Below are 53,430 nucleotides of genomic sequence, written 5' to 3'. Positions count from 1 at the left end.
TTGGGAAGAGCGTCGTTTCCAGCGTGTTGATGCGCGTTGAAATCGGCGTCGAACACGCGTCCGCGCCTTCACTCAGCCCTATCGGTTGCCGACAGGCCATTTCGGCGTAACGGCGGCACACGAGGCTTGACATCGTTGATCACGGTCGCGATGGCTTGACGCTTCCCGCCTGCGCCGGACAATCCAATGGACGGCACGTGACGATTTGCCAGTTTCGCGAACGGGCTGCTGGCTATGCCGGTGGCAGCGGGTGCAACCAGTTTCGCTGACCGTGGCTGGGCCGGTTCCGTGGCAACGTTAGCCGCCATTTCAGTGTCCAAAGTAACTTGCCTGAAATACGCCAGTGGTCTATCAGCCCGCTCCTTTTAAGTCCATTGCGTTGATGGTATGCAACGCCCGCCTGCATCGCGGGGACCAGCCGACGCGATTGGTCCCTAAACGAAGCTGTGGGGTGTGTTAATGATAGTCGGATCGCCCAGCAGCGACGCTGATTAATAAGACTTTGGGTCGAAAAGCCTGGATGCCGCACCAGCGCACCGGCATACGATGACGCTTTTTCAGGATCGGAGCTTCGCACGTGCGCGGGCAATCAACGCGCTGGTGGACGAGTCGTGCTTGCGCGGATCGACCGACGACGCGGAGACCAGGTCCGCCTCGACGACCTTGCCGAGCATCTTGCCCAGTTCAACGCCCCATTGGTCGAACGGGTTAATGTTCCACACGGTGGCCTGCACGAGTGTCTTGTGCTCGTACAGCGCGATCAGGGCCCCGAGCGATTGCGGATTCAACTCGTCGAGCAAGATTGTGTTTGTCGGCCGATTGCCCGGGAAAACGATGTGCGGCACGAGTGCTGTCTGATCAGGCCCGGCGATGCGTTCCGCCTCCGACTGCGTGCGCCCCAGCATCAGCGCTTCGCCTTGCGCAAAACAATTCGCCAGCAGTTTTTCGTGATGACCGGGCAGGGGATGCTCGGGCGTGAGCGATACAATGAAGTCGATGGGCACGATCGTTGGCCCTTGGTGCAACATTTGGAAGAACGCGTGCTGGCCGTTCGTGCCAGGTTCGCCCCAGGTCACCGCCGAAGTCGGGTAATCGACGAAATGCCCATCCAGCGTCACGGACTTGCCGTTGCTCTCCATCTCCAATTGCTGCAGGTACGCCGGCAGGAAGTGCAGCGCCTCCGAATAGGGCGCGACAACGTAGCTTTGTGAGCCGAAGAAATTGCGGTACCAGACGCCGAGCAGCCCGAGCAACACCGGCAGGTTGCGCTCCAATGGCGCGTGGCGAAAATGCTCATCCATTAGATGAGCGCCCGCGAGCAATCGATCGAAGTGTTCGGGGCCGATCGCGATCATCACTGACAATCCGACTGCCGACCACAGCGAATAACGTCCGCCGACCCAGTCCCACATCTCGAACACGTTGTCGGGTGCAATGCCAAAACGCACCACTTCCTGCGGGTTCGCCGACACGCCGATAAAATGCCGAGCCAACTGGTCCGGTGCACAGCCGCTACGCAGGAACCAGTCGCGCAGTGAGCGCGCGTTGGTCATCGTCTCCAACGTTGTGAATGTCTTCGATACGACAATCGCCAATGTCTGTTCGGGATCGATCTGTTCCAGCACGCGCTGCAGGTCAACACCGTCGACATTGGACACGTAATGTGTGCGGATTTTCGGTGTTGCGAGGTGATGCAATGCGTGCGCAACCATCTTCGGACCCAGATCCGAGCCTCCGATGCCGATATTGACGACGTGTCGAATCGGCTTGCCGGTGTGGCCCACCCATTGGCCGTTGCGCACCCGCTCAGCAAAAGCCGCCATTTTCGTGCGCTCTGCCTTGATCTGCGCGGCGTACGGCGCATTCGCGTCCGAGGTCCGCAAAGCCGTGTGCAATGCGGCGCGGCGCTCGGTCGGGTTCACGATCTCGCCGACGAACATCGCGTCGCGTCGCGCCTGCACACCCGTTTCGCGAGCGAGCTGGACGAGGAACGCGATCGTCTCGTCGGTCACGCGGTTCTTCGAGAAATCCAGCGTCAGCCCGCCGCCGCTGACGGTAAAGCGCTCCGCCCGCGTGGGCGCCGGATCGTTCGCGGGGGCGAACCAGTCGCGCATATGAGCATCGCGAATCGATTCATAGTGGGCGGCAAGGGCGGACCAGGCGGGAAGCGAATTCAGGCTCATAGACGTTGCTTGTCTCTGTGACGAAAGGAAAGCCGCCGCCGGTGCGCATGGTGGCGCGTGCCGGCGCGGGCGCTTGTGGATCTGACGCGTTGGCACCAAGTATAACGATGCACGACGACATCTTGGAGTCGTCCGTTCGGCCGCGTTCAATGTGTGTAGAAGCGGGTATTGAGCAGCCGTCGTACCCGCGGTGCAAGCTCGCTAGCGGTGCACCCGGCCGGCCCATCGCCGTCCGCGCACAGTGATTCGGCCGCTGCGCCGTGCAAGTAAACCGCCGTGAGTGCGGCTTCGTACGGCGGCATGCGTTGCGCGGCAAATGCGCTGATCATCCCGCACAGCACGTCACCGGTGCCCCCGGTCGCCAGCGCAGCATTGCCGGTCGGGTTGATCGCCAGCGGCCGACGGCCCGGACCCCACGCGTCGGCAATTACAGTGCCGTTTCCCTTCAGGACCACCACCGCGTTCAGCCGCTCGGCCAAGCGCCGAGCCGCGCCGAACCGGTCACGCTGCACGCTCGCTGCCTCCACATTGAGCAGTCGCGCTGCCTCCAGCGGATGCGGTGTGATGATCGCCGCCGCCTGCCGCTGTGCGAGCCGGGCCGCCAGGCTAGCGTCGTGGGCGAGCAGATTCAGTGCGTCGGCGTCCACGACGATCGGCACGTTCAATGACAGGACGTCGGCGAGCACGCGCGCCGCGCGTTCGTCCCGCCCCATCCCTGGCCCGACGGCCAGTGCGCTCGCCGCATCCAAAGCCAGCGTGTGGATGGGGCTGAGCATCAGTTCCGGATGGACGGGATCATAGGACGGTACGCCATCACCCAGCAAGCCGACATGGATCTTGCCGGCACCACAATACAGGGCAGCCCGCGCGGCCAGGATGGGGGCGCCGCACATGCCTGTTGCGCCGCCGATCACGGCCAGCGTGCCGAACGTGCCCTTGTGCGACGCCAACGCGCGCTCGGGCAGCCGCGACGCGAACAGCGCCGGTGCGTTGAGCATCGATACGCCTGACGGCGGCATGCCTGCTGGCATCGTGAGCGCGGCGGTCAACTCCAGTGGTGCAATACGCACGCGTCCCGCCAGATCTGGCCCGTGTGCGGTATACAACCCTGGTTTGGCGCCAATGAACGTTAAGGTGTCGGTGGCGCGCACCGCAGTGCCGCCATGGGCCACGTTGCCGGTATCGCTGTCCAACCCGCTCGGCACATCGAGCGCTAGCACACGCACACGTTGGCGCGCATGCTCGGACAGCAACGCGGCGATGCGCGCGAAATCGCCCTCTAACGGCCGGCCCAGGCCGATGCCGAACAACCCGTCGAGCGCCCAATCAAACCCCTGCAGCGTATCCGGAATCGTCGTACTGATCGGCACACCAGCTTCGCGCGCGCGTTGCAACGCCCAGCGCGCGTCGTCCGGGACCACCTCGCACGGCATGCATACCTGCACGCGCACGCCGGCGCGATGCAACTCGCACGCGGTGACCAATGCATCGCCGCCGTTGTTGCCGGGCCCCACTGCAATCCACGCGGCGCGCACCGGCACTTCGTCGTAGAGCAGCACGGACGCGGCTGCATGGCCAGCACGCGCCATCAACGTGTGGGTGGGCAGAGAACGGGTAGCCTGCGCCTCGATTAGGCGCAGCGAAGCCACGTCGTACAGCGGTACCGCGCGCTCGCGCGCATCGATTAACGATGCAGCGCGCACGCTGTGCCCGGCGGCGGGCAGAACAGGATCAGTCATGCGAGGCCTTCAATGAGCGACGAAGGGGGCAGGCGCCGACGCGCGGGCGCACGAGCCGGCCGTCGATGGTGCTAGCCGGCGAGTCGCCCAGGCGAGGGCGCCGCCAGCGACGCAACCGGCAAAGCCGGCGATTCCCCCGACACCAGGTCTGCTATCACTGTAACAGAGCGAGGCGACAGGGCTGTGCGCGCAATCGACGAACACTCGCGGGTGGGCCGTCGCGCCGACCAGCAGCAGTCCGTCGGGCGACAGCAGCACCATATCGCTCCAGTTCAGCGCCGCGCAAATGCGCGCGGCGCTTGGGATCCACCGATGCGCGGCCCTGTTCGAGCAGTGAGATCGCCTATTCCGTGAAGGCCGCGGGTGGCATTGCGTCTGCGTGGCGCCCGCTGCGCAGCAGCAGCGCACCGGCGATCCGCACGCGCTCGCCGAGTCGCATGATCGTGATCTGGCGCGTTACGTCGATGACCGAGACTGGGGCGCGCATTCCGGGTATGCAATCGGCGCAGTCAGCGCGTGGATCCGTGCGCTGGCGGGGCCGGCGCACCGCGCGAAGGCGCGCAATCATAGCATTGGCGCTGCCGGCCGCGAGCGCTGTCGCGGTCGGCGGGCGCAGCGCGGTATAATTGCGGTTTCCCCCAGCGCGTGGCGCCATGCCGCCCGGCATACCGCGCAGCGTGCTTTGGTCGACAAGACGATCAGCAACCTTCGATGCAACGCCCCATGGCTCACTTCTCGTGCTTCCCCGGCGCTTCGGCACTGTCCGATTTCCGTCAGAACCGCCTCTTGCAAACACTGCAGGCCATCGAACCGGCCGTGGTCGGCGTGCGTGCGCGCTACGTTCATTTCGTTTATGCGTCTGCTGGGCTCGGCGATGCCGACACGGCGCGGCTCGCCGCGTTGCTCGAGTACGGCGAGCCGGCGCCGGCTGATGATGGCGGCGAAACCTTCTTGGTGATTCCGCGGCTTGGCACGATTTCGCCATGGGCGTCGAAGGCCACCGATATCGCCCGGCACTGCGGGCTGGACAACGTGCACCGCATCGAGCGCGGCATTGAGTACGCGGTGACGCTCAAGAGCGGCCTGTCCGGGCTGCTCGGCACGAAAAAGACGTTGAGCGGCGCGGCGCGGGCCCAGGTCGCAGCGGTGCTGCATGATCGGATGACCGAAAGCGTGGTGGCCACCCGTGACGAGGCGTGCCAGCTGTTCGACACGCTGCCCGGCAAGCCGCTGCAGTCGGTGGACGTGATCGGTCAGGGACGGGCCGCGCTGGCGGCGGCCAATGCCGAACTCGGACTCGCGCTTGCCAACGACGAGATTGACTATCTAGTCGACGCGTTCACGAAGCTCGCGCGCAACCCAACGGACGTGGAACTGATGATGTTCGCGCAGGCCAACAGCGAGCATTGCCGGCACAAGATCTTCAACGCGCAGTGGACGATCGACGGCCAATCGCAGGACATGTCGCTATTCCAGATGATCAAGAATACGCACCGGCTCAGCGGCCAACGCACGATCGTCGCGTATTCGGACAACGCTGCGGTGATGGAGGGTGGCCTCGCACAGCGCTGGTTCGCCAGCGGCGACACGCAGCGCTATGCGCCAATGGAGGCGCTGACGCACACGCTGATGAAAGTCGAGACGCATAACCACCCGACGGCGATTTCGCCGTTCCCGGGGGCGGCGACGGGCGCCGGCGGCGAGATTCGCGACGAGGGTGCGACCGGACGCGGCGCGCGGCCCAAGGCCGGGCTGACCGGCTTCTCGGTGTCCAATCTGGAGTTGCCGGACGCCATCGAGACATGGGAAAACGCGCGCGACGCCGCGCAGCCGCTCGCCGAGCGTTGTCCCGATGACGCCGCCGGCCGCTATGGCCGGCCCGAGCGCATTGCGTCGCCGCTGCAGATCATGATCGATGGGCCGATCGGCGGCGCCGCGTTCAACAATGAGTTCGGCCGACCCAATCTGGGCGGTTATTTCCGCGTCTACGAGCAGAACATCGGCGGGCGCGTACGCGGCTATCACAAGCCGATCATGATCGCTGGCGGCATCGGCAATATCTCGCACGCGCATACGCACAAGCACGACGTACCGGCCGGCGCGCTGCTGGTGCAGATCGGCGGTCCCGGCATGCGCATCGGCATGGGCGGTGGCGCAGCCAGTTCAATGGCCACCGGGGCCAACACCGCCGAACTCGATTTCGATTCGGTGCAGCGAGGCAACCCGGAGATCCAGCGCCGCGCGCAGGAAGTCATTAACGCGTGCTGGCAACGCGGGGACGACAATCCGATCCTGTCGATTCACGACGTCGGCGCGGGCGGCTTGTCCAATGCGTTTCCGGAAATCGTCGACGGTGCCGGCAAGGGAGCTCGCTTCGAATTGCGACGCGTGCCGCTCGAGGAGAGCGGGTTGTCGCCGCGCGAGATCTGGTCGAACGAGGCGCAGGAGCGGTACGTGCTCGCGATTGCGGCCGATGGTCTGCCCGCGTTCGAGGCGATCTGCCGGCGTGAACGCTGCCCGATGGCGGTGGTCGGTGTTGCGACTGACGAACGTCAGTTGCAATTGATCGACGATGCTGTGGCCGATGCCGCCGACCCGGCGCGCATGCCGGTTGACATGCCAATGGACGTGCTGCTCGGCAAGGCGCCGCGGATGCATCGCGACGTCACGCGCGTGCATCGCACGTTTGCGCCGGTGGAGGTCACCGGCTTGAGCCTGTCGGACGTGGCCGCGCAGGTACTGAGGCATCCGACTGTCGCCAGCAAGTCCTTTCTGATCACGATCGGCGACCGCACGGTTGGCGGCCTGTCCGTGCGCGACCAGATGGTCGGCCCTTGGCAGGTGCCGGTGGCCGACTGTGCGATTACCGCGATGGACTATGCCGGGTTCCGTGGCGAAGCGATGACCATGGCAGAGCGCACGCCGCTCGCGGTGATCGATGCACCGGCCTCGGGACGTATGGCTGTCGGCGAAGCGATCACGAACATTGCTGCCGCGCCAATTGCGTCGCTGGATCGTCTAAAACTGTCGGCGAACTGGATGGCCGCATGCGGCAGTGCCGGCGAGGACGCCGCGTTGTTCGACACCGTCAAGGCGATTGGCATGGAGTTGTGCCCGGCGCTGGGCATCGACATTCCGGTCGGCAAGGACTCGTTGTCAATGCGCACGCAGTGGCGCGAGGACGGCGTCGACAAGGAGGTCGTCGCGCCGGTGTCGCTGATCGTTTCCGCATTCGCGCCCGTGGAGGACGTACGCAGCCATCTGACGCCGCAGTTGCGCAACGTGGCCGATGTCGGCGACTCGGTGCTAATCCTGATTGATCTGGGTCGCGGGCGCAACCGTCTCGGCGGCAGCATCCTCGCACAGGTCACGCAGCAGGTCGGCGACAGTGTGCCGGACGTGGACGATGCACCGGACTTGAAGCGCTTCTTCGACGCGATTCAGTTGCTCAACCGCGACGGCCGGCTGCTCGCGTATCACGACCGCTCCGATGGCGGCCTATTTGCGACGGTGGCGGAGATGGCTTTTGCTGGTCATGTCGGCGTGTCATTGAACGTGGATATGCTCACGCTCGAGCAGGGACACGAGTTCGACTATGGTGATGCAAAGGACTGGGCGCGCCAGACAGCCGGACGCCGCGACGACCTGACGCTGCGCGCGTTGTTCTGCGAAGAGCTAGGCGCGGTGCTGCAGGTGCGCGCCGTCGAGCGCGATGGCGTGCTGGCGACGCTGCGCGAATTCGGTCTATCGGGCGCGAGCCACGTGATTGGCAAGTTGAACGAGCGCGACGTGATTGAGATCTATCGCGACGCGAAGAAGATCTACGAGGCGCCCCGTACCGAACTGCACCGAATCTGGAGCGAAGTCAGTTGGCGCATTTCGCGGCTGCGCGACAATCCCGCGTGCGCGGACGCCGAGTATGAGGCGTTGAGCGATGCGTCGGATCCGGGCATCGTGCCGCACCTGACGTTCGACCCGCAAGAGGACGTCGCGGCGCCGTTCATCTCGAGTGGCAAGCGGCCACGCGTGGCCATCTTGCGCGAACAAGGGGTGAACTCGCATCTGGAAACTGCTTACGCGTTCCACCGCGCCGGCTTCGACGCGCACGACGTGCATATGAGCGATCTGATCGAGGGGCGCGCCGATCTGGCGCAATTTGCCGGTGCGGTAGCGTGCGGCGGGTTCTCATACGGCGACGTACTGGGCGCCGGCGAGGGCTGGGCGAAGACGATTCGCTTCAATGCACGCTTGTCGGACATGTTTGCCGCGTTCTTTGCGCGTCCCGATACGTTTGCGCTCGGCATCTGCAATGGCTGCCAGATGATGAGCAGCCTCGCGTCGATGATTCCTGGCGCGCAAGCATGGCCGCGTTTCGTGCGCAACCGCTCCGAGAAGTTCGAGGCACGCTTTTCGTTTGTGCAAATCGAAAAATCGCCTTCGATTTTCTTCGCCGGACTCGAGGGCTCCCGCCTGCCTGTCGCTGTGGCGCACGGCGAAGGCTATGCGGACTTTTCGCAACAAGGAGATCTGTCGAGCGTACAGGTCGCGATGCGCTATATTGACCATCACGGCGTGATAACCGAGCGTTACCCGTTCAACCCGAACGGCTCGCCGCAAGGCATTACGTCGGTGACTACGCCGGACGGTCGTTTTACCGTCCTCATGCCGCACACCGAGCGCGTACACCGAACCGTGCAAATGAGCTGGCATCCGCAAGAGTGGGGCGAGGCAAGCCCGTGGCTGCGGCTGTACCGTAATGCGCGGCGCTGGATCGGTTGATTGGACGCGCATCGTGCCGGCCACCTTTATCGCGGCGTTGGATAAGCCAATCGTTGGATAAGCCAATGGCCGCCTGCTGGGCGGCCATTGGTAAGCTGGGACGCGCCACCACCCAGTATGAGGGTGGCGGCAACCTCACTCATACTACTGAATCTTCGCGTGCTGGCGTAGTTCGGCGTTGAATTGCTGCAGCTTTTCCTGTGTCAGTTGCTGCGCCACTTGCGTCTTGACCTGGTCCAGCGGGGGCGGCTGGATCGCCCGCGAGTCGTCGAGCCGGATAATATGCCAGCCAAACTGCGTATGGACGGGGGCCGGCGTCACTTCGCCCTTTTTCAGCTTACCCGCTGCGTCCGCGAACTCGGGAACATAGCTTTGCGGGTTCGCCCAGTCTAAATCTCCACCGTTCTTGGCCGAGCCCGGATCCTTCGAATATTGCTTCGCAAGCTCCTCGAAGCTTGCACCCGCCTTGATTTTGGCGATTAGATCCTTCGCCTGCTGCTCGTCCGGCACCAGGATGTGATGCAAGTGCAGCTCGTTACCACCGGCCTGCTTGATCAACTGCTCATAGCGCGCCTTGATTTCGTCGTCGCTCGGCTTGTTGTTCTTCAGGAAATCCTCAATCAGCGCGCGGATCACGACGCTCTGGTCGGCCAGCGCAATCTGCGCCTTCACGTCGGGCCGGTTCGCGATGCCGCGCCGCAGCGCTTCCTTCATCAGCAACTCGCGATTGACCAGTTCCTCGCGGACCATCACCTGCAGCTGCGGCGAGTCCTGTTGCCCTTGGCGCGTCAGCTCCTTGACCAGCGCGTCGGCGTGCGCCTTCGGTATTGGTGTGCCATTAACTACGGCAATGTTCTGGGCAAATGCGGGTGCCGCTACGCAACCTGCGAGCGCTGCCCACAAGCGGGCTTTTCTCAAGATCATCAGAACGTCCTAACGGGGAGACGAATGGAATTCTTCTGGCGTGTATGCATTGATCGACAGCGCGTGGATACCGCGCTGCATCGCATCAGAGAGCGCATCATACACTAGCCGGTGCCGCGCCACCCGGGTATGGCCGTCGAACGCGGCCGAAACGACGGTCACTGTATAGTGACCGCCGGCAACCGCGCCGGCGTGTCCGGCATGTTGTGCGCTGTCGTCGCGGATCTCCAGTGTAAGCGGCGACAGGGCGGCGCCTAGGCGCGCGCGGATCAGCGCGATGCGCTGCTCGGCCGAGGCGGTCAAGAATACATCGGTCATCAGCTTATTCTTCCTTCATGTGCCGGGCGAGCCACAGACTCTGCGCGACGATGAACACGAGCATCGCGCCAGTCGTGCCAAACAGCTTGAAGTCGACCCAGGTATCGGTCGAGAACCGGTACGCGACAAACAAGTTGGCGGTGCCCAGTGCCGCGAAGAACAGCGCCCAGGCGACGTTGAGTTGGTCCCAGATCGGCGAGGGCAGTTTGATTTGCGCGCTCACTGCTTTCTGAATCAGATTCTTGCGCAGCACAAATTGCGAAAACAGCATCGCCAGCGAAAATGCCCAGTACAGCACGGTCGGTTTCCACTTGATAAACGTGTCGTTATGCAGCACCAGGGTCGCGCCGCCAAATACGACAACGATCGCCAGGCTCACCCACAGCATCGGATCGACGCGCCGATGGCGAAACGCCGACCACGTGACCTGCACTAGCACGGCGGCGATCGCCACGCCGGTTGCGACATAGATGTTCCAAACTTTGAATGCAACGAAAAAAAGCGCGATGGGCAGCAGGTCAAACAGGAGTTTCATGGTGGCGGGATCTGGCAAACGGGCATCGGTTTAGCTGGGATCGAATTGTAACGCAGCCGAGTTGATGCAATAGCGCAACCCGGTCGGCGCGGGGCCATCGTTGAACACGTGCCCGAGGTGCGCGTCGCACACGTTGCAGCGCACCTCGATGCGCAGCATGCCATGCGAGCGGTCCGTCTTCTCGATAATGACCTCGCCATGGATTGGCTTGAAGTAGCTGGGCCAGCCGCAGCCTGCATCGAACTTCGTCGACGATTCGAACAGCGGCGTGCCACAGCAAACGCAATGATAGACGCCGCGTTCCCAGTGATCCCAGTACGCGCCGGTAAACGGGCGCTCGGTCGCCGCGCGGCGGGTGACCTCGAAAGCCATCGGCGCGAGTTGCTCGCGCCACTCGGCATCGGACTTGCGCACCGTATGTTGTGCCGCCGCCGCGAGCGGCTCGCCTGCCGCCGCGCTACACGAGACCGGGTGCGCCGGGTCTGTCGGACCGGAAGGGTTGCGGATATCAGCCATGATGGAATGCCTCCTGCTAATGAACGAGTGTGGACACACTTGTTGGCGACGACCATGCGAATCGTGCCGCCGTCACCCGTGCGGCTGCCGTAGCGATGGTCGTGTGCATCACACGGCAGCCGCTCAGGACGAACAACTCACCGAAAGCGACGCGGCCCAATCCGGCGGCAGGGCCGCGTAGGCTTCATACTCGAGTTGCTCGTCGAACGGGTGCGACAAGACCTGCAATAGCCGCGCAATTTCGGTGAAATCCTTTTCGTTCGCTGCGCGGACCGCCTGTTCAGCCAAATGGTTGCGTAGAACGTATTTCGGATTGACGCGGTTCATCGCCGCGCGACGCGTCGCATCGTCTGCGGGCTCGGTTTTCAGCCGCTGTCGATAAGCGGCTGCCCATGCATCGAACGCAGCACGATCGACGAACAAGTCCCGCACGGGTGCGTCACCGGAAGCATCGTGCCGGCGCACACCGGCCATGCGCCGAAAGGTCAATGTGAAGTCGGCGTGATTCGCGTGCATAAGCGCCAACAGACGATTAATCAATGCGACATCGTCCGGTTCGGCCGTGGTCAGTCCAAGTTTGGCACGGAAACGTGCCTCCAGTGCTGGGCCGAAGTGGGCTTGGTATTCCTGCAGCGCATCGCGTGCATCCACGATCGCACGCTCATCCCCGGCCGTGCCCCGGTGCGCGCCGATCAGTGGCAAGAGCGCCTGCGCCAGACACATCAAATTCCAGCGGCCCACGTGCGGCTGTTGCTGGTACGCATATCGCCCAGACGTGTCGGAGTGGTTGCAGATATGGTTTGCGTCGAAGCCGTCGATGAAGCCGAACGGCCCATAGTCAATCGTTAGTCCAATGATCGACATGTTGTCCGTATTCATTACGCCATGGCAGAAACCCACGGCTTGCCAATGCGCTATCAACGCGGCCGTGCGCTCGCAGACGGCCGCCAGCAATGCGAGGTAGGGATCCTGCACATCGCGGCAGAACGGGAATGCATGCTCGATCACATGGTCTGCGAGCCGACGCAACGCTTCCACTTGCCCAGTCGAATAGAAGTGCTCGAAATGGCCAAACCGAATGAATGTGGGCGCGACACGCGTCGTGACTGCCGCCGTTTCCACCGTCTCGCGATAGACTGGTGCGTCTGAGCCGATCACACACAACGCGCGCGTGGTCGGAACGCCGAGAAAGTGCATCGCCTCCGAGCACAGGAATTCGCGGATCGAAGAGCGCAGCACCGCCCGACCATCGCCCATGCGTGAGTAGGGGGTCCGGCCACCGCCCTTAATCTGTATTTCCTGGGGCTGTCCGCGATGCTCGGTCTCGCCGAGCGTCAACGCGCGTCCGTCGCCGAGTTGGCCGGCCCAGACGCCGAACTGGTGGCCGGAATACACGCTGGCGAAGGGCAACGCCGCGTGCTCCAGGTATCGCGTCAGATTACCGCAGAAGTAGTCAGCGAATGCGGGGTCGGTCAGTGCTGCGGCACTCAGGCCGAGTTCATGCGCGAGGTCGGTGGAAACAGCGACCACATACGGATCGGGCAACGGCGCGGCGCTTTGCCGCGTGAGGAACTGCGTGCCAAGCTGGGAGAACGCGCCGGGCCGATTCGGATCGATTGCGCCCGCGAATGCCGGCTGTTTGTGAACAACGGTGTCGCTTTGGGAAAACGCCATGAGCGCTCCGGTGTCGTATCAGCTTCTATTGTAAATCGTCTGTCGTTGGCTTGCCGATCCTTAGCGAGCCGTGTGAGCATGGCAATGCCGTAGTCCACGATTGTACTGATGGACCGAAATGCATCAGAAGACGACACGATGCGCACCTTTACTCGCTAGATGAAGGGTAGTTAGTTCAGGTAGCGGATAATTCGTTGTGGGTCTCGTCGTTGATCGCGCATGCAGTGCGGCATTTCAGCGATGTCAAGATTGTGTTCCAACGCATCGACGGGCCGCCCATGCACGATGGCTGCCACGCGGCCGCCGCATGGCGGCATGCGACAGAATCGCCGATCAGAGGCAAAATGGCGGGCTTGCTGGTTCACCCCGCGACGCGATGATCGCCGCGTCGCGATGCAATGCAAGTTCAAATTGTCGGATCAGCGGCCAAGGAGGCAGATGTGCTGAAACATATTGTCATGTGGAAATTGAAGGAGCAAGCCGAAGGTGCGGATCGCGCAACGAACGCAGTCCGACTGAAAGCGATGCTTGAAGGCTGTCGAAACATCGTGTCCGGCATGCGCCGCTTCGAGGTCGGCATCGCGACGCCGGGGCTCGAGGCGACCTATGACGTGGTGCTCGTGTCCGAGTTCGATGACAAGGCCGCGCTTGAGGCCTATGCAGTCCATCCCGAGCACGAGAAAATCAAGGCGTTTGTTGCGAGTGTACGCGACGCGCGGCAGTGCATCGACTATGAAGCCTAATACCGCGCCCGTGGCGAACGATACACCGCCGGCCGCAGTGCAAGCGCTGAGCAGTCCATTCGTCGACCATCTGGGCGTACGGCTCGTCCATGCGGCGCACGGGCACAGCGAGGTGGTGCTGCCACTCACGGCGTTGCACCTGAATACATGGGACGTCGCGCACGGCGGCGTGACGATGACGCTGCTCGACGTGGGCCTGGCACTGGCCGCGCGCTCGTTGAGTAGCGGCGCGGGCGTGGTCACCGTCGAGATGAAGACCAACTTCATGCAACCCGGACGCGGCGAACTTCGGGCCCGGGCGCGGGTGCTGCACCGCTCCGCGACAATGGCTTATTGTGAGGGTGAGGTGCATGATAGCGACGGACGCTTCGTCGCCAAGGCGCTGGGCACGTTCAAGTACCTGAGCGCATTAGCCGTAGGTCGCGAGATCACCCACCAGCGGGTGGTACCGCAACCGGCTGTGCCGGACGCCGACCAGGCGCCGACGCACGACTGACGTTCACCCCCAGGACGGAGATATGAGTGCATCGAATCAAGCAGCAGTGAATCACCAGATTTGGCTAGTGTCGCGTCCGGCCGCAGAGCCGTCGCACGACAATTTCCGGCTCGTGCAAATGCCGCTGGAGCCACTCGCGCCTGGCCAGGTTCGCGTCCGCAATCATTACCCGTCCCTCGATCCGTACATGCGCGGCCGCAGGAGCGACGCGAAATCGTATGCGCCGCCGCAGCCGTTGGAGCAAGTCATGCTCGGCGGCACGGTCGGTGAGGTCGTGGAATCGACCCATCCGCAATGGCACGTCGATGACAAGGGGCTGGCGAAGTTTGGCTGGCAGGAATATGGCACGTCAGATGGCACTGACATGGAAAAGATCGACGACACGCGCGTGCCATTGTCCGCCTATCTCGGCCCGGTCGGCATGCCGGGCGTCACCGCCTGGTACGGGCTGAACCGGATCATTGCGCCCCGGCCGGGCAGCACAGTAGTGGTCAGCGCGGCCAGTGTTGCGGTCGGCAGTGTCCTCGGCCAGTTGGCCAAGCTGAGCGGCGCGCGCGGTCGGCATCGCAGGAGGCGCAGACAAGTGCCGCTACGTCGTCGAGACGCTCGGCTTCGATGCGTGCATTGACTATAAGGCAGCCGATTGGTACCAGGACTTGCAACGCGCGACGCCGGATGGTGTCGATGGCTGCTTTGAAAACGTTGGCGGCGTGGTGTTCGACGCAACGCTTACGCGGATGAATCCATTCGGCCGCATCGCGCTATGCGGGATGATCGCGGGCTACAACGGCGAGTCCGCGCCGCTCAAGCATCCGGCGCTGATCGTCACGCAGCGGCTGTGCGTGCAGGACTTCATCGTCTCGGAGCACCTCGACGTATGGCCGCAGGCGCTGCGCGAACTTGGCGAATGGGTGGCCGCCCAATGCTTACACTATCGCGAAAGCATCGCAGAAGGCCTGGACAGTGCGGTGGATGCCTTTATCGGCTTATTCAAAGGCCGCAATTTTGGCAAGCAGCTGGTTAAGCTGGTCTAAGCGCGCGCCAGGCACGGATACGGCGTGGGCGCGCACGCAGTTGGCGTCTCATTGGCGCCTGACGCGGATCGCAGTCCGTTTGCCTCTGCGTCGGACCGCTCAAGGCGCTTGCGTCGGCAGCGGGTACGGCAGCGGTAAAAACGCCAGCGTTGGGCCGTGCGGAGAGCCGACGTGGATCGAGCCGGTATCGAGTGCGCCAAGCTTAAGCTGGACCAGGCAATCGACACCGCCTTCGGGAGCCGCAGCGGCATTGACTACCATCCCGCACGGCTGGCTAGGGTCCTCCGAATGAAACACCTCGACGCCGGCGTGCGCCTGCGCGGCGTGTGCCAGCACCGTGCGGCGCTTGATCGTGCCGCGATACTGAGAACGGGCGACCACTTCCTGCCCCGGATAGCAGCCCTTGCGGAAGTTGACGCCACCGACTAGTTCGAAATTTATCATCTGCGGCACGAACTGCTCGCTCGTCGCGGCATTCACACGCGGCTCGCCCGCGCGGATGTCAAGCCAGTCCCACAGTGCGGGATCGGCCCGTCGCGCGCGATGCGTCGCATCCAGTGCGGCAAACTTCGCGTCGACCGCGGCCCTCGGCCCGACCCATAGGAAACGTGGCGCGCCGTTCGCATCCGGCACGCGGATCAACTCCCCGCAGGCCGTATCAATCTTTACGTGTACACCGTCGGGCAACGCCTCGAAGTACTGCGATAGCGCGGCACGGACGTCGCCGGCAAAGCCGACCACGGCGAGACCGTCGGTAGCGTTGATCAGCCGCGCCTTGGCGCGCAGCACGAACATCGACAATCGCTTTTGAAGCGGCACGGCCAGGTCTGCGGAAACCAGCATGCGCACTGCGTCGCCAGCACGCCAGACCAGCAGGGTGGCGAGCAGCCGCCCTTTGGACGAGCAGAAGCCGGCTAGCCGCACACTGCCTGCTTCTAGCGTTTGAATATCGTTGGTCAGTTGGCCGTGCAGGAAACTGGCTGCGTCGTCACCGTGCACGTCTATCACGCTGAACTGGTCGAGCACCATATAAGCGCCTCGTTCAGCGTGAAGCGCGGTAAACGCGTCGGTGTCCATGCGCGCCAGCGCGTCGGCGTCCCGACCGGCATCGCCATCACCTGGCCCAGTAGCTTTAGAGGATGTGTTCATGTTCAAGCTGCGTTGTCAATTCTGACTTTGGCTTAGGCAAGCAAGTATTATATGCTTTCTGGCTATATTGGCGATATCCGCCAATGGCACACCCGGCAAGGCTTTCAGCCATTCCGGATTAGATGCCTTGTGCCATAGAATAGGCCGTGTGCCATAGATTGATTATCGTAGCGGTCTGACGCGCTCAGGTTTGCGGCGATAAATCCGTTCTGTAACCTTGCCGTCAGCGTGTGCTAACAAGCGGCGGGCGTGCTCTAACGTCTGTGCATCACTGGCGCACTTCGCGCGCAGGTCATGTTCAGTGAATCGCTCTTTGATTTTTGTGACCCTGAGGACCTTGTTCATAAAGTTGTGCCACATCCCGTCCCATCCCCTGGCGAGTCCGTTTTCTTCGTTGTAATAGCACGCGCCCCGGCCTGTGCAGAAGAGCCACGGTGCAACATGGACCGGACGCGCGGCCTTGGCTGCGGCAACCGCAGCACGTAGCTCATCGGACCACTCAATGATTAGCTGCTTTCCGGTGGAGCTTTTGGTCTTGCCGGGTGTCACATGAATGCCATCTTCCTTGAGACTGGATTCCGTAATACGCAACAGGTCGCCGCGTCGCAGGCCGGTAAGAAGCTTGATTCGGATATACGCCTGGATCGCACGAACGCTTCCTGATTTCCGGCGCGCAGGCAGCGACAGGCACTCGATGATTTCCCAGTCTTCAATGTACCGGTCACGTGGCTTTTCGCCTTTGAGACGCACTTCGCCCTTGAACGGGTGCCGATCAAGATAGCCCCACTCAACGGCTTTCGTGTACGCGTGCGACAGCACTGCGACTTCGCGCCGGGCAGCGACTTTTGCTATCCGCTTATCGAGGTATTGATAGACGTGCCTTGGTTTCAGCGATGCGAGGGGCACGTTGCCCAACACCGCGCGTAGCCGCTTCAGCGCGACAGCATTGTTTGTCTGCGTGGTGACCTTTTTTGTAGGCACGACTTGGAGCGCGTAGCGCTCAAGCAGATCGCCGATCGTTCTGGCATCGTCAATGTGCTTGATGCGTTCCGCCCATGTACGATAGGCTTCGGGTAATGTCTTGCCAAGCTGGAAAGACTGCTTACCATCCCAAGCAGCTTCGTGCCCCGTGGGTACACGGTAATAATATGCACCGTGCAAAAATCGCCAGCGCTTTGGAAGTCCTTTGTTTTCTTTGTTCCTTGGTTTAGGCATTACGCAGCGCTCCAGTTCGCATCAATATCACGGTCGTCGCGGAGCGTGACACATGCGACGCCGAGGATTTGTTCGACGTGAAGGCGCGACACGATGAGGCGTCCGTCTGCTCGAACCTTGTGTTCGATGCCCATCATGCGCAGGGTTGTTTCCTGTGCGGAACGCTTGCTGCGACCGGTCAATTCGACCAGTTCGTCCTGTGTGAGAAACATGGGTCTTGGCAGGGTTTGGGGGATGTGGATGGCATTGCTGTTTTTCATATCACGCTTTTTCTCCAACCCATGCCAGGTTTTTTATCGCCCACTGCCTTTTTTTGTTTCCTCCAGCCGGGCGAGAAGTGGTTTGTCAGATAGCGCCCGCAGACACATGCGAACGAGATAAGCACACGAATGCGCAAGAGTTTCACGCCAGACTCTTCAATAAATTGATCATTGATAAGTTCGAATTTCTTGACAATGGTCATGCCTTCACCGTTCGGGTTGTTCACGGTATCGATTCTCCTTGGAGGGTCAGTGCACTCGCGCGTTGCCGGACAATCGTGCGTCGCCGGACACCTGCACGTTGCCGCACATTTGTACGTAGTCGGATACCCAAGCGTTGCTGGACACCCACACGTAGCCGGATACCCGTGCGTAGTCGAATACCTGCGCGTTGCCAGACACCCGTACGTAGCCGAATACTTGTGCGTTGTCGAACACCCGCGCGTCGCCGGACACTAGAGCGTCACCGGACACCCGCGCGTTGCCAGACACCCATGCGTTGCCAGACACCCGTGCGTAGTCGAATACCTGCGCGTTGCCGGACACCCGTGCGTAGCCGAATACCTGTGCGTTGCCGGATACCCGTGCATTGCCAAACACCCACGCGTTGTTTGCTTGCGAAAGGTTCTCTTCTTTCTCCACGTAACCGCCGATATCACCAGCGCTGACGCCTGCGAACGAGACAAGTGCGCGGATGCGGAAGAGCCTTACACCAAACTCTTTAATAAATTGATCATCGATAAGTTTGAATTTCTTGATAATGGTCATGCCTTCACCGTTTGGGTTGTTCATGGTGCCAATTCTCCTTGGGTAGACGGACGGTTGTTTCACCAAAGCATGAGACATCTGCGTTAAGGCTTGATTTCGAGGCGCTGGCTGTATTCGATCCGACAGCCCGGCACGTCGCCCCCATCTTTGATTGCTCGTGCGATCAACTTCTTGTCTGGCTTTGGCGGTGGAGGTGGCGGATCTGTCATGTACGCCATTGGAACCTGGCGCTCGTCATCGATGACGACCTTGGCAGGGTTCTCACGCACGGCAAGCTTGAAGTACGGGCATTCGAGCTTTTGCACGCCGCTCATTAGCATGTTTTGCAGCAGATATGCTCTGATTCGCTCCGCACGTTCTGCATAGGTTCGCGCACGCGTTTGCATTTGTTCAATCGCGGTTTGAATCTGCTCCGCCGAAGCTTCGAGGTTGCGAATCACGAACGCAACGTTTTGAGCTTTGGTGATTAAATCCCCGCTGATTGATTCAAGCGTGTCTGCTACGGTTTGCTCATCGAGATCGAGTTCCACCAGCCTATCGGCCGCTTGTCGATACTCACTGGCAATTTGGTATAAGGTCAGGTCACTCACGCTAACTCCTCAAAAGGGAATGTCGTCATCCATGCCCGACGAACTATTAGCGTCAGGTATAGGGCCGCCCGGCTGAGAAGCTTGCCCCACAACGCGCTTCAACGGACGATGGCGAAGCGCCTGGATCATCTTCGAGAGTTGCGTCGGCTCAACCTTTTTGTCGAGGATTTCTCCAGCCATCAATCCGCTTGAGGCCTCAAAAAAGGCGGCGGGCACGACTTTGGTTCCGATGCTTCCGTCCTTTTTTAGATAGTCCTCAGTTTCAAACAAAATGCCTACTTGCTTGTTCATGAGATCCTTGAACACCTCGGTGTCAAACTCCTGAACGCTGTTCGTTTCCCGGTCCCACTTCTTCACGGTGGCGTGAGAGGGAGTGATGCTTTTGATATGCAGGCACGCCATCAGCGCTTGTAACTGCTTGAAGCCGAACAGTGGTTCGCCTTGTGCTTTCATGGTCCAAAGCGTGAAATTTGCGCTCAAGCGTTCTGGTGTCTCGAATGCAAAGTCGATGCCACAGGTGCCTTTGGCGCTCGTTACATCTTCTGCGCGGGTGAATATCCCAACATACTTTCCAATGTCAGTGATACGTACGATGCGTTCATCGGCTTGACGTGCTACGTTTGTGTCTAGTGCATACATGATGTGTTTCCGTTCAGGCGGTTTCGTTCAGTTCGTAGAAGGCGGTGATGGCGTGATCGACCGCTGACAGGTCATTCGGAATGCGCTCGGATTCGAACAATCCCATCGGACTTTTAACGGTGTCGCGTCCGTTGTTACGTGTGGTGAAGGTGTATTCGCCATCGGTTACGTCGGTGCGCAGAACGATGGTGAACATCCCTTCGATTGTGATCTTCTCGTCTAACATCTTTCCGATCGTCTTGATCTTCGTGGTGCCTGACTGATCTTCTTCGGTATGGCTGAGCACATAAACGCGCACGTCATCGGGCAGCATGCCGGCAGCGCAGAGTACATCCCATGCGTGGCGGCCAATCTCGGTGAACTTGTCAAATCCCCGTTCGTCGCTGCGGCGCATGAATTCGTTGGCAAGCATGTACTGGAAGTCGTCCAGCACAATGACCTTGCGTCTGGTATGCTGCATGATCGTGATAATCTTTTGGGATTGATCCGATACGAGGATGTTGCCCGCCTTGTCCTTCGTGTGATAAGCCCATCCTGCTGCACGAAAAGGCAGCGGCTTACGGATAGTCTGGATCAAGAGGGTGTGTGCCGGGTCCATCTTGCAGAGGGAGGTGGACTTTCCGGTTCCGCTCTGACCGAGAATCAGCGTTGCGATGCTCATCTTTGACTCCTTGCGATTCGTGCCATTGAAGAAATTCTTGTAACTCTTGTTGCTGCCGGTAGTCGGGGCCGTGATCAGTGATCATGTGTTTCTCATGTCAAAGACGACAGGGTTCGGGATGCCCGTGCGTCTCCGGACGCCACAAGGAAGGGGACAGATTTGTGCTATGCTGTGTGGTATCTAGCTCGTTTTCTGACATTTCGCCATGGCCGCCATCGCCTTCGACACACTGAAATTTGCCAACCGGCTCAAGACCGCCGGCGTGCCGCCCGCGCAGGCTGAAGCGGAGGCCGAGGTGTTTGCGGATATCTTTGAAGCCAATTTCGACGCGTTGGCGACCAAGGCTGATCTGCGTGAACTCGAAATGCGCTTGGATGCCAAGGTGGACAAGGGATCCGCGGAAGTTAGGGGCGAGCTTGATAAAAGATTCGCGGAAGTTAGGGGCGAACTTGATAAAAGATTCGCGGAATTTAGAGGCGAACTTGATAAAAGATTCGCGGAAGTCAAGGGTGAACTTGATAAAAGGTTTGCGGAAGCCAGAGGCGAAGCGTTGCTCCTTAAATGGATGCTCGGTGTGACGGTTGCTAGCACGACGTCCCTCCTAATCAGATCGTTCTTCTGAAGAAGTAACCTTTTTGCTCAAACGGCATGAGGCGCACGCTGTTACCTGTCGAGATTCACAACAATCAATACGCCTAGCGTGATTGCAAAGCATGCGAGCGCGACGGCTCTATCCGACATTCCGGACCGAAGAAGAATCCGATCCCACAGCGGCGGGGTGATGTCCTTGGCATCGTTTAGGCCGGTAAGGCGCTTGTTTTCGGTGCAAGTCCTGGTCTTGTGCATCTCAGCGCTCCGTTTCTAATTTTCCGACGTCGCAGATAGCTTCTGTTTCTGCATCCTCGCGCATCGCGTCCAACACGATGTTCTTGACCATCGCGCCAAATTGAGCGTCGCTCACTAACCATGTGGCGCGCAGCGCTTCGCCGTGCTTCGACTGCATTGCGCTGTGCATACCGCCGACGATATCGTCATACGTCAGCCTGCTGACCTTACGTGCGAACTTCTCTTTGGCGATGGACGCAATGAGTTCGTCACGCTCCGCCTCGGCATCTGCGCGGTCATCCATTTCTGCCTTTTCGCGGGCGTAGTGGTAGTCACGAAGCTGGTCTACATCTGCATAAAGGGTCATAGCTGCCTCCTTTACCTATTGGTAAGTGCTGCGCATTGAAGGAACAGTGGTTAATCAACGCTATACAATATGCACTACTAATTTTGTATCGCTCCGCTTGAAGCCCAGGTACTTGTTGTGTTCAGTGAATGGCGCTGTGTATTCGCCAACAATGTTGGTGCCTAAAGACGCTTAACGTTGCTTGTGAGCTGCTGTCGCGCGTGCCGACACGCTGTGGGAATGTACGGAAACTGCTGATGAAGTTGGGGCGTGAACATGACCTCACCGATCAAATCGTTGGCGATGGGTGAATCATAGGCCAAGCCTAATAATTTTGCAAGGCATTGCCTAATTCTTTAGGCGTCGGGCGTGACCGATGGCTGCCTTTGATTCTTGATATTTCGAAGAAGAACGATTTGTGCTTTTGCAAAAGCTTCGGCTGCGTCGATGAGATCGTACTGCCATGCACCATGCAAGTCCAGCACTGTACGCCCAGGCGCAACTTTTGTAAGCGTCGCGCGGGAAGGGCAGACTTCGTCTGGCTCACATCCGGGAAAGTAATGGACAGTCATGCTGCGTGTGGAGCAACGTAGATTGCATTACTGCGCGGTTGGGAATCGGAACGCTTGAGAAGCATGGCCTCGTGCATCCTGCTTTCCTTTTGATGGACAGGCTATCAAAGAGGGCTAGGGTGACATCACGCTGTAGCACACGAGCTATCCCCTGGTACGGCTGCCAAGATTTGACTTAACTCTTAACATCGTAAGACGACAAACATGCGTGCCCAAACTAGGCTTTGCGCTGATGCGCTGGTTCCTCTCTTATGCCCAAATTAGCGTCATCGACAATGAATCTTCGGCCGGTAAGACGTGTTTTCTCTCGCGACTCTACAGGCGGAATTAGCAACTCAAGCGCGCGAGCTATCCTATCAATTTCTTCGTCGGAGCGACCTTCAAGCACTTTTGCCAAACGTATCAGCCTTGGTGGAAAACCAGGGGACGCGTTGCCTTTGGCACTTTCTTCGCCTGTGATCCACCAATCTGCAGTATGTCCGAAGACCTCGACAAGCTGAGGAATGTGTTTTTTCGCAATGCGCCCAAAGTTCAGCCAGTCGTACACAGACGGTGCTTTAACGCCGAATAGCGTCGCGACCTCCGATACAGACATGCCACGCGCTTGCATCTCGTCACGTAGACGATCCCCAATGTGACGCTCGGTGTGTGTTGGCGTAGTCATGTCTCCATTAGGCAACGCCGAACATATTTCGGCAATGCCTTGACTTATATGTAGGCTATACCTAATATCTGTCATATGGATCATTTTGCCCCGATCAAAGAAGCCTGCGATACGGTAAACGGACTGAGTGGCTTCGCCCGAATGGTGGGAGTCAAACCTCCAACCGCTTACGAATGGCTAACGCGTCAAAGGCCAGTACCACCGCATCGATGTGTGCTTATCGAAAAGATTTTTCCGACATCTACGAGGAAACGCCTCCGTCCTAAAGACTGGATGCTGATCTGGCCGGAGTTAGCGGAGGAAGAGCAGCTTGCCTCGCGGGAGGCGGCATGAAGCGCGCAGCACTCCAGTCCTCCACGAAGGCAAAACATGCCGCCGCTGCATTCTGGCTGAAAACCCAACGCACCTCGGAAGACCGAGTCGCGATGCACGATCTGTTCCGCCGCGCTTGCGCGGGCGAAACAGAAGCACTGATCGAATGGCTCAGGGCTACGAGGAATGGCCCGAAATTTCTCCCAGCAAAGCCTTCGCTAGCTGCACAGATTGAACAACTTGAGAATCGGGTTTCTCGCCTGGAATCTGGAGTTTCTGCTCCTACCACTCGATCTTCGCCTCCCACGCCGCCCGCAAACGCTCCGGCTGCGGGTGGGTTTGAAAGACGGCAGAGATTGCGGCGAGCAATACATGCGTTATTGCGTTTTCGCTCATAGGGGCTTCCTTTCGCGGAATGGGTTGATGTCGATGGCCTGCAAGCCGAGGTTGATTCTGACATGACTGGAAGCCCCTCCCTTTTGTAGTTTGCGATGGAATCGAGAGATTTTCCCCGAAACAACGACACAACACGAGACAAACGATTTGACGCGAGATGCTTCGATGCAGCGGGAACTGAACTTAAAGCCGGAAATGCAGCGCGTGGACATACGATCCATCGACGCGCAACCGTCGCTGACAGCGGCCATCCGCTTGTGTCAGCAGCTCTCCGGCCTAGATGACAAACAGATTACCGGGAAACAGGGCATCGTCGCCGACGTGGCGCAGTGGTCACGTATTACCAGAAGCAGCCAACACTACTTCCCCCAGGACAAGCTGAATGCCTTCATGGACTTGTGCGGCAACGAGGCGCCGCTGATCTGGTTGGCACGGTCGCGGGGCTACGAACTCACGCCGCTGGAAACGGAGATGGAACGTCGGTTGCGCCTGGAGCGCGAAAAAACCGACGAACTCGAGCGTGAAAATATGCTGCTCAAGAAGCTGCTGACGGGGAGGGCGGAGTGAAAAAGGCCTATCGCACACTGATTGTATCGCAAGCGTTTACCGTCGCTTGCGTGGTCAGCCTCTCAGACTGGTGCCCGTTGCAAGCGCAGCCCAAGCGCGCACACGGCACCATGTTTAAAAAGGCGGAACTGACGGCATAAGCGTCGCACATCATAGACGGTTGAATGGAGCTAAGCATGGCCCGTGCACGAAACATCAAGCCCGGCATTATGGAAAACGAGGATTTAGCCGAGTTGGACCCGTTTGCCCGACTCCTTTTCATTTATCTGTGGATGCTGGCGGACCGCGAAGGCCGTCTTGAAGACCGCCCAAAGAAAATAAAAGTAAAAGCGTTACCGTACGACGATGTGGACGCGGATGCACTGCTTAATAGTTTGCAGTCCAAGGGGTTCATTGTGCGGTATACCGTCTCTGGCGTCGGATACATTCAAATTCTGTCGTTTTTAAAGCATCAGAAGCCACACTCGAACGAAACGCCGAGTGAGATACCACCTTGGAGCCAAGAACTTGCTACCAAGGTAGAAAGTCCTTGTAACCTTGAGGAGAAGGGCTGCAAACCCAAGCAACAAGCACTTGGCCCTTGTATCTCTGATTCTCTGATTGACGGATTGACTGATTGTCTGATCCCTAGCAAAATCCTTTTGCCCCCGACTGCGTCGGAGGCGCCCTCAAAAAAGCTTAAAGCGGAAAAGCCGCTTGTGCCGACAACCGAGATCTGGCGCGCGTACGCGACTGCCTACCAGCGCAGGTACGGCGCGTTGCCAGTGCGCAACGCAAAGGTCAACGGCCAGCTATCGCAGCTGTTGCAGCGCCTTGGCAAGGACGAAGCGCCAGGCGTCGCCGCTTGGTACGTGGACAGCAACAAGCGTTACTACGTGCAAAAGATGCACCCGGTGGACTGCCTGCTGGCCGATGCCGAAGCGTTGAGAACGGAGTGGGTGACAAATCGCAGGGTGACCGAGACACAGGCACGCGAGGCGGATCGGTTGCAGGCGACGGGCGATATGTGGGCGCGAATCCTACGGGATGCGGAGGCGGTTAATGGCGACAGCTGACTTGATTCAGGCGGTGGCGGCCACGGCCGAGTTGTGCGGCACGAGTCTAAGCGAGGCGGCGGCCAAGATGCTGGTGGCTGATTTGGCCGCGTTTGATGAGCAAGCAGTGATTGTCGCGCTATCGAAATGCCGGCGTGAGCTAAAAGGCCGGCTAACGCTCTCGGAGATCCTTTCACGGATTGACGATGGCCGTCCGGGGCCACAGGAGGCGTGGGCGATGTTGCCGCGTGACCTCAACGCGACGGTGGTGATCACCGATGAGATGGCGCAGGCTTGGGGCCTGGTGCGCAGCCTTTTGAGCGAAGGGGAATGGGTGGCGGCTCGTATGGCGTTCCTGGAGGCGTACACGAGACTGGTAACGGACGCGCGCCACGCAGCCAAGCCTGTCAGGTGGTTCGCCTCGCTGGGGTACGACAAGGAAGAACAACAGGCGGTTATCACGCGTGCAGTTGAGACGGGCCGTTTAACGCCCGAGCACGCCAAGGCGCTATTGCCCGGGCCCGTAGACGGACCGATGAGCCAGTTCCTGCTGACCGGAAATGCAGCCCCGTTGCTTGAGGCACAATCGCCAGCGAACCGGGCTGCTGCGCTGGATAACCTCAGCGAAATAAAAAAGATCATTGCCCGCGTCTGTGGAGCGAAAGCATGAACGGCAACAGGGAACTGTACCGGCCCGTGCATCCCATATTGCAGGCAGTAAGGGTAACGGAAGTGGGAAAGCATGAACGGAGATAACCAGGCGCTACATGAGTTTTGTTTGCGTTGGGTTGAGTGGAGCAGGACACGGCGGCTTTATGCACCATTGCGGCCAAAAAATATTTTGCTACGGCTTAGAGAACCAGCAGGGCTAGGCGATGAGTGTGATGCGGAACTGGATGCGGCGCTAAATTTATTCAACGTGGCGTTGATAGCATACCCGGAAGGGCGATCCAAACAAGCGTTCATGGCGTTCTATCTGGGCCGAGTCCGCCCGGTTAAGCGAGCAGCCTATGAACTGGGTTATTCGCGCATGGGTTTTTTCAAAGCCGTGCGTCGGGTGCGGGAGAACGTGTATGCGGTCTCACGCCGCTTGATGCAGGATCGGGAGCAGGTCTAATTCTTTGATCCGCTTTGCTGCTCATCGGTACACCTCGCGACGGTTTCCGATTCGCACAACGAGAATGCGCAAAGCGCCGTCCTCGATACTGGCAATAATTTTGCAATCCCCGACACGGTATTTCCAGAAAGCCCTCAAGCGCGAACCTTTGAGGGCTTCGCCAATGCTGCGAGGGTCGTCCAGTACGGAGACACGCTCATGTAGGAAGGCCAGGATACGGCGGGCACATTGCGAGTCAAGTTCCTTGAGGTTCTTGCGTGCCAGGCTCGATAGTTCAACCTTCCATGCCATAGTGTTTCATCACTTCTTCGAGCGGTGCGGTTTCGGAGTTTCCCGCGCGGATCGCTTCAAGCTCACGCTCGGCCAAGTACAAATCCTCAAGATCGTCGAGGTGTTCGCAAATCGCCTCAGTGATGTAAAAGCTTTTGGTGCGCCCAGTCAGTTCGGCCAGGTTCTTCAACCGGGCTTCCACATCGCTAGGCAGTCGAATTGAAAGGGCCATAGCGCTATGCTCCTTGGATAGTGTGATACAAGTATCGTACAAGACTGGGCGAAGCGCAAACCCCTTTGTCCAGAAAACGGTGCATTTGCAGATGCCGCATGACGATCGTGGTGAGCTATGCCTTTGCCTTGCTTCCCACATCAAGCGTATGCGGATAGTTGGTTCCGGTAAAGAACGGAATGTAACCGAATGAAAAAATGTAAACTTTTTAGTTTACTTAATAAAAGTTTACATTTTCCCCAGTTTTTTGTATCATTTTTGAAAAGCTGGATTTTAACGTCCAGACGAAACAACGCGTTGAAAGGCGTGATTTTTAAGCCCTGAGCCGGGTCAATCGGCCAGGGCTTTTTTCATTGACCGACTCATCGGCCATCCAGACCGCCAGGTCGCCGGCCAGGACAAGCCGGCGAGTGTCCGCAACAACCCCGGCAGTGCGTCAAGCTTATCTCCTACTGGCAAGGACGCACCGCTGACCCGGCGTGAAGGGTATGAACATGTAGTAATCACCGAAAAGTCGCCGTAAAAGCGAAAGCCCCGAACCGTTGGTAGCGGTCGGGGCTTTCTTGCATCAACCTTCTGGGACAAACAGAAGGAAGGCATGAATGAATTCTAGCAAACTCATCAAGGAGTTGCGGATGATGTTGAAAGAAATGCCAGCGCAAAGATTTTGGGCGCTATGGATTGTGGCGCTGTGCTTTGGTATTGGCTATATCGTGCAAGCGATCCGTTGGTGGTGATGTTTGGCAGACGCAGATCATGCCGCAAGAGATGTCACCCAATCGCTTTGAGGCAATCCGGCGTTTGAAGTAGATATGACTATGAATAGTGCAAGGACAGCGTGGCAAGCCGTTTGCCAAGGGGCAAACAGGCAACCCCAAAGGCCGCCCGAAGCGTAACACTTAAGTAAATTTTTTAGTTTACTTAATAAAAGTTTACATTTTTCCCAGTTTTTTGTATCATTTTTGAAAGGTTGGATTTTAACGTCCAGACGAAACAACGCGTTGAAAGGCGTGATTTTTAAGCCCTGAGCCGGGTCAATCGGCCAGGGCTTTTTTCATTGACCGACTCATCGGCCATCCAGACCGCTAGGTCACCGGCCAGGACAAGCCGGCGAGTGTCCTCAACAACCCCGGCAGTGCGTCAAGCTTATCTCCTACTGGCAAGGATGCACCGCTGACCCGGCGTGAAGGGTATGAACATGTAGTAATCACCGAAAAGTCGCCGTAAAAGCGAAAGCCCCGAACCGTTCGCAGCGGTCGGGGCTTTCTTGTTTCCACCCCTTGTGGACACCAAGAGGAAGAACGTTGTTCAAGTATACGCCGAAATATCAGGTGAAGGTGGACGGAAAGATGAATTCGACCGATGCTGGAATTGTGGCGCGCAGACTGGCTAATGCCGCATTGATCCTAGCAGCCGGGGCCTTTTGCTTTGGGTTTGGTTTCGGTATTAGCTACATCGTACACGCGATTCGCTGGTGGTGAAAGAGAGGCGGAACATGCCGATTCCGTTCCCTCATGGTTTCTGCAATCCTGTTTATGCGCAGGTATTCGAATAGCTGGCAGAGCGGCTGAGCGAAAACCGGCGGGCTTCTTTCGTGATTGACTCCTCGGCCATCCAGACCGCTCGCAGGCCAGGACAAGCCGGCGAGTGTTCGTAACAATCCCGGCAGTGCGTCGAGGCTTTACTCCTGTTTAACCAAAAAGTTCGCTGTGTGAACCAAGCCGCGCCAATCTGAGCGTGTCGGAATCCGACTTTCGGTAAATTAACAGCAGGTCGGGCTTGATGTGGCACTCGCGATAGCCTGCCCAATCGCCGGAAAGGTCGTGGTCACGGTAGCGTGCAGCTAACGGCCGGTCAGTCGCGAGAGCGAGTAGCACCAGCTTGAGCGCATCATCCAGTGTGGCACGGTGTTGCCCCTTGGCTTCCCGCTTGTAATCGCGTTTGAACGCAGACGATCGGTCAATCGTCCGCATGCAGATCCGCCATCAGACTATCAACACTGGTGAACTTCTTGCCCTTGCCCGCTTCCAGTTCAGCAATCGCTTTGCGTGTGGTGGCGTTGGGTACCTTCACCTCAAACGGCAGGCGGTGTTCATCAGCGATGCGCAGCATCAGCAGACGGATGGCATCGGAAATCGATAGCCCCATCGCTTCAAGCGCGCTCGCGGCGCGTTCCTTGGTGTGGGTGTCGATGCGAGCACGGACGTAGGTATCAGCGGTACTCATGGTCACGCTCCTTAAACAGTGTACCAATCCGATTGTAGTCACAAATGGACTACAAGACAAGTCTCGGGCGGCGCGCGCAGCCGAAGGTTTTACCCTGAGTAACTGGCCCTTACAGCGCAAGCATAGCAACAAACCAGCGTGGCAAGCCGTTTGTCAAAGGGCAAACAGGCAACCCCAAAGGCCGCCCGAAGCGTAACACTTAAGTAAACTTTTTAGTTTACTTAATAAAAGTTTACATTTTCCCCAGTTTTTTGTATCTTTTTTGAAAGGCTGGATTTTAACGTCCAGACGAAACAACGCGTTGAAAGGCGTGATTTTTAAGCCCTGAGCCGGGTCAATCGGCCAGGGCTTTTTTCATTGACCGACTCATCGGCCATCCAGACCGCTAGGTCACCGGCCAGGACAAGCCGGCGAGTGTCCGCAACAACCCCGGCAGTGCGTCAAGCTTATCTCCTACTGGCAAGGACGCACCGCTGACCCGGCGTGAAGGGTATGAACATGTAGTAATCACCGAAAAGTCGCCGTAAAAGCGAAAGCCCCGGACCGTTCGCAGCGGTCGGGGCTTTCTTGTTTCCACCCCTTGTGGACACCAAGAGGAAGAACGTTGTTCAAGTATACGCCGAAATATCAGGTGAAGGTGGACGGAAAGATGAATTCGACCGATGCTGGAATCGTGGGACGCAGACTGGCTAATGCAGCGTTAATTTTGGCAGCCGGGTTCGGTAGCGCGGCGCTGATTTGGGCGATCCGCTGGTGGTGAAAGAGAGGCGGATCATGCTCTATGGTTCTTCGCGTTTCTTATCGCGGCATCAGCTTTTGTGCACGCAATTCGCTGGTGGTAGTTGCGGATGATGTTGAAGGACATGCCAGCTCAAAGGTTTTGGGCGATCTGGCTGCTTGGCTTGTTATATTTTTCCGCCAAGTTCCTTGACGTACCCATTGTAGTTTCATGGTTGAGTCGATAAAACTCCAAGTTTTAAGCAGTTATGGCCCTTAACAGCGCAAGAACAGCAAAAAAACAGCGGGGCAAGCCGTTCGAGAAGGGACAAACAGGCAACCCCAAAGGCCGCCCTAAACGCACGCAGGAAGAATTGGACCTGATCGCCGCGTGCAAAGCCAAAACGCCCGACGCGCTTGAGGCGATCGAATCGATCATGTTGGGTGGCAAGAACGAGCGCAACCGGTTGTCGGCTGCGCTGGCGATCATCGAGCGGGGTTATGGCAAGCCGGTACAGGGCGTGGAACTAGGGGGCACGGGCGGCGGGCCGATTCAAAGCATAAACATGCCTCCAGATAAATTCTGGGAGATCGCCAAGACCATCGCCGATGAGATTTGACTATGCATCCATTCAGCCCGGACGAACACTTCGCGGCTGCAAAGATGGCACAAGCGGATTTGTACTTCTTCTCGCGCTGGATGTTCTATCAGCGCCGCCGGTACAAATGGCTGCGCGGCCCGCACCACAAAGCGATCTGCGATGCGCTAATGCGTGTCTTCCTCGGTAAGGCCAACCGGCTAATCATCAACGTACCGCCCCGATATTCAAAAACTGAACTCGCGGTAGTTAACTTTATCGCTTGGACACTCGGACAGGTACCCGATGCCGAGTTCATCCACGCGAGCTACGCTGCACCACTGGCCGCAAATAACAGCGCCAACGTGCGCTCGCTCGTGCAGCACGAGGCTTACCAGCAGGTTTTCCCAGCCTGCCGCTTAGCCTCGGATTCGAAAAGCCACTGGAGCACCACCGAGGGCGGCGTGATGTACGCCGCTGGTGCCGGGGGTACGATTACTGGCTTTGGTGCGGGTAAGCACCGCGAGGGCTTTGGCGGCGCAATCATCATTGACGATCCGCACAAGCCCGACGAAGCCAAGAGCGATGTCATCCGACAGGGCGTCATCGATTGGTTTCAGAACACGCTGGAGAGCCGCAAGAACAGCAAGGACACGCCGATCATCCTGATCATGCAGCGCCTGCATGAGCACGATTTGGCAGGTTGGTTGCTCGATGGTGGCAACGGAGAATCGTGGGAGCACGTTTGTTTGCCTGCAATTCAAGCCGATGGCACGGCGCTATGGCCGGAGAAACACACCATTGATGATCTGAGGCGGATGGAGCAGGCGGCTCCCTATGTGTTTGCAGGGCAATACCTGCAACGCCCATCTCCACCGGATGGTGGCCTCATCAAGCCGGACGCAATCACGACAATCGACGCGCTACCTGTGGGCACGATCAAATGGGTGCGCGGTTGGGATTTGGCCGCGACCATCGACGGCGACTATACGGCAGGCGCGAAGCTGGGCAAGCTGGAGGATGGCCGCTTTGTCATTGCTGACGTGGTGAGGTTGCGCTGCGGTCCCGACGAGCGGGACGCGGCACTGACGAACACAGCCGCTCGCGATGGCAAATCGGTGCGCATTAGTCTGCCCCAAGACCCAGGTCAGGCCGGCAAGACTCAGGCGCTATATCTGACCCGCAAGCTGGCGGGCTACGCGGTCACCACCTCGCCAGAATCCGGCGACAAGGCGACACGGGCCGAACCGCTGGCCGCGCAGATCAACGTCGGTAATGTGCTCATGCTGCGCGGTTCGTGGAACGACGCCTTGCTTAACGAAATGCGACTGTTCCCCAATGGAACGCATGATGACCAGGTCGACGCGTGCTCACGCGCGTTCGCCGAAATCATGGTGCACAAGCGCGGCTTCTTTGATCTGGATTAAAACCGACATGTTCAACTGGTTACGACGCAAAGATGAGCCGCCCCAAGCCCCCGAGACCCCAAAGTCCGGGGGCTTTTTCACGACCAAGCATGATCTGCGTGTCGGCCAGACTGAGGCGTGGGCACATTTGCAGGCGTCAACGTTTCAACGCTCGGTGGCCGATGATTTTTGCGCCGCCGACGTCGGCATGGACGCGAACGAACTTGAAAACAGCGTCAAGCGCGTTGCAACGCTCCGACAGGAAAACATGCCAGCCGCGCAGGTCGGTTGGTATGCGTCACAGAGCTTTATCGGCTACCAACTCTGCGCGCTGATTGCACAGCATTGGCTGGTTGACAAGGCATGCACGATGCCGGGTAAGGATGCGATCCGCAATGGCTATACGGTTACGGTCAACGACGGTACAGGAGTGGATGCGGGCGTCATCGACGCAATCCGCAGGGAGGATAAGCGTTTCCGAATCAACCACCACATGCGCGAGTTCGTGCGCATGGGGCGTGTATTCGGCATTCGCATCGCCATGTTCGTGGTCCAGTCAACCGACCCTGAATATTATGCCAAGCCATTTAATCCAGACGGCGTGACACCAGGCAGTTATAAGGGCATCCGGCAAATCGACCCATACTGGGTGGTGCCAGAATTGAACTCGACGGCTATAACCGACCCGACAAGCCTGCACTTTTACGAGCCGACTTACTGGCGCATCAATGGCAAGCCGATCCATCATTCGCATCTGATTATCTTGCGCACTGGCGAAGTTCCGGATGTATTGAAACCGACCTACTACTACGGTGGCGTGCCGGTGCCGCAGAAGATTTTCGAGCGCGTCTATGCTTCCGAGCGCACGGCCAACGAGGCTCCGTTGCTCGCAATGTCCAAGCGCAGTACGGTCATTCACATGGACGTGGAAAGTGCTGTCGCCAATCAGGCAAAGTTTGAGCAGCGGATGGCGACCTGGGCTCACTATCGCGACAACCACGGCATCAAGGTTGTTGGCACGGAAGAGCAAATCGAGCAGTTCGACACCGCGCTAGCGGACTTCGATGCGGTCATCATGACGCAGTATCAGCTTGTCGCGGCGGCGGCGAACGTGCCGGCCACCAAGCTGCTTGGCACATCGCCCAAGGGCTTTAACGCAACGGGCGAGTTCGAGGAAGCGAGCTACCACGAAGAACTGGAAAGCATTCAGGCGCATGACCTGACGCCTCTGCTGGATCGTCATCACTTGCTGGTCATCCGCTCGGAGATTGCGCCGAGGTTTGGCGTCGTGCCATTTGAGACGACGGTGGCATGGAACCCGCTGGATTCGATGACGGCAAAGGAGCGCGCCGAAGTCAACAAGATGGAAGCGGAAACCGGTGCCATTCTGGTGCAGTGCGGGGCCATCGACGGCATCGATGAACGCCGCCGAATCACCCAGGACCCCACCAGTGGCTACACCGGCATAGAGGAAGCCATGCCGGCTGACCCGCCTGATAAGGCGGGTGATGAATTGCCTGAGGATGACGATGGCACGTAAGCTACTGGCCCGCAAAAAGGCAGCGTGGGCGGATCAGTTCAAACCAGCCGTGCTACGCGGCAAGCCGCTGCGCGTGAGTGCTGGCTTACAGGCACGCTATCAGCAGGACCTGGAGCGGCTTGTCGCCGAGATGACGGCTGCCAGTCACAAAGAAATTGTCGCGCTGTTCGATAGCCCGTCAGCGCAAACCTTCTTTGCGCAAGACGCCAGCCTATCGAGCCAGGCACGCATCGTGACAAACGCGCTGACCCGGCGTGTACGCAAGCGTTTCGCGCTCAAGGCAAAGGCAATCGTGAAGCGCATGGTCGCGGGTGCAGATAAGGCAAGCAGTGCCAGTTTGCACAGCAGCCTGCGTGACCTGTCCGGTGGACTGTCTCTCAAAACCACAGCCCTGCCATCGACCGCAAAGGAAATCCTTGCCAGTTCGGTAGCCGAAAACGTGGGCCTCATCAAGTCAATTGCCGATCAGTATCTGGCCGGCGTACAGGGTGCGGTCATGCGTGCAATCACCAGCGGCAACGGGCTACAGGACCTGATCTCCTATCTACGGGAACAGGAAGGCGTGACAAGGCGACGCGCGCGAAACATCGCGCTCGACCAAACGCGCAAGGTCTACAACGGCCTGAACAATGGGCGCTGCATGTCGCTTGGCATAACGGAAGGGGAATGGGTACATAGCAGCGGCGGTATACAGCCTCGCGAACGCCATCTTGCCTTTGACGGCAAGGTGTTCAATCTAGCGAGGGGCGCGCCGGTCGGCTCCAATGGGGCCTATGTGCGACCAGGGGAGGAGCCCAACTGCAAATGCAGCTTTATACCGGTCATTCGCTTTTCCCGAGGTGACGCATGACAAATCGCGTCATCGATACGAACGGCTGGGCCGAAATTCGTGACAACCCGATTTCCAAGGTGGGGGTATTTCCCTATCTGGGCAGATCAATCGGCGCGCCCGAGCCTAACCGCATTTACATGGTCTACCGGCCAGAAGAAGAGTTGGCCGATCCCGCCTGCATTGAATCGTTCAGGCTGCTGCCGTGGGTCGATGGACACGAAATGCTTGGCAGCAAGGATACCGGCTATATCGCGCCGGAAAAGAAGGGGATTCAAGGTGTCATTGGCGAGGACGTGTACTACGAAGACGGTGTACTGAAAGGCAACATCAAAGTCTTCTCCGAATCACTCGCGGCGCTTATCCATAGCGGCAAGCGTGAGCTGTCCGCAGGCTATCGTTGCCAATACGAGTTTACCTGCGGCCAGTACAACGGCCAACGCTACGACGCCATTCAGCGAAAGATTCGGGGAAACCACCTCGCGTCTGTCCACGAAGGGCGCATGGGACCAGATGTCGCTGTCCTGGATCACATGACATTCACATTCGATGCAAAGGAGTTACTCATGACAGATACAAGCAAGGCAACAGGGCAAGATGAAGAGGTGTCGCTCGCCAACGTAGTGAAACAGCTGATTCCGCTGGTGCAGGCGCTGGTCGGTTCGACACCTTCCGCCCCGCCGGACGGCGATGTAGATCCATCGGTAATCGGCGACGATGCCCCGACCAAGATGCCGGTTGAAGATGACGATGGCACGCTGCCTGCCGAAGATGAAGACGATGATTTACCCGCGGCGAAGGGCGAGAAAGAGACAGAAGACGAGCAAGAAACCGCGCAAGCCATGGACGCGGCAATTAAGGCGCTTCGCACCGCATCCAAGACTGCGCCGAAAGCGATGCGTGCGAGCATGGACAGCGCCATTGCCGGATTGCGCAAGGCTTACACCGCCGCCCAAACCCAGTCGCAAACGCCGAGCAAGACGGTAGCGAGCGTTGATGCCGCCGAAGTCAAGGCGCTGCGCGCGCGCGTGGCCCAACTGGAGCGTAGTGCCGCCAAAGGGATCATGAGCGAAATCAGCAAGCGCGATGCGCTTGCCAGCCGCTTGTCCACTCATATCGGCACGTTTGATCACGCCGACAAGACGCTGGTTGAAGTGGCGCGCTACGGTGTCTCAAAACTCGGTATCGCTTGCGCCAAGGGGCAGGAGATAGCCGCGCTCGACGGCTATTTGCACGGTCGCGAGGCTCCCAAACCGGGGCAGGGTATGGATGCAAAGCATCCGACATCGAGCGAACTCGACCAATATTTGCAAGGAGTCTGACAACATGGCTTTCCAAACCACTGTTCGCGCCGACATGGCCTTCGGGGTGCCGGGCGAACTTTTTACCGATGGCCCGGTGCGCGCCGCGCCGTGGACCTTGGTGTCCTCAAAGCCCAACGTGATTGGTCATGCCTATACGCTCGCGGGTGACGGCGTGGCGCAAGTTGGCGGGACAGGGCCGTTTGTGGGCATCCTCGTCCATCCAAAACACTATGCCTCGTATGGTGCAGCAGCAGGTACGCTCACGCCAACGATGGAATTACCCAATCAAAGCATTGGTGAACTGCTCACGATGGGCGAAATTGTGGTGAGCCTGCCTGCCGCCACCGATGTGGGCTATGCGGTTATCTACGACACCAGCACGGGGGCACTGTCCACCATTGAAGAAGATAGTGAGGTACCCAGCGGCAGCGTTGAAGTACCCAACGCGCTTGTCTCGCGCTACCTATCGACGGGGGCGGGATTGGCCGTGATCACACTGACCAACTGAGGCACTGAGCATGCAAAGCAAAGAACATTCGTATATCGGCCCACGCGCAGTACGGCCGCTCAAGCTGTCGAGCGTCGTTGGCTATCAGGACCTGTCCCGTATCGGTATTGGCATGGACGCTGCAACCGTGCACCGCATGATGGCGGCAATGGACGCGGCGCTGGTACCCGGTTTGACTACACCGACAATTACCACGCCCGAGCAGTTCCTACAAAACTGGCTGCCCGGTTTTGTGGCGATCACCACGGCGGCGCGCACGATCGATGAGTGTGTGGGCATTACGACAGCGGGCGCATGGGAAGATGAGGAAGTCGTGCAGGGCGTCATGGAACTCACCGGTACGTCTGTGCCGTATGGTGATTATACGAACGTGCCGCTGTCGTCGTGGAACGTCAACTTTGAGCGGCGCACGGTAGTGCGTTTCGAAGAAGGTATGCGTGTCGGCACGCTTGAAGAAGCGCGCGCTTCGCGGATGAAAGTGAATAGTGCCGAAAGCAAGCGCGAAGCAGCAACGCTGGCGCTGGAGATCAACCGCAATCGCGTCGGATTTTACGGCTACAACGATGGAAACAATCGCACTTATGGACTTTTGAATGATCCCAGCCTGCCTGCGTATGTCACCCTGCCAATGGGTGGGGCCAACTCGACCCAATGGGCGTCCAAGACCTTCCTCGAAATTACAGCAGACATTCGCACGATGGTGGCCGATCTGCGCAACCAGGCGCGTGGCGTGATCGACCCGAAAAAAGAGCAACTGACGCTTGTTCTTGGCACGTCGGTCATCGATTACTTGACAGTCACTTCGATTTTTAGCGTGTCCGTGCAGGACTGGCTGACCAAGACCTATCCGACGATGCGTGTGGTGTCTTGCCCAGAATTTGATGCAGCGCATGCGGGCGACAATGTCGCGTATCTGTACGCTGAGAGCGTGAGCGATCAATCGACCGACGGCGGTCAAACCTTTGTACAAATCGTGCCGGCGAAATTTCGTGTGTTGGGGATTCAGCAACTCGCGAAAGGCTACGAAGAGGACTATTCCAATGCGACGGCGGGCGTGATGTGCAAGCGGCCGTATGCTGTCGTGCGTCGCACAGGACTTTAACGGAGAGCAATCATGCATTACGTGTATTCGACCGCAACGTGCGATACCGCCTATGGCGTGTGGATCAACAGTGGAAACGACTTGCCGATTCGCACGCGCGCGATCGTGATCAAAGGCGGCGCGGGCGTCGCCAACAAAAACTTAATTACGCCTCGTGGCGTAGTAACGCAGGTGACGGACGAGGATTTGGCGCTGCTTGAAAAGGACGAAGCCTTTCAGCGGCATGTCAAACGTGGCTTTATCCACGTCGAGCGATCCAAAACCGATCCAGAAAAGGTGGCCGCGGATATGACCGGTCGCGATCAAGCGTCGCCGCTGGTACCGCAAGACTTTGCGGAGAAAAAGCGGCCCAAGACGCGGGGTGAGTAATGATGGGTGCGCCCATCCAGTTGGATGCCAGCGCATTTCGCGCCGCCTTTGCTGCATTCGAGAGCAAAACCGCGTATCCCGACACCGCGCTTTCGGCAACCTGGACGGCGGCGACGTGCTATGTGAGTCCAGAGAATTATGGACATCTCCAAGGTGATGACCGAGTCCGTGCGCTGAATCTGATGACGGCCCATCTCCTTGCGCTGACGGACATAGTGAAAGGCGGTCAAACGCCGGGTATGGTGTCCACTGCAACCATCGACAAGGTGCAAGTCACGCTCACTCCGCCGCCTGTTAAGTCGCAATGGCAGTGGTGGCTGTCGCTCACTGCCTATGGGCAGCAGCTTCTCGCTTTACTGTCGGCCGCGGCGGCAGGCGGCTTCTATGTTAGCGGACTGCCGGAAGGATCGGCGTTTCGCCGCGTGTACGGCATTTATCCCTGACGCCCAGGCCGCCTGATCGGGCAGTCCTATTTCCGAAGTGAACCCAATGACCAAGTTAATACGTAAGCCCGGCCCCGGTGGCGCGCGTCTGCATCAAGCGTTACAGGATATCGACGGCCATATCGGCAAGGTTGGCTGGTTTGAGTCTTCTAAATATCAGGACGGTACACCGGTCGCCTATGTAGCCGCGATCCATGAGCATGGCGTGCCCGAAAAAGGCATCGCGATGCGCGCGACGATGCGCCCAACAGCCCAGGCACAACGAGCGCAATGGGCAAAACTGGCACAGCAGGGCTATACGGCGGTGTTTCGCGGTACGGACTCGACAGCCGCAGTCATGGAGAAGGTGTCAGCCAAGGCTGCTGGCGATATTCGTCGCGCCATCTCGCGAATCCGCACACCGCCGTTGAAGGTCGCCACCGTCAAGGCGCGCTTGCGAGACAAAAAACAAGGTCGCGTTGTCTCGCTAACAGCCGCTAAACCGCTGGTCGATTCCGGTGTCCTCCTGAATACGCTAACCCATATCGTGGAGGACAAGTCGTGATGCCAGGCTCTAATTTGCTCGGTCTTGCGTTGTCCGTGATCGGCAAGCAACGTGTCGAGTATTACCAATTCTTGGGGCGCGAGACCAACGATGTGGGCATTGACGTGAACCGGTATGCACCACCTGTACCCTTGTACGGCAGCGTGCAGGCCGTGGACCGAAATTTGTATCAGTACCTTGGTCTCGATTTCCAGAAACGGTACATCCGGCTTTATGCGTGTGCCGAACTACAGGACGTGGCCCGCGACCGATCGAGCGATCAGATCGAGTTTGCCGGTCAGCGCTATCAACTGCTGTCGGATGCGGACTGGTTCAACATCGACGGTTGGGACGGCGCGCTTTGCGTACAAATATGACAGACAACGAACTGTTCCGCATCCTGCTGCCGTTGATCCGTGACGGGCTGCGCGCGAATGGCATTGCCGACATTGCCATCAAGCAGCAGTATCAGCCGACGCAACAAGGCACGCCAAGCGGCCCGGTGGTGTTCTTGAACAAAATCGGCGATTACCGATACGGTTTCCCGCAGCGCAAAAGCGTCTGGGATCGCGAAGCCGGGCAGTTCGTCCATACCGAGTCGGTGTGGATGCAGACTGCGTTCCAAGTGAACGTACTTGCAACACAAGACCCCAAGCAGCCTGATTTGCTGACAGCATCCGATCTGCTGAACCTGGTCGCGTGCATCCTGCAAAGCGATGCTGCGCGCCACACGTTGCACTCGCATCAAGTCGGCATCTATCGCGTGCAAGACATTCGCCACACTTATTTTGCTGATGACTGGGATTGCTTCGAAGCCAGCCCGTCATTCGATTTCATCCTTACCCATTTGCGCACGCTAGCCAGCCGGGTTCCATCGGTTGACGCTTTCGAGCCAAACATTCGTTGCATCTAGGAGCCATTGATGGCAATTCGATTTCCCAAGTACGTTGACGTGACATCGGGCGTCGGCGCAGCGGCCGGTGTGCGTCGGCGCGATCTAATCGGGCGTTTCTTTACGACAAATATGCTGCTGCCGCCGAAAACGGTAGTCGAGTTCGATAACCCCGATGATGTCGGGCGCTATTTTGGCACGGCCTCGGAGGAATACGCCCGCGCATCTTTTTATTTCGGCTGGATCTCAAAGAACATTACGCGCGCGCAGAAAATCAGCTTCGCGCGCTGGGTCGATGCCGCCATCGCGCCGACGATCTTTGGGGCGGCAGTGACTGCGCCATTGTCTCGATTCCAAGCTGTGACGGCTGGCGAGTTGACAATACAGCTTGGCACAGATATTCATTCCGTATCGCCGTTGTCGTTCGCGGAAGCCCTTAGCTTTGCCGACGTGGCATCGGTTTTACAAGCAGCCATTCGTGCCGCAGGTGCGGGCCCCCTTTGGGAGGGTGCAATTGTCTCGTTTGACGCGCGGAAAAATAGCTTCCATTTCACAACCACCAGTACGTGTGCCAATGTAAAAGTCGCTGTCCTGTCCGGCACAATCCATACTATGCTGGGTTGGGATGATCGCGCTGTCTACGCCGATGGAGCAGTCGCCGAAACAGTTAGCGATGTGCTGGCCGCTTCGACTGAGCTATCGAACAATTTTGGCTCGTTCACATTTCTGCGGGCCTTGTCGGCAGCCGAGACCGAGGAGGCGGCAAAATGGAACGCGGCGCAGAATGTGATGTACCAGTTCCACACGCGCGTCCTATCTGCCGATGCGGCAGCCTACTATGAAGCACTCAAAGGTTACGCAGGGACCGGTTTGACGCTGGCCGGCACATCCGGAGAATATCCGGAGCAACTTCCGATGATGATCCTGGCTTCCACCGATTACAGCCGCCGTAACTCGGTTCAAAATTACATGTTTCAGCAAGCGGCGCTCACGCCCAGTGTGACGACGACGCCCGAATCGGACCGGTTGGATGCATTGCGTGTGAACTACTACGGCCGCACGCAAACGGCTGGTCAAGTGCTCGACTTCTATCAGCGCGGCGTGCTGATGGGTGGCGCCACCGCGCCGACAGACATGAATGTCTACGCGAACGAGCAATGGCTCCAAGATGCGGCCGGCAGCGCCATCATGGAACTGCTGATGTCGCTGGCGAAGGTATCGGCCAACGTGCAGGGACGGGGCCAACTGATCGCGACGCTGCAAAGCGTGATCAATCAGGCGCTGCTCAACGGCACAATCAGCGTCAGTAAGGATCTGAACAATACGCAGCAGCTGTACATCACCAATATGACGGGTGAAGCCGACGCGTGGCGGCAGGTCCAGACCATCGGTTACTGGCTTGACTGCGTAATCCAATCCATTGTGACGCCAGACGGACGCACCGAATACAAGGCCGTCTACACCCTCATCTACAGCAAAGACGATGCCATCCGAAAAGTGGACGGAAGCCACGTCTTGATTTGATCCAGACCAGGAGTAACGATGGAAAACATCTCAGGCTTCGGCCTTGTGGTGCAGGTATGTGCATCTAAAACGTTTCCCGCCGGTTTTACGGTCACGCAGTTCGCCGACGATGGCGATCCGTTCGACATTCCGAGTATTCAGGTAAACGACAAGGCGATGGGTCTCAATGGCGATTTGATTGTTTGGTCCAAAGCCAATCCGATTACAGTGACGTTGAACCTAATTCCAGGGAGTGACGACGACAAGAACATGTCTATCTTGCTTGAAGCAAACCGGGTCGGACGTGGTAAGCAAAGCGCAAAAGACGAAATTACAATGGCAGCAATCTACCCGGACGCCCGCATACTCACGCTGACCAAAGGGGTGATCACTGACGGCATGCCTGCCAACAGTGTAGCCAGCGCAGGGCGGATGAAGAGCAAACCGTACATCTTTGCTTTTGAAAACCGGACGGGAACATCATGAGCGTATTACTTGAACCCAAGGAAATCTTGATCAAAACGATGGCGGGTGAGGATCACCCCTACATCCTGTCGAAATTTCCCGCCGTCGCAGGCCGCGAGATCGTTTCGCAGTACCCGATCAGTGCGGTGCCAAAACTCGGCGACTACAAGACCAACGAAGCGCTCATGTTAAAAATCATGGGCTTCGTGGCGGTGCCCCTTGACAATGGCGAATTGCGATTATCGACCGCCGCGCTGGTTGACAACCATGTGCCGGACTACGAGACGTTGATGAAAATCGAGTTTCACATGATGGACTACAACACGTCTTTTTTCTCAAGCGGAAAGGTCTCGACTTTCTTAGGCAATGTCGAGGGCAAGGCAACAGCGTGGATTTCCAAAACGTTGACGCACTTGTTGGAGCGATCCTTTCTGAAGGACGTGCCACGCTCCAGGAATTGAGGACGGTCTACACGCTGGAGGATGCTTTCATTCTCTGGGAGAGCATTGCGATCCCTCGCTACAACGAATGGCTTGCTGCCGAGCACGCCAAACGGACATCGAAATGAGCATTCTTGAAACGTTCTACATTCTGTTCGATTCGGACGCGAAGGAGGTCAAGCAAGGGGCGCAAGAGGCTGAAAAGGCGACCGAGCAGCTTGAGAAAAAGATCAAAGGTGCGGATATGGCGGCCACCCAACTTGGCAAGTCGTTCAAGTCGCTAATCGGGGCGGCCACCGGTGCGATTGCTGGTGCTTTGTCGGTGGGCGCGATGGTATCCGGCGTGGCGCGCGCAGCGGCCGACACCGACGCGCTCGGGAAGAGCGCCGACGCACTGCGCGTCGAGGTCGATACGCTGCACGCATGGAGCGAAGCGGCCAAGCGTTGCGGCGGCAGTGGCGAGGCATTTAGCAAAACGCTCACTAGCCTGAGTGAAAAGGTTACTGAACTGGTCAAAACTGGCAAAGGTGACATTGGCCCCTTGCTGCAACGGCTCGGCGTGCAGTTTCGTGATCTGAACGGCAACGCCAAGACTACACCTCAGCTGCTGCTGGAAGTCGCCCAATCGTTTGAGCGCTTAAACAAAACGGAATCCGCCGAATTAGGCAAAAAGATGGGGCTGGACGGCGCCACCATCGCTCTGTTGCAGAAAGGGCGGCAAGCGCTCGAAGAACAAATCAAGCGGCACAAAGAGTTTGGCGTTGTCAACAAGACCGATGCTGAAGCGGCAAAGCAATACACCGAGCAACTCGGCAAGGTCAAGATCGCCTTAAGTGATCTCGGGCAGGTATTCCAGTACATGTTCACGAGCCTCTCGACCACAGTGCTGCCCGCCCTGACGTGGTTGCTGAGAAAGTTCGAAGCGCTCACGGCCTACCTGGCAGACCATAGCGGCCTAGTAAAAGGATCCTTAGTCGGACTGGCGCTGGTACTGACGTCGCTGTACCTGCCTGCCGTCTTGAGCGCCGCCACCGCGACATTCGCGCTGGTCGCGCCCTATCTGCTGATCGGCGCGGCCATTACAGCGGTCGGTGCGCTGTTCGCGCTGGCCTACGAAGACGTGATGGCGTTTCTCGATGGCAATGGCTCGCTGATCGGCGAGATGGCGAAACGCTGGCCAATTATTGGCGAAATCGTGCATGGGGTTGCGGATGTGTTTTCTTTCCTGTTTGATCTGGTGAAGGCTGGACTGATCTTCATTACCGATCTAATTGACGACCCTGAAAAAGCATTCGAGCGCTTCTCGACGAACGTGCGTGCCGCGTTCGACAAGCTGTTGAGCAAAATACCTGCCCTTAAGCCGGTCATGAACTTTATCGGCGATGTATTTAACCAGGTCGGCCACACCGTCAAAGCCACGTGGAACGGGATCGCCGCAGCGATCGAAACCGTCATCGGCGCCGCCTCACGCGGCTTGAAGATCATTAGTAGTGCGCTGGGGCAGGTGAAATCTTTTCTCGGTCTTGGGGACGCCGCACCATTGCAAGGTGGAGCAGTATCCAAGGGCGTAGCGGCCGCGGATCGTGCTGGCGTCATCGCCGGCAAACAGGCGCTGGCCGTCACCTCAACGCCGCTGGCGGCACAGACCTCAGCCAGTATCACGCACGCAAACCGCAGTGTAAGCAAGAGCATGAATGTGCAGACGGGACCCATCACGATCCATACCCAAGCCACGGACTGCGATGAGGTCAATCAGGCCCTCAGCCGTAGTTTGGGACAAGAATTAAGTACGACATTGAACCATTTTGATGACGGAGTGGCAGCGTGATCGCCGGATTCATTCCGACCGCCGCCGTCGATGTCGTCGGCGTGTTCGATGCAGGCTTTCAGCAGCTTTTTGGCGACGCGCGGCCGATAAAGGCGACGGTCAAGGAAGCGTCCAAGGTAATGGAACATCCCATTGAATCGGGCGCAACGATGACCGACCACCGGATCATCCTGCCGGTTGAGATCGAGTTGAAGATGATGCTGGCCGGGGCAACATATCGGGACACTTATCGGCAAATCCGCGAGATGTTCCAGAAGGGTGAACCCCTGACGGTGCAGACGAAGGCGGGCAGCTACGCCAATATGCTGATCGCAGAAATGCCGCATGATGAAGAGCCTGATGCCCTCGGTACCCTCATGCTCACGCTGAAGCTTAAGGAAGTGCTGGTCGTCACGACACGATACGAAAAACTGTCCGTCCGGAAAGTCAAGGACAAGACACACGCATCCACCGTGCAGCGTGGCGAGCAATCTGGCAAGCCCGCAAAAAGAAAAGCGTCCACGCTTCACGATATCTTCGTTTGAAGCAATCTTTGTTTGATGCAATCGCCATGATTCAAATTCCACTCGATGCGATCCCTAATCAATCGCTGTCGATTCGGCTCGATTCACGCCGCTATGAAATCACGGTCCAGGCCACATCTGGGGTGATAGCTGCGACGATTGCCCGTGACGGCGAGATGCTTGTGCAAGGATTGCGGTGTGCGGCCAGTACGCCACTGTTGCCTTTTCAGTATATGGAAGACGGCGTCGGAAACTTCGTGTTTTTGACGGAGGACGAGGAATACCCCGACTACACAAAGTTCAACAGCACGCATCAACTTGTGTACCTCAGCGGTGCCGAGCTTGCGCAGGTTCGCCTGTGAAGCCAATGAATGAACTCGATCCACGCATTGTGCGCCTGGGCATCGAAATGAACGGCGAACTGAAAACATATGAAGATCTCGCAATTAGTGCAACCGGCTCCAAGTTCGCAAATGCACTGCAAAATGAAGCCGAGATTCGTGTTTCGAATTTATCCAAAGCGGATCGCGAATACCTATTGACGGAAACCAGTCCGTTCAACCTGAATCGCACGCCCAAGCGCATTGTGCTGGATGCAGGCCGACGTTCCACTGGAGCAGCGCGCGTATTTGTCGGTGACATTTCCAGTTGCATCCCATCTCAACCGCCGGACATCACGCTAACGTTCAAGTTATCGACCGGGCAATTTCAGAAAGGCAACATCCTTGCGCGCAGTCAGACTGGTGCCGCTCCACTGTCCACCATCGCAAAGCAGGTAGCAAGTGATCTTGGACTGACACTGCGCTTTGAGGCCACAGACAAAAACATTGCTAACTACGCATTTGCCGGAGGCGCACTGAAACAGGTGGACCGGCTTGGCGAAGCCGGCGGCGTGAACGCCTATGTTGATGACCACACGCTGATCGTGAAAAACCACAACGTCGCGTTGAGCGGCGAGGTGCGTGTGTTAAGCGAAGCCACAGGCATGGTCGGCATTCCTGAAATCACTGAGCAGGGCATCAAGGTCAAGTATTTGTTCGATACCACGACCCGCCTGGGCGGCGCATTGACTATCGACAGCAAGTTGAACCCGGCTGCGAGCGGCCATTACGTCATCTTTAAGCTGAACTTCGAGCTAGCTAACCGTGACACTCCGTTCTACTGGATCGCGCAGGCCAAACGTGCAGGTATCCGCTGATGAGTGACTACGCCATCCCGAGTCATGATCCCGCGAACACAGGGGGACTAGCGGGCACGCTGCGCGAAGTGTTCAAGAAGCTGATGCAGGGCGTCGATGACATGCTGCCTGCAAAGATTGTCGGCTATGACCGCAAATGCAATGTCGCAACAGTGCAACCGCAGATCATGATGCTGACCACCGAAAACCGGACGTTATCCCGGCCACCATTGGCCCGTGTGCCCGTGCTCGCACTGGGCGGCGGCGGCTTTGTGATGTCGTTTCCGCTCAAACCCGGCGACGCTGGCTGGATCAAGGCCAGCGACCGTGATATTTCGTTGTATCTGCAATCGGGTGGTGAGGTTGGGCCTAATACACAGCGACTGCATTCGTTCGCCGACGGCCTGTTCATCCCTGATGTGATGCGCGGCTACACGCTGGCCGATGAAGACAAAGCGAATGCTGTCCTGCAAAGCGCGGATGGCTTGGTACGCGTTGCACTCTGGTCGGACAAACTCAAGCTGACTGCGCCAATGGTCGAACTTGATGCGGCGAATGTGCACTGCACGGGTAATCTTACAGCCGACGGGCGCGTGACCGGACGCGGCGGCGTGACTTTCGGCGAAACACCGGCCGAAACACACCGGCATGACGGCGTTCAACGCGGCAGCGACACCAGTGGAGGTCCGGTTTGAAGAGTCTTGCAACGAATCAATGCAATGACCTGTTCATCAACGCTGACGGAAACCTTGCTATCGCGCGCGATATCGAGGCGGTCAAGCAGGACTGCCAGCACGCGATGCAAGCCCAACTGGGTGAAATGGTGCTCGCGCTGGACCGCGGGATGCCCACGCGAGATCTAGTGTGGCACAACACAAACCTGGTGCAGTTCGAAGCCTACGCGCGCCAGACGCTGCGCGCAGTAGGCGGCGTGGTCGATGTCATCGCCTTCGACGTGGCAATCGAGGACGGTGCGCTGTGCTACAGCGCGACTATTCAAACTGTTTTTGGCGTGGCTAAGCTAAAGAACCATGGCTGAACCCTACGACTATTTGACTCATGCCGGCGTAATTGTGCCCGACACAGCGGTGGTGCTCGATACGGTGCGCAATGAATGGCGTGGCGTATTGGGCGACGATCTGTCGGTGGCAGATGAAACGCCTCAGGGCGTGCTTATTACGGCTGATGCGCTGGGCCGCAACAGCGTGATTCGTAACAATGCGGCACTCGCCAACCAGATCAACCCGAACGAGGCGGGCGGCGTATTTCTAGATGCGATATGTGCGTTGACTGGGCTTGAACGCGCGAAAGCCAAGCGTTCGACGATCGCCGATGTCGAGGTGACCGGCATCCCGAATACAGTGATCCGCCAAGGGTTGCGTGCACGCACCGAGGCGGGCGACCTGTTCGAGACAACGGAAACGGTTGTGCTGGCGCGGGATGGAAAGGCAACGGTTGGCTTTCGCTCCGTGGAGTACGGCCCTATTACCGCGCCCGCCGGCACGTTGCGGCACATTGTCGATAGCGTCCTGGGATGGGAAACTGTCCATAACCCCAGAAATGCAAAGCTTGGACAAGGCCGGCAATCCGATGCCAGTCTGCGCAGCCTGCGAAAACAGACGCTTGCGCTGCAAGGCGTATCCCTCTGTGAAGCAATCACCTCCGCGCTCTACGCAACGGAAGGGGTGCAAAGCCTGCAATTTCGCGAGAACACCGAGAGCACTGCGCAAGTCATCGATGGCGTAGTCATGAAGCCACACTCGATTTGGGTGTGCATCGATGGCGGGACAGACGCCGATATTGCACAAGCGCTGTTGAAGAACAAAAGCGCTGGCGCAGGCTGGAATGGTACGGTGCAAGTCAATGCAGTTGACCCGGCTTCGGGCCAATCATATCGCGTTCGGTTCGATCGTCCGATACGGCGCGACTTTCTCGCGCGCGTCACGGTACGCGCCGCCTCGTCGGTCGCCGACCCACAAGTTGCCGTGCGTGACGCCATTCTTGCCTACTCGGAAAAACGCGTTGAAGGTGAGACGGGTTTTACGGTTGGCACCAGCGTGTCACCGTTTGAACTGGCCGCAGCCGTCAATCGCTATGTACCGGGCCTCTACGTGCAGCGGCTCGAAGTCTCCCGCCTGTCGCCAATCGATTACGTGACGACTGAGATCTCGCTGGGAATTTTTGAGCAGGCAACGATTGCGCCGTCAGGCATCCAGGTCATCGTTGTGTAGTCACACCGAGCAGCATTGAGAAAGGCGAAAGCCCCGAACCGTTAGCAGCGGTCGGGGCTTTCTTGCATCCACCCGTTGGAAAAGGCAACGAGGAGAGCTTGTGAAGAAGTATACGACATTCTTGAGAGCGCTGAAAATGATCTCGGACGAACTGAAACCATCCCGCTATTGGTCTATCTGGTTCATCGCATTCCTGATCGCGGCATCGACCTTTGTGCATGCAATTCGCTGGTGGTAAGTCAATGAGAATCCAGGCATTCGATTTTTCCGTCGATTTGCTACAAGCGTTGCTCTGGCAGTACAACGACGCGGACAATCTGCGCGGGCTGCTGGAGTGCAAGCAGGCATGGTATGAACAGAATCACACCGCGTTTTGGGAGAACTGGATTCGCGATGTCTTTGACTTGCGCACGGCAAACGACTTTGGGCTGTCGGTCTGGGCGGAAATTCTCGGTGTACCGCTTGCTGTCACTGTAGACCCGACCAAGCCAGGCACGCCCGTTTTGGGATTCGGTGGATCCAACCGAAATTTCGGGCATGGTGGTTTTGGCTGCAAGTCTTCCTCGACAGTGGGGCTCACTGTCGAGCAGAAGCGTACTGTGCTGCGGCTGCGCTATTTCCAGCTCGTCTCACGTGGCACGATCCCCGAAATCAACCAGTTTATGAAGATGCTGCTGGGTGACCAAGGACAAGTCTATGTGCTTGACCCGAATGACATGACTTATGTCGTTTATGTTTTTACATTTCAGCCCAATCCTGGGCTGACCTTCGTGCTCGACACCTATGATTTGCTGCCGCGCCCAGCAGGCGTCGGCGTGCGCCGGATTGTTGTCAACCGGCCTTCGTTTGGCTTCGGTGAGTACAACAAGAATTTTGAACACGGAACTTTTCCGGAGTAAGACATGCAACAAAAATTTTTTGTCAAACCGTTTGCTGTGGCAGGCGACCGTGAGACGGTGCCGGACGAGATCCAGACTACTGGCGATGTCAGTTATGAGCAGGGCTACGGCTATGACTACCAACGCGACCAAGCAATTGATCCACTAGCTAAGCCGATTGAGCGCAACAAGCATAATGCTATCTTGCACGACATCACTGAGGCGGTGCAGCAGTATCAGGTTTTTGGTACGCCAGAGTGGATCACGGCGGAGGACAACGGTGGCATAGCTTATCCCTATGCCCGCCGCGCGCGTGTGCGGTATCGGGCAAGCGAGACGGACCCCTGGGACGTGTACGAGTCGCTCGTGGATAACAACACGGCTAAGCCGAGCGACGCGACGAAATGGGCCATAGTTGTTTCGGCGGTTGCGTCACGAGAGCAAGCCGTCGCTGGAACCGACAACAGCACGATTATGACGCCGCTGCGTGTCGCGCAAGCCATGACCGACAAACAACCGGCTCTCGGATATACGCCTGTTCAACAAGGTACAGGCATCGACCAAGAGCAGAATGTTGTCAAAATTGGCTGGTCTAGCCAAGGTAGACTTAAGGCCACGGTAGACAACGAAGATAAAGGAAATTTTGTCTTCGACAGCCAGCTTGCCAACTATGCAACGCAGCAGTGGGTGGTATCAAACTATGCCAGCGTTGAGTATGTCAACGACCGTTTCAATGCTCGTGCACCCGTGCGTGTCAATAACGGTAGCTATGGTTACGTACTCAGTGATTCCCAAAACGTAATCAATCAGATTTGGAATCAGCGTGACCGCATCGATGTATACGTTGATGGGCATTTCCAAGGTGCGATGGCTTATACGCGAGACATCGATTCCGTGAACGGTGCACTATCGACAAAGTTTTTTTCTCCTGATGGTCGTATCAAACCCCAGTGGACGGTTGGCAATGGATTTGTAGCCATTACCGTTGACGATCGAGCCTATGGGATCACACTCCACCCATCTGATGAGCGTTTGAAGAAAAATATTTCCCCTAGCGACGCAAAAGCGATGGATATAATAAAAAAGATTAAGCTTTTCAGTTTTAATTATAAGAATAACGGATTTTTAGATAGTTCATTCCGTCATAAAATTGGATTTCTCGCACAGCAGCTTTGGAGCATCGACCCAACGCTTGTCAATGGTACGCCAGAAGACGACGTAATGATGTCACCCAACTTGCTGCCAATCGTCGCATATTTGGTTAAGGCAGTTCAAGAGTTGAGCGCTGAAATTGTACAAATGCGCTCAACCCAAACTACATCGTCAAACTAATCTTTTCGATAAAGATGCTTTGTTTTGATCACGCCTTTTGGAATAATAGCTCGAATTAGTTTTCTGGCTGTGGCATCAGCTTTCAGTACCATGTCACGAATAGGCTCGTTCGGTCGCCCACGAAAAGATGTCGGATGAAAATATTCCACGTCTCCAACTGGACGAGGGGAGAAATAGTAATTCGAAATGCAGCAGCGAGGTTGATCACAAAGGTTTTTTGATACCGAATGCCAAGAACGCTGATTTGTCACCATGACAGCCAGACGATTGAATTTGCTTACAATTGTCGTGGGTTTTGCCTTTGTGCCATCTGGCCACAGTTCAAGATTACCACCGTTTTCCAACTTCCAATCTGGTGAGACGTAGTAAAGGAGATTTAGCGTGCGATAACACTTTCTATCTTTGTCATGGGAGTTGTCGAGATGTGGGTTCAGAAAATGACCATACCCCATCATCGAAATACCACCGGCATACAAATATTCGTCAGGTTGCAGCATGGGCAAGCCGGTTATCTCGGCTACGGTCGCAACGACCTCGGGCTGTTGAAAAGCAAACGTAATTTCTTCGAGAATAGACGCATGCTCGTTCATTTGAGAGGAAACGTACTTAAGCTCTCTGAGGCTCTTGCGGAGCATCATTGTCGATGAACTTGGGAATGCTTCCCGGATTTGCATTGCCATGTCAACAGGCAGAACGTCATCGATATAGAAATAGTTGATTGGTGCTGTTGCTGCCCACTGTTGACGGGATGCAATCAGTCGATTCCTAAGCTTGCTCGCAATCAAGTCTCCGAGTCCTTCCCTATTCATACCGTAGCCACTCCAATCACGAAGTTATTCTCCGTCTGAGGATAGCACACGATCTACCGCTGGCTTACCTCCCAAGCAAAGTGAATTCATCCGAACCCGGCCCTGCGCCGGGTTCGTTCGTTCACTTTTCTAAGAAGAACACACATGGCCGATACGCTCGACATACCAACACTGCTGGCAGAACTGAGCCGCGACGAAGGGCGGCGTTTAAAGCCTTACCTGGATACGGTGGGCAAAACCACGATTGGCGTTGGCCGCAATCTGACTGATGTCGGGATCGCTGAGAGTGAATGCGACTTGCTGCTGGAAAACGACGTGATGCGTTCGGTAGTATGGCTCGATCGCCACCTGCCGTGGTGGCGAAGTCTCGATGCGGTACGCCAGCGCGTGCTCATCAACATGGCCTTCAACCTGGGCGGCATGTTAGGGCTTGTTCAAAGGGCCTATGCCGAACGCACTGGACTGGCGGAGGGGATGAGCCGCAGCAAGAAAAGGTCTCCGATTTCCACCATCACCCCAGCGGAATCCTAGGCGCAAGACAAAGCACATTGGCACCGACGCCATCGTCGTGTGGAAGGTGCTTGTCTTAAGGCCAATGGAGAAGGATATGAGCTGCGCGACCATCGAAGCCAATCCGATCCGTAGACTATGGACAAAACGATACCGGGGACGGTCGGCTCCCGGCTATCTAATGCGCAAACCTCACGCGCTCGCCTTTTCAGGCTCAACCGCGAGCCTTACACCAAGCGCATGCAGTAGCTTGACGATTGTCTCGTAACGCGGCTTTGATCCTGGTGACAGTGTTTTGTATATGCTCTCACGGCCTAGTCCTGCTGTCTCTGCGATCTTCGCAATACCGCGAGCTTTCGCAATATCTGAAATTGCCGCCGTGAGTAGATCAGGATCGCCTTCCGCGATAGCGGCATTGAGATAGGCCGCGATCATCTCCTCGCTGTCCAGGTGTTCCGACACATCAAAACGTGAAATCTTGATTTTGCTCATGTCTGGTCCTTGATCGCTTTCCACATGGCTTTCGCGCGTTTGATATCGGCCTTTTGCGTTGACTTTCGCCACCGCAAAGCAGCAAGTATGTTACGCGCCCTTCACGCGCAAAGTAGACTCGGTAACCCTGCCCGACGTTGATCTTCATTTCTGATACGCCGTCGTCCAACACCTTGTACTCACCGAAGTTTCCTTGCTCCGCTCGCCTGATCCGCAGGTAGATCGCGGCACGCGCCGTCAAGTCTGTGAGACCGTCAACCCATGCGCTGAATTCTTCGGTAGCGGTGATGGTATTTATGCAAGCATAGTATCCAATTGGATACAAATAGCAAGAGAATTTTGACTATCAGCCGCTCGTGCGGCTTTTTTGTTTACTGCCTTGAACTGGAACGCACATGAGAGAAACATTCGACATGCCGACGCTTCTGTCGGAATTGAGCCGCGACGAAGGGCGGCGTTTGAAGCCTTACCTGGATACGGTCGGCAAAACCACGATTGGCGTTGGCCGCAATCTGACTGATGTCGGGATTGCTGAGAGCGAATGCGACTTGCTGCTGGAAAACGATGTGATGCACTCGGTGACATGGCTCGACCATCACCTGCCTTGGTGGCGAAGTCTCGATGCGGTACGCCAGCGCGTGCTCATCAATATGGCCTTCAACCTGGGCGGCAAGCTGCTTACGTTTGCGGACACGCTGGCTGCAATGCAGCGCGGTGATTATGCGAAGGCGGCCAACGGCATGCTCGCATCAAAGTGGGCCACACAAGTCGGCGCTCGCGCATGCCGTCTTGCGACCATGATGCGCACCGGAGCAAGTTGATGCAACTCGATGAACACGAAAAGAATGTACTGGCGTTGGCCGTCATCGGCGCAATACTCGGGCTGGGCAAGCTGCTTGCCGATGGCGAGCGGGTCAGGCCGCGACTGGTGGTTGGCCGTGCCATTGTTGGTGCGGGACTGTCGATGAGTGCTGGGGCAGTCTTGACGGCATTCCCCGACTTATCCCCGACAGGGCTAGTGGGCACCGCGTCGCTGTTTGGCATCCTGGGTCAAAACGCGCTTGAGGCGGTCGTCCAAAAATTCGTCGGGCGAATGCCGGCCGGACAAGGTAAAGGCTCAGATACACAGTAACCCCAGCGTCAACCGCCACCTCGTTGCTTCTAATAGACATGGTTTGCCGTACACTGTGCTTAAATATACAGCGTTTTGAGCGCGGCATCGGGTGCTGTCAAGACGATCTTGAGTTTTTGGCAAACTCGTGCAGCACAGCGGTTTCCCGGTTGGTGAAATTGACTTAGGCTAGAGGAAACCGAAGTAGAGGGCGAGGAGGTATCCGCTCATTTGCTCGTGGTCAATCGTGCCTTCGGCAACGCCGACCATAATTTCGGCCAGATCGGCATCCGCCTGTTCAGAAACTGTGGGGATCGAATAGCCGTTATAGTCGAGGAATGCAACTGCGCAACTGAGAGCGGTACGCTTGTTACCGTCATTAAATACGTGACCGCGCGCAATGGCGATTGCATACATAGCCGCAATCGCAAATGGGTCATCCATGCCTTCGTAGTAGATACGATTTTCGACACGAGCCAGTACAGCATCGACTGCGCCGGGGCCACCGCCAGAGAATCCGGGTAGTCCCCCCTCGACATGCAGGATCTTGTCGTGGACCGCAATCACATATTCGGCGCTTAGCACGGGTCAGCGATCCTTGAGGATTTTTAAGGCATGGGCGTGAACCTTCATTACGTGATCGATGGACTCCTGGACTTTCCGGCGGTCTTCGGGTGTCTTCATCGCTTCGGTCATGTCAACGATTGGACGTTTAGGCATTTGCGCATAACGACGCCGAGCCTGCTCGATTTGCTCCGCGCTGAAGCGTCCGATTGATTTCCTCTCCATAGGGCCTGCCTCTTTAAGCTATCAGCGAATTATTTATTTTACTCGTGATTTGGATCATGCACATGAAGCTATTCTGGGCACTCCTTGCCGTCGCTGCAATGCTCTGCGGCGCAGCGGTCAATTTTTACTTCCGCGTCCAGCTTGCGCAGGCGCATGCCCGAGCCGCAGCTGTTCGCGAGCGGCACGCCCTCGACCTGAAAGCCATTTCCGATGCCGCTCTGGCTGCTGAACGCAAAGCATTGCAGAACCGCAAAATCGCAACGGAAAAAATCGAAGCGCTCAATGCACAACTGACAAAGGAACGCCAAGCCCATGAAACCGACAGCCGCCGTTACCGTGCTGCTCTTGCCGTTGGTGCTGAGCGGCT

General features: G+C 57.7%; 69 protein-coding genes and 1 pseudogene (1 of these 70 only partly in view). 43 read left to right on the top strand and 27 right to left on the bottom strand.

Translation table 11 applies throughout. From position 1 onward, the window contains the following. Positions 1-557: 557 nt before the first annotated feature. From pgi to B0B13_RS18370, 3 genes are all read right to left on the bottom strand, one after another. Positions 558-2,183, bottom strand: coding sequence for a glucose-6-phosphate isomerase (gene pgi / locus B0B13_RS07035; protein ID WP_076795307.1), 1,626 nt, complete (start codon positions 2,181-2,183; stop codon positions 558-560). A gap of 146 nt (positions 2,184-2,329) precedes the next feature. Further along, positions 2,330-3,922, bottom strand: coding sequence for an NAD(P)H-hydrate dehydratase (locus B0B13_RS07030; protein ID WP_076795305.1), 1,593 nt, complete (start codon positions 3,920-3,922; stop codon positions 2,330-2,332). Positions 3,923-4,265: 343 nt separating this feature from the next. Further along, complete coding sequence (locus tag B0B13_RS18370) at positions 4,266-4,409, bottom strand: hypothetical protein (protein ID WP_170872404.1); 144 nt, start codon at positions 4,407-4,409, stop codon at positions 4,266-4,268. A gap of 236 nt (positions 4,410-4,645) precedes the next feature. Between B0B13_RS18370 and purL the strand changes: the two genes are divergently transcribed. After that, positions 4,646-8,701: a phosphoribosylformylglycinamidine synthase gene (gene purL / locus B0B13_RS07015; RefSeq protein ID WP_076795297.1), complete on the top strand. Its 4,056-nt coding sequence runs from the start codon at positions 4,646-4,648 to the stop codon at positions 8,699-8,701. A 144-nt stretch (positions 8,702-8,845) separates the two neighbouring features. Here the strand turns inward: purL and B0B13_RS07010 are convergent, their stop codons facing one another. The 5 genes from B0B13_RS07010 to B0B13_RS06990 all read right to left on the bottom strand — a co-directional run bounded on the left by B0B13_RS07010 (position 8,846) and on the right by B0B13_RS06990 (position 12,668). Next, complete coding sequence (locus B0B13_RS07010) at positions 8,846-9,625, bottom strand: peptidylprolyl isomerase (RefSeq protein WP_076787049.1); 780 nt, start codon at positions 9,623-9,625, stop codon at positions 8,846-8,848. A 9-nt stretch (positions 9,626-9,634) separates the two neighbouring features. Further along, positions 9,635-9,943, bottom strand: a complete 309-nt coding sequence (locus B0B13_RS07005; protein ID WP_076787051.1) for a BolA family protein — start codon at positions 9,941-9,943, stop codon at positions 9,635-9,637. A 4-nt stretch (positions 9,944-9,947) separates the two neighbouring features. Next, positions 9,948-10,478, bottom strand: a complete 531-nt coding sequence (locus tag B0B13_RS07000; protein ID WP_076787053.1) for a septation protein A — start codon at positions 10,476-10,478, stop codon at positions 9,948-9,950. Between the two features lie 30 nt (positions 10,479-10,508). Beyond that, on the bottom strand, positions 10,509-10,850 hold the full coding sequence (msrB, locus tag B0B13_RS06995) for a peptide-methionine (R)-S-oxide reductase MsrB (protein ID WP_235090470.1): 342 nt from the start codon (positions 10,848-10,850) through the stop codon (positions 10,509-10,511). Positions 10,851-11,117: 267 nt separating this feature from the next. Next, positions 11,118-12,668 (bottom strand): protein adenylyltransferase SelO, encoded by a 1,551-nt coding sequence (locus B0B13_RS06990; protein WP_076787055.1) that lies wholly within the window; start codon positions 12,666-12,668, stop codon positions 11,118-11,120. A gap of 440 nt (positions 12,669-13,108) precedes the next feature. On the opposite strand from B0B13_RS06990, the gene B0B13_RS06985 reads away from it, so the two are divergent. From B0B13_RS06985 to B0B13_RS06975, 3 genes and pseudogenes are all read left to right on the top strand, one after another. Beyond that, the gene (locus B0B13_RS06985) at positions 13,109-13,411 is read left to right on the top strand and encodes a Dabb family protein (protein WP_076787874.1); all 303 of its coding nucleotides are present in this window, start codon (positions 13,109-13,111) and stop codon (positions 13,409-13,411) included. Beyond that, positions 13,401-13,907: a PaaI family thioesterase gene (locus tag B0B13_RS06980; protein WP_083703672.1), complete on the top strand. Its 507-nt coding sequence runs from the start codon at positions 13,401-13,403 to the stop codon at positions 13,905-13,907. The genes B0B13_RS06985 and B0B13_RS06980 overlap by 11 nt, the downstream gene beginning before the upstream one ends. A 22-nt stretch (positions 13,908-13,929) precedes the next feature. Further along, positions 13,930-14,941, top strand: a pseudogene (locus B0B13_RS06975) (NADP-dependent oxidoreductase). Positions 14,942-15,040: 99 nt separating this feature from the next. Here the strand turns inward: B0B13_RS06975 and ygfZ are convergent. The 8 genes from ygfZ to B0B13_RS06935 form a co-directional block, all read right to left on the bottom strand. Continuing rightward, entirely contained in the window at positions 15,041-16,018 is a 978-nt protein-coding gene (gene ygfZ, locus B0B13_RS06970) for a CAF17-like 4Fe-4S cluster assembly/insertion protein YgfZ (protein ID WP_237573831.1), read from the bottom strand. A 234-nt stretch (positions 16,019-16,252) separates the two neighbouring features. Beyond that, positions 16,253-17,305: a site-specific integrase gene (locus B0B13_RS06965; protein ID WP_170872402.1), complete on the bottom strand. Its 1,053-nt coding sequence runs from the start codon at positions 17,303-17,305 to the stop codon at positions 16,253-16,255. Beyond that, positions 17,305-17,565 (bottom strand): DUF4224 domain-containing protein, encoded by a 261-nt coding sequence (locus B0B13_RS06960; RefSeq protein WP_237573825.1) that lies wholly within the window; start codon positions 17,563-17,565, stop codon positions 17,305-17,307. Before B0B13_RS06960 ends, B0B13_RS06965 begins: the two co-directional genes overlap by 1 nt. Then, positions 17,562-17,792 carry a hypothetical protein gene (locus B0B13_RS06955; RefSeq protein WP_139337354.1) on the bottom strand — a complete coding sequence of 77 codons (231 nt, stop codon included), beginning with the start codon at positions 17,790-17,792 and terminating at the stop codon, positions 17,562-17,564. Before B0B13_RS06955 ends, B0B13_RS06960 begins: the two co-directional genes overlap by 4 nt. 22 nt (positions 17,793-17,814) lie before the next feature. After that, the gene (locus B0B13_RS06950) at positions 17,815-18,357 is read right to left on the bottom strand and encodes an LbetaH domain-containing protein (RefSeq protein ID WP_076795292.1); all 543 of its coding nucleotides are present in this window, start codon (positions 18,355-18,357) and stop codon (positions 17,815-17,817) included. A 59-nt stretch (positions 18,358-18,416) separates the two neighbouring features. Further along, positions 18,417-18,923: a siphovirus Gp157 family protein gene (locus B0B13_RS06945; RefSeq protein WP_076795289.1), complete on the bottom strand. Its 507-nt coding sequence runs from the start codon at positions 18,921-18,923 to the stop codon at positions 18,417-18,419. Positions 18,924-18,932: 9 nt separating this feature from the next. Beyond that, entirely contained in the window at positions 18,933-19,562 is a 630-nt protein-coding gene (locus tag B0B13_RS06940; protein WP_076795286.1) for a hypothetical protein, read from the bottom strand. 13 nt (positions 19,563-19,575) lie between these two features. Continuing rightward, positions 19,576-20,223 (bottom strand): AAA family ATPase, encoded by a 648-nt coding sequence (locus B0B13_RS06935; protein WP_076795284.1) that lies wholly within the window; start codon positions 20,221-20,223, stop codon positions 19,576-19,578. A gap of 205 nt (positions 20,224-20,428) precedes the next feature. Here B0B13_RS06935 and B0B13_RS06930 point away from each other — a divergent pair, with 205 nt between their 5' ends. After that, entirely contained in the window at positions 20,429-20,845 is a 417-nt protein-coding gene (locus B0B13_RS06930) for a CCDC90 family protein (RefSeq protein WP_076795281.1), read from the top strand. 225 nt (positions 20,846-21,070) lie between these two features. On the opposite strand, the gene B0B13_RS06920 is transcribed toward B0B13_RS06930, so the two are convergent. After that, entirely contained in the window at positions 21,071-21,415 is a 345-nt protein-coding gene (locus B0B13_RS06920) for a hypothetical protein (RefSeq protein ID WP_076795279.1), read from the bottom strand. Between the two features lie 768 nt (positions 21,416-22,183). Next, a complete protein-coding gene (locus B0B13_RS06915) occupies positions 22,184-22,561 on the bottom strand; it encodes a hypothetical protein (protein WP_139337353.1) in 378 nt (125 codons plus the stop codon). 144 nt (positions 22,562-22,705) lie between these two features. Between B0B13_RS06915 and B0B13_RS06910 the strand changes: the two genes are divergently transcribed. The 5 genes from B0B13_RS06910 (at position 22,706) to B0B13_RS06890 (ending at position 26,056) form a co-directional block, all read left to right on the top strand. Beyond that, positions 22,706-22,963 carry a transcriptional regulator gene (locus B0B13_RS06910; RefSeq protein WP_076795274.1) on the top strand — a complete coding sequence of 86 codons (258 nt, stop codon included), beginning with the start codon at positions 22,706-22,708 and terminating at the stop codon, positions 22,961-22,963. Positions 22,964-23,503: 540 nt separating this feature from the next. Beyond that, entirely contained in the window at positions 23,504-23,905 is a 402-nt protein-coding gene (locus tag B0B13_RS06905) for a hypothetical protein (protein WP_076795271.1), read from the top strand. A gap of 176 nt (positions 23,906-24,081) precedes the next feature. Continuing rightward, entirely contained in the window at positions 24,082-24,960 is an 879-nt protein-coding gene (locus tag B0B13_RS18360) for a hypothetical protein (RefSeq protein ID WP_170872400.1), read from the top strand. Then, positions 24,947-25,609 (top strand): hypothetical protein, encoded by a 663-nt coding sequence (locus B0B13_RS06895; RefSeq protein ID WP_076795266.1) that lies wholly within the window; start codon positions 24,947-24,949, stop codon positions 25,607-25,609. The genes B0B13_RS18360 and B0B13_RS06895 overlap by 14 nt, the downstream gene beginning before the upstream one ends. 72 nt (positions 25,610-25,681) lie before the next feature. Further along, complete coding sequence (locus tag B0B13_RS06890) at positions 25,682-26,056, top strand: hypothetical protein (RefSeq protein WP_139337352.1); 375 nt, start codon at positions 25,682-25,684, stop codon at positions 26,054-26,056. Positions 26,057-26,077: 21 nt separating this feature from the next. Here the strand turns inward: B0B13_RS06890 and B0B13_RS06885 are convergent, their stop codons facing one another. Both B0B13_RS06885 and relB read right to left on the bottom strand, forming a co-directional pair. After that, positions 26,078-26,347, bottom strand: a complete 270-nt coding sequence (locus tag B0B13_RS06885; protein WP_076795260.1) for a type II toxin-antitoxin system RelE family toxin — start codon at positions 26,345-26,347, stop codon at positions 26,078-26,080. After that, on the bottom strand, positions 26,331-26,558 hold the full coding sequence (relB, locus tag B0B13_RS06880) for a type II toxin-antitoxin system RelB family antitoxin (protein WP_076795257.1): 228 nt from the start codon (positions 26,556-26,558) through the stop codon (positions 26,331-26,333). The genes B0B13_RS06885 and relB overlap by 17 nt, the downstream gene beginning before the upstream one ends. Before the next feature lie 602 nt (positions 26,559-27,160). Between relB and B0B13_RS19195 the strand changes: the two genes are divergently transcribed. Both B0B13_RS19195 and B0B13_RS18355 read left to right on the top strand, forming a co-directional pair. Further along, on the top strand, positions 27,161-27,295 hold the full coding sequence (locus B0B13_RS19195; protein ID WP_255763089.1) for a hypothetical protein: 135 nt from the start codon (positions 27,161-27,163) through the stop codon (positions 27,293-27,295). A gap of 567 nt (positions 27,296-27,862) precedes the next feature. Next, positions 27,863-28,039, top strand: a complete 177-nt coding sequence (locus B0B13_RS18355) for a hypothetical protein (protein ID WP_170872399.1) — start codon at positions 27,863-27,865, stop codon at positions 28,037-28,039. Between the two features lie 210 nt (positions 28,040-28,249). Here the strand turns inward: B0B13_RS18355 and B0B13_RS06875 are convergent, their stop codons facing one another. Both B0B13_RS06875 and B0B13_RS06870 read right to left on the bottom strand, forming a co-directional pair. Next, positions 28,250-28,531: a type II toxin-antitoxin system YafQ family toxin gene (locus tag B0B13_RS06875; protein WP_076787091.1), complete on the bottom strand. Its 282-nt coding sequence runs from the start codon at positions 28,529-28,531 to the stop codon at positions 28,250-28,252. After that, a complete protein-coding gene (locus tag B0B13_RS06870) occupies positions 28,518-28,784 on the bottom strand; it encodes a type II toxin-antitoxin system RelB/DinJ family antitoxin (RefSeq protein WP_076787093.1) in 267 nt (88 codons plus the stop codon). The genes B0B13_RS06875 and B0B13_RS06870 overlap by 14 nt, the downstream gene beginning before the upstream one ends. 604 nt (positions 28,785-29,388) lie before the next feature. Here B0B13_RS06870 and B0B13_RS18350 point away from each other — a divergent pair. The 27 genes from B0B13_RS18350 (at position 29,389) to B0B13_RS06750 (ending at position 49,352) form a co-directional block, all read left to right on the top strand. Next, positions 29,389-29,544, top strand: a complete 156-nt coding sequence (locus B0B13_RS18350; RefSeq protein ID WP_170872398.1) for a hypothetical protein — start codon at positions 29,389-29,391, stop codon at positions 29,542-29,544. Between the two features lie 21 nt (positions 29,545-29,565). Then, on the top strand, positions 29,566-29,715 hold the full coding sequence (locus tag B0B13_RS18345; protein ID WP_170872397.1) for a hypothetical protein: 150 nt from the start codon (positions 29,566-29,568) through the stop codon (positions 29,713-29,715). Positions 29,716-29,770: 55 nt separating this feature from the next. Further along, positions 29,771-30,121: a DUF5681 domain-containing protein gene (locus tag B0B13_RS06865; protein ID WP_076795254.1), complete on the top strand. Its 351-nt coding sequence runs from the start codon at positions 29,771-29,773 to the stop codon at positions 30,119-30,121. Positions 30,122-30,123: 2 nt separating this feature from the next. After that, the gene (gene terL, locus B0B13_RS06860) at positions 30,124-31,506 is read left to right on the top strand and encodes a phage terminase large subunit (protein WP_076795252.1); all 1,383 of its coding nucleotides are present in this window, start codon (positions 30,124-30,126) and stop codon (positions 31,504-31,506) included. Positions 31,507-31,513: 7 nt separating this feature from the next. Next, positions 31,514-33,025: a phage portal protein gene (locus B0B13_RS06855; protein WP_076795249.1), complete on the top strand. Its 1,512-nt coding sequence runs from the start codon at positions 31,514-31,516 to the stop codon at positions 33,023-33,025. Next, positions 33,015-33,875, top strand: coding sequence for a phage head morphogenesis protein (locus B0B13_RS06850; protein ID WP_170872396.1), 861 nt, complete (start codon positions 33,015-33,017; stop codon positions 33,873-33,875). Before B0B13_RS06855 ends, B0B13_RS06850 begins: the two co-directional genes overlap by 11 nt. Next, positions 33,872-35,176: a DUF2213 domain-containing protein gene (locus B0B13_RS06845; protein WP_076795244.1), complete on the top strand. Its 1,305-nt coding sequence runs from the start codon at positions 33,872-33,874 to the stop codon at positions 35,174-35,176. The genes B0B13_RS06850 and B0B13_RS06845 overlap by 4 nt, the downstream gene beginning before the upstream one ends. 4 nt (positions 35,177-35,180) lie before the next feature. Next, positions 35,181-35,666 (top strand): structural cement protein Gp24, encoded by a 486-nt coding sequence (locus B0B13_RS06840; RefSeq protein WP_076795242.1) that lies wholly within the window; start codon positions 35,181-35,183, stop codon positions 35,664-35,666. 10 nt (positions 35,667-35,676) lie between these two features. Continuing rightward, positions 35,677-36,768, top strand: a complete 1,092-nt coding sequence (locus B0B13_RS06835; protein ID WP_076795239.1) for a major capsid family protein — start codon at positions 35,677-35,679, stop codon at positions 36,766-36,768. Positions 36,769-36,780: 12 nt separating this feature from the next. Then, complete coding sequence (locus B0B13_RS06830; protein ID WP_076795237.1) at positions 36,781-37,137, top strand: hypothetical protein; 357 nt, start codon at positions 36,781-36,783, stop codon at positions 37,135-37,137. Continuing rightward, positions 37,137-37,580 carry a DUF4054 domain-containing protein gene (locus B0B13_RS06825; RefSeq protein WP_083703670.1) on the top strand — a complete coding sequence of 148 codons (444 nt, stop codon included), beginning with the start codon at positions 37,137-37,139 and terminating at the stop codon, positions 37,578-37,580. Before B0B13_RS06830 ends, B0B13_RS06825 begins: the two co-directional genes overlap by 1 nt. A gap of 46 nt (positions 37,581-37,626) precedes the next feature. After that, positions 37,627-38,124 carry a hypothetical protein gene (locus B0B13_RS06820; protein WP_076795234.1) on the top strand — a complete coding sequence of 166 codons (498 nt, stop codon included), beginning with the start codon at positions 37,627-37,629 and terminating at the stop codon, positions 38,122-38,124. Continuing rightward, positions 38,124-38,480 carry a phage collar protein gene (locus B0B13_RS06815; protein WP_076795232.1) on the top strand — a complete coding sequence of 119 codons (357 nt, stop codon included), beginning with the start codon at positions 38,124-38,126 and terminating at the stop codon, positions 38,478-38,480. Before B0B13_RS06820 ends, B0B13_RS06815 begins: the two co-directional genes overlap by 1 nt. Continuing rightward, positions 38,477-39,016, top strand: a complete 540-nt coding sequence (locus B0B13_RS06810; protein WP_076795230.1) for a phage gateway protein — start codon at positions 38,477-38,479, stop codon at positions 39,014-39,016. Before B0B13_RS06815 ends, B0B13_RS06810 begins: the two co-directional genes overlap by 4 nt. A 9-nt stretch (positions 39,017-39,025) precedes the next feature. Continuing rightward, positions 39,026-40,519 carry a DUF3383 domain-containing protein gene (locus B0B13_RS06805; protein WP_076795227.1) on the top strand — a complete coding sequence of 498 codons (1,494 nt, stop codon included), beginning with the start codon at positions 39,026-39,028 and terminating at the stop codon, positions 40,517-40,519. 18 nt (positions 40,520-40,537) lie between these two features. Then, positions 40,538-40,984: a phage tail fiber protein gene (locus B0B13_RS06800; RefSeq protein ID WP_076795224.1), complete on the top strand. Its 447-nt coding sequence runs from the start codon at positions 40,538-40,540 to the stop codon at positions 40,982-40,984. Then, positions 40,981-41,424, top strand: a complete 444-nt coding sequence (locus tag B0B13_RS06795; RefSeq protein ID WP_076795221.1) for a hypothetical protein — start codon at positions 40,981-40,983, stop codon at positions 41,422-41,424. Before B0B13_RS06800 ends, B0B13_RS06795 begins: the two co-directional genes overlap by 4 nt. Positions 41,425-41,734: 310 nt before the next feature. Continuing rightward, a complete protein-coding gene (locus B0B13_RS06790; RefSeq protein ID WP_212667355.1) occupies positions 41,735-43,231 on the top strand; it encodes a phage tail tape measure protein in 1,497 nt (498 codons plus the stop codon). Further along, positions 43,228-43,755: a phage baseplate protein gene (locus B0B13_RS06785; RefSeq protein ID WP_083703669.1), complete on the top strand. Its 528-nt coding sequence runs from the start codon at positions 43,228-43,230 to the stop codon at positions 43,753-43,755. The genes B0B13_RS06790 and B0B13_RS06785 overlap by 4 nt, the downstream gene beginning before the upstream one ends. 8 nt (positions 43,756-43,763) lie before the next feature. After that, positions 43,764-44,096: a phage baseplate plug family protein gene (locus B0B13_RS06780; protein WP_170872394.1), complete on the top strand. Its 333-nt coding sequence runs from the start codon at positions 43,764-43,766 to the stop codon at positions 44,094-44,096. A 5-nt stretch (positions 44,097-44,101) separates the two neighbouring features. After that, positions 44,102-44,932 (top strand): baseplate hub protein, encoded by an 831-nt coding sequence (locus B0B13_RS06775; protein ID WP_076795216.1) that lies wholly within the window; start codon positions 44,102-44,104, stop codon positions 44,930-44,932. After that, the gene (locus B0B13_RS06770; RefSeq protein ID WP_076795213.1) at positions 44,932-45,606 is read left to right on the top strand and encodes a Gp138 family membrane-puncturing spike protein; all 675 of its coding nucleotides are present in this window, start codon (positions 44,932-44,934) and stop codon (positions 45,604-45,606) included. The genes B0B13_RS06775 and B0B13_RS06770 overlap by 1 nt, the downstream gene beginning before the upstream one ends. Continuing rightward, positions 45,603-45,950: a contractile injection system sheath initiator gene (locus B0B13_RS06765; protein WP_076795210.1), complete on the top strand. Its 348-nt coding sequence runs from the start codon at positions 45,603-45,605 to the stop codon at positions 45,948-45,950. Before B0B13_RS06770 ends, B0B13_RS06765 begins: the two co-directional genes overlap by 4 nt. Then, entirely contained in the window at positions 45,943-47,142 is a 1,200-nt protein-coding gene (locus tag B0B13_RS06760; RefSeq protein ID WP_076795207.1) for a baseplate J/gp47 family protein, read from the top strand. The genes B0B13_RS06765 and B0B13_RS06760 overlap by 8 nt, the downstream gene beginning before the upstream one ends. Positions 47,143-47,242: 100 nt before the next feature. Beyond that, positions 47,243-47,380 carry a hypothetical protein gene (locus tag B0B13_RS18340; RefSeq protein ID WP_170872393.1) on the top strand — a complete coding sequence of 46 codons (138 nt, stop codon included), beginning with the start codon at positions 47,243-47,245 and terminating at the stop codon, positions 47,378-47,380. Next, positions 47,361-48,041 carry a DUF2612 domain-containing protein gene (locus B0B13_RS06755; RefSeq protein ID WP_237573826.1) on the top strand — a complete coding sequence of 227 codons (681 nt, stop codon included), beginning with the start codon at positions 47,361-47,363 and terminating at the stop codon, positions 48,039-48,041. Before B0B13_RS18340 ends, B0B13_RS06755 begins: the two co-directional genes overlap by 20 nt. Positions 48,042-48,044: 3 nt before the next feature. Continuing rightward, the gene (locus tag B0B13_RS06750; RefSeq protein ID WP_076795202.1) at positions 48,045-49,352 is read left to right on the top strand and encodes a tail fiber domain-containing protein; all 1,308 of its coding nucleotides are present in this window, start codon (positions 48,045-48,047) and stop codon (positions 49,350-49,352) included. Here B0B13_RS06750 and B0B13_RS06745 read toward each other — a convergent pair. Beyond that, positions 49,349-50,161: a 2OG-Fe(II) oxygenase gene (locus tag B0B13_RS06745; RefSeq protein ID WP_076795199.1), complete on the bottom strand. Its 813-nt coding sequence runs from the start codon at positions 50,159-50,161 to the stop codon at positions 49,349-49,351. The two genes, B0B13_RS06750 and B0B13_RS06745, sit on opposite strands and share 4 nt — an antisense overlap. Positions 50,162-50,305: 144 nt before the next feature. Between B0B13_RS06745 and B0B13_RS06740 the strand changes: the two genes are divergently transcribed. Continuing rightward, positions 50,306-50,692, top strand: a complete 387-nt coding sequence (locus tag B0B13_RS06740; protein ID WP_076795196.1) for a glycoside hydrolase family protein — start codon at positions 50,306-50,308, stop codon at positions 50,690-50,692. 171 nt (positions 50,693-50,863) lie between these two features. On the opposite strand, the gene B0B13_RS06735 is transcribed toward B0B13_RS06740, so the two are convergent. Both B0B13_RS06735 and B0B13_RS06730 read right to left on the bottom strand, forming a co-directional pair. After that, the gene (locus tag B0B13_RS06735) at positions 50,864-51,163 is read right to left on the bottom strand and encodes an addiction module antidote protein (protein WP_076795194.1); all 300 of its coding nucleotides are present in this window, start codon (positions 51,161-51,163) and stop codon (positions 50,864-50,866) included. Beyond that, complete coding sequence (locus B0B13_RS06730) at positions 51,135-51,404, bottom strand: type II toxin-antitoxin system RelE/ParE family toxin (protein WP_237573827.1); 270 nt, start codon at positions 51,402-51,404, stop codon at positions 51,135-51,137. The genes B0B13_RS06735 and B0B13_RS06730 overlap by 29 nt, the downstream gene beginning before the upstream one ends. A 154-nt stretch (positions 51,405-51,558) precedes the next feature. Between B0B13_RS06730 and B0B13_RS06725 the strand changes: the two genes are divergently transcribed. Continuing rightward, positions 51,559-51,984 (top strand): glycoside hydrolase family protein, encoded by a 426-nt coding sequence (locus tag B0B13_RS06725; RefSeq protein ID WP_076795191.1) that lies wholly within the window; start codon positions 51,559-51,561, stop codon positions 51,982-51,984. After that, a complete protein-coding gene (locus B0B13_RS06720; protein ID WP_076795188.1) occupies positions 51,984-52,295 on the top strand; it encodes a phage holin family protein in 312 nt (103 codons plus the stop codon). The genes B0B13_RS06725 and B0B13_RS06720 overlap by 1 nt, the downstream gene beginning before the upstream one ends. Before the next feature lie 168 nt (positions 52,296-52,463). Here the strand turns inward: B0B13_RS06720 and B0B13_RS06715 are convergent, their stop codons facing one another. Continuing rightward, a complete protein-coding gene (locus B0B13_RS06715) occupies positions 52,464-52,859 on the bottom strand; it encodes a type II toxin-antitoxin system death-on-curing family toxin (protein ID WP_076795185.1) in 396 nt (131 codons plus the stop codon). A 3-nt stretch (positions 52,860-52,862) separates the two neighbouring features. Continuing rightward, positions 52,863-53,063, bottom strand: coding sequence for a hypothetical protein (locus B0B13_RS06710; protein WP_076795182.1), 201 nt, complete (start codon positions 53,061-53,063; stop codon positions 52,863-52,865). 62 nt (positions 53,064-53,125) lie between these two features. On the opposite strand from B0B13_RS06710, the gene B0B13_RS06705 reads away from it, so the two are divergent. Beyond that, positions 53,126-53,430, top strand: partial view of a lysis system spanin subunit gene (locus B0B13_RS06705; RefSeq protein ID WP_235090429.1) — the 5' portion only. 223 nt of this gene lie beyond the right edge of the window; the window shows 305 of its 528 coding nt (coding positions 1-305); the start codon lies at positions 53,126-53,128; its stop codon lies beyond the right edge, outside the window.

Source organism: Burkholderia sp. b14 (genome assembly GCF_900156195.1).
GTDB lineage: Bacteria > Pseudomonadota > Gammaproteobacteria > Burkholderiales > Burkholderiaceae > Mycetohabitans.
Note: the sequence above shows the minus strand (reverse complement) of the source record. Positions and strands in the feature narration are given on the sequence as shown.

Coding starts and splice junctions, on each gene's coding strand:
- pgi (WP_076795307.1), bottom strand. CDS start 2,183: ATGAGCCTGAATTCGCTTCCCGCCTGGTCCGCCCTTGCCGCCCACTAT.
- B0B13_RS07030 (WP_076795305.1), bottom strand. CDS start 3,922: ATGACTGATCCTGTTCTGCCCGCCGCCGGGCACAGCGTGCGCGCTGCA.
- B0B13_RS18370 (WP_170872404.1), bottom strand. CDS start 4,409: ATGCGCGCCCCAGTCTCGGTCATCGACGTAACGCGCCAGATCACGATC.
- purL (WP_076795297.1), top strand. CDS start 4,646: ATGGCTCACTTCTCGTGCTTCCCCGGCGCTTCGGCACTGTCCGATTTC.
- B0B13_RS07010 (WP_076787049.1), bottom strand. CDS start 9,625: ATGATCTTGAGAAAAGCCCGCTTGTGGGCAGCGCTCGCAGGTTGCGTA.
- B0B13_RS07005 (WP_076787051.1), bottom strand. CDS start 9,943: ATGACCGATGTATTCTTGACCGCCTCGGCCGAGCAGCGCATCGCGCTG.
- B0B13_RS07000 (WP_076787053.1), bottom strand. CDS start 10,478: ATGAAACTCCTGTTTGACCTGCTGCCCATCGCGCTTTTTTTCGTTGCA.
- msrB (WP_235090470.1), bottom strand. CDS start 10,850: ATGGCTTTCGAGGTCACCCGCCGCGCGGCGACCGAGCGCCCGTTTACC.
- B0B13_RS06990 (WP_076787055.1), bottom strand. CDS start 12,668: ATGGCGTTTTCCCAAAGCGACACCGTTGTTCACAAACAGCCGGCATTC.
- B0B13_RS06980 (WP_083703672.1), top strand. CDS start 13,401: ATGAAGCCTAATACCGCGCCCGTGGCGAACGATACACCGCCGGCCGCA.
- ygfZ (WP_237573831.1), bottom strand. CDS start 16,018: ATGGACACCGACGCGTTTACCGCGCTTCACGCTGAACGAGGCGCTTAT.
- B0B13_RS06965 (WP_170872402.1), bottom strand. CDS start 17,305: ATGCCTAAACCAAGGAACAAAGAAAACAAAGGACTTCCAAAGCGCTGG.
- B0B13_RS06960 (WP_237573825.1), bottom strand. CDS start 17,565: ATGAAAAACAGCAATGCCATCCACATCCCCCAAACCCTGCCAAGACCC.
- B0B13_RS06950 (WP_076795292.1), bottom strand. CDS start 18,357: ATGAACAACCCAAACGGTGAAGGCATGACCATTATCAAGAAATTCAAA.
- B0B13_RS06940 (WP_076795286.1), bottom strand. CDS start 19,562: ATGTATGCACTAGACACAAACGTAGCACGTCAAGCCGATGAACGCATC.
- B0B13_RS06935 (WP_076795284.1), bottom strand. CDS start 20,223: ATGAGCATCGCAACGCTGATTCTCGGTCAGAGCGGAACCGGAAAGTCC.
- B0B13_RS06930 (WP_076795281.1), top strand. CDS start 20,429: ATGGCCGCCATCGCCTTCGACACACTGAAATTTGCCAACCGGCTCAAG.
- B0B13_RS06920 (WP_076795279.1), bottom strand. CDS start 21,415: ATGACCCTTTATGCAGATGTAGACCAGCTTCGTGACTACCACTACGCC.
- B0B13_RS06915 (WP_139337353.1), bottom strand. CDS start 22,561: ATGTCTGTATCGGAGGTCGCGACGCTATTCGGCGTTAAAGCACCGTCT.
- B0B13_RS06910 (WP_076795274.1), top strand. CDS start 22,706: ATGGATCATTTTGCCCCGATCAAAGAAGCCTGCGATACGGTAAACGGA.
- B0B13_RS06905 (WP_076795271.1), top strand. CDS start 23,504: ATGCAGCGGGAACTGAACTTAAAGCCGGAAATGCAGCGCGTGGACATA.
- B0B13_RS18360 (WP_170872400.1), top strand. CDS start 24,082: ATGGCCCGTGCACGAAACATCAAGCCCGGCATTATGGAAAACGAGGAT.
- B0B13_RS06895 (WP_076795266.1), top strand. CDS start 24,947: ATGGCGACAGCTGACTTGATTCAGGCGGTGGCGGCCACGGCCGAGTTG.
- B0B13_RS06890 (WP_139337352.1), top strand. CDS start 25,682: ATGAACGGAGATAACCAGGCGCTACATGAGTTTTGTTTGCGTTGGGTT.
- B0B13_RS06885 (WP_076795260.1), bottom strand. CDS start 26,347: ATGGCATGGAAGGTTGAACTATCGAGCCTGGCACGCAAGAACCTCAAG.
- relB (WP_076795257.1), bottom strand. CDS start 26,558: ATGGCCCTTTCAATTCGACTGCCTAGCGATGTGGAAGCCCGGTTGAAG.
- B0B13_RS19195 (WP_255763089.1), top strand. CDS start 27,161: ATGAATTCTAGCAAACTCATCAAGGAGTTGCGGATGATGTTGAAAGAA.
- B0B13_RS06875 (WP_076787091.1), bottom strand. CDS start 28,531: ATGCGGACGATTGACCGATCGTCTGCGTTCAAACGCGATTACAAGCGG.
- B0B13_RS06870 (WP_076787093.1), bottom strand. CDS start 28,784: ATGAGTACCGCTGATACCTACGTCCGTGCTCGCATCGACACCCACACC.
- B0B13_RS18345 (WP_170872397.1), top strand. CDS start 29,566: ATGGTTCTTCGCGTTTCTTATCGCGGCATCAGCTTTTGTGCACGCAAT.
- B0B13_RS06865 (WP_076795254.1), top strand. CDS start 29,771: ATGGCCCTTAACAGCGCAAGAACAGCAAAAAAACAGCGGGGCAAGCCG.
- terL (WP_076795252.1), top strand. CDS start 30,124: ATGCATCCATTCAGCCCGGACGAACACTTCGCGGCTGCAAAGATGGCA.
- B0B13_RS06855 (WP_076795249.1), top strand. CDS start 31,514: ATGTTCAACTGGTTACGACGCAAAGATGAGCCGCCCCAAGCCCCCGAG.
- B0B13_RS06850 (WP_170872396.1), top strand. CDS start 33,015: ATGGCACGTAAGCTACTGGCCCGCAAAAAGGCAGCGTGGGCGGATCAG.
- B0B13_RS06845 (WP_076795244.1), top strand. CDS start 33,872: ATGACAAATCGCGTCATCGATACGAACGGCTGGGCCGAAATTCGTGAC.
- B0B13_RS06840 (WP_076795242.1), top strand. CDS start 35,181: ATGGCTTTCCAAACCACTGTTCGCGCCGACATGGCCTTCGGGGTGCCG.
- B0B13_RS06835 (WP_076795239.1), top strand. CDS start 35,677: ATGCAAAGCAAAGAACATTCGTATATCGGCCCACGCGCAGTACGGCCG.
- B0B13_RS06830 (WP_076795237.1), top strand. CDS start 36,781: ATGCATTACGTGTATTCGACCGCAACGTGCGATACCGCCTATGGCGTG.
- B0B13_RS06825 (WP_083703670.1), top strand. CDS start 37,137: ATGATGGGTGCGCCCATCCAGTTGGATGCCAGCGCATTTCGCGCCGCC.
- B0B13_RS06820 (WP_076795234.1), top strand. CDS start 37,627: ATGACCAAGTTAATACGTAAGCCCGGCCCCGGTGGCGCGCGTCTGCAT.
- B0B13_RS06815 (WP_076795232.1), top strand. CDS start 38,124: ATGCCAGGCTCTAATTTGCTCGGTCTTGCGTTGTCCGTGATCGGCAAG.
- B0B13_RS06810 (WP_076795230.1), top strand. CDS start 38,477: ATGACAGACAACGAACTGTTCCGCATCCTGCTGCCGTTGATCCGTGAC.
- B0B13_RS06805 (WP_076795227.1), top strand. CDS start 39,026: ATGGCAATTCGATTTCCCAAGTACGTTGACGTGACATCGGGCGTCGGC.
- B0B13_RS06800 (WP_076795224.1), top strand. CDS start 40,538: ATGGAAAACATCTCAGGCTTCGGCCTTGTGGTGCAGGTATGTGCATCT.
- B0B13_RS06795 (WP_076795221.1), top strand. CDS start 40,981: ATGAGCGTATTACTTGAACCCAAGGAAATCTTGATCAAAACGATGGCG.
- B0B13_RS06790 (WP_212667355.1), top strand. CDS start 41,735: ATGGTATCCGGCGTGGCGCGCGCAGCGGCCGACACCGACGCGCTCGGG.
- B0B13_RS06775 (WP_076795216.1), top strand. CDS start 44,102: ATGAATGAACTCGATCCACGCATTGTGCGCCTGGGCATCGAAATGAAC.
- B0B13_RS06770 (WP_076795213.1), top strand. CDS start 44,932: ATGAGTGACTACGCCATCCCGAGTCATGATCCCGCGAACACAGGGGGA.
- B0B13_RS06760 (WP_076795207.1), top strand. CDS start 45,943: ATGGCTGAACCCTACGACTATTTGACTCATGCCGGCGTAATTGTGCCC.
- B0B13_RS06755 (WP_237573826.1), top strand. CDS start 47,361: ATGCAATTCGCTGGTGGTAAGTCAATGAGAATCCAGGCATTCGATTTT.
- B0B13_RS06750 (WP_076795202.1), top strand. CDS start 48,045: ATGCAACAAAAATTTTTTGTCAAACCGTTTGCTGTGGCAGGCGACCGT.
- B0B13_RS06745 (WP_076795199.1), bottom strand. CDS start 50,161: ATGAATAGGGAAGGACTCGGAGACTTGATTGCGAGCAAGCTTAGGAAT.
- B0B13_RS06740 (WP_076795196.1), top strand. CDS start 50,306: ATGGCCGATACGCTCGACATACCAACACTGCTGGCAGAACTGAGCCGC.
- B0B13_RS06735 (WP_076795194.1), bottom strand. CDS start 51,163: ATGAGCAAAATCAAGATTTCACGTTTTGATGTGTCGGAACACCTGGAC.
- B0B13_RS06725 (WP_076795191.1), top strand. CDS start 51,559: ATGAGAGAAACATTCGACATGCCGACGCTTCTGTCGGAATTGAGCCGC.
- B0B13_RS06720 (WP_076795188.1), top strand. CDS start 51,984: ATGCAACTCGATGAACACGAAAAGAATGTACTGGCGTTGGCCGTCATC.
- B0B13_RS06710 (WP_076795182.1), bottom strand. CDS start 53,063: ATGGAGAGGAAATCAATCGGACGCTTCAGCGCGGAGCAAATCGAGCAG.